Here is a 57671-nt window from a genome sequence, read left to right on the forward strand (position 1 = left end):
GGATGGCTTGCTCAATCGGCGTTTAGAAAATAAGCCGAAGGGATAGAAGAATACAGGAGCCGTATACGAGGCCCGTACGTACGGTTCTGTGAGAGGGATGAGGCAAAAGCCTCACCCTACTCGATGCGTTTAGTTTATCTGTATATTTGCAATTCAAAATTAGAAGGGAACTATTTGTATTTTTTATACCCTAAATTTTTGTTAATATGTGGGTGTGTAAATCAATGGAATTTCGTTGTATTTAATCAACTCAACGACGCAAGGAATAATAAAAATGATCAGAGCTCTATCGCGAAAAGTATTTCGCACAAATCATCTTCAGATAGGTGAGGGCAACATAAGTGGCTACATAGCCTGCTTTTTAGCAATACTGAGTTGCTTAGGCGTATTAGCGTTTCACTTTCCTGAATATTTAACCACACCAGAGCTGAGAAAAAGCTACAGCGTCGACTTTTTACGTCAGCTTATGTTTGCATCATTATTGGTCTCGGGCAGTTTAGGATTACTTAACTTTGTACGTAATACCAATAAGCGTTTAGGGGCTACAGCGTGGTTTTTTATTTTACTCGCTATTATGTTTGGCGGACCAAACGTTGAAGTAAACGAATTTGCTTCTGATACACCTTATATAGGGCTTGATTGGTTTATTTTAGATTTACTCGGCTCAACACTTAGATTTACTCGGCTCAACACTTATATTTATTGTGATTGAAAAGTTATTACCTCATCGTAAAGATCAAAAAATATTACGTAGAGAATGGCGAGGCGATTTAAACCACTTTTTTGTAAATCATTTAATTATTGGTTTTGTATTACTCGTTACTAACCACTTTGTGCATTATGGCTTTGGCTGGGCTGTATCATCTACAGTACAAGGTTATATAGAGCAAACACCCTTTATAGTGCAGTTGTTTTTAATAATACTCGTGGCTGATTTAATGCAGTATTGGGTGCATCGTGCCTATCACGAAGTCCCTTTATTATGGCGCTTTCATGGCGTACATCACAGTGCTAAAGAAATGGATTAGTTAGCGGGCTCTCGCCAGCATATTCTTGAAATACTCGTAACGCGCAGCTTAGTGCTCACGCCTATATTTGTACTTGGTTTTTCACAGCAAATAATTAGTTTGTACGTAATAATTGTGGGTTTGCAGGCTGTGTTTAACCATGCAAATGTGCGTGTGAAATTTGGTTGGCTAAAATATTTTATGGTTACACCGCAGTTTCACCATTGGCATCATGCGTCAGATAAAGCCGCGATTGACCGAAATTACGCTGCACATTTTTCGTTTTTAGATTATGTGTTTGGTACTGCTGTTAAAGGCCAAAAAGAGTGGCCACAAGCGTATGGTGTAGTCGGGGATTACATGCCCGTAGGTATGCTTAAACAACAGGTTTACCCGTTTAAGCGCACTAAATAAGTACGGAAAATCCGAATAAACATAAAATAAAAGCGAGTAAGATGTTACATTTTGCTCGCTTATATTATTAATATTAAATTTATTTTAGCTCTGCTAATAACTCAGTAAATGTAGGTCTTTGATTTAATGTAGGTTGCATGGCACATTTTGCCATATCGGACATTTTAACAAAGAGCTCACTTTGTTTATCATCGCCAGTTACCGTGCCTATTAAGTCTTCAATTAAACACCCTAATGCACGTACTTCAATTAACTCGATTTGCTTTTGTTGATAATCACTTAACATGGCTAAGTTTGTGGCTGCACCAAAATCACCAAATAATACATCAGCATCTTTGTTTATCATGGTGTTATGCGCATACACGTCGCCATGGCTTACTTTACAAATATGCAAGTGATGTAAGGTACTTACCATTTGCTGTGCAATTTTTAAAATAGCGTGAGTTGAGTAATGGCAATCATCATTAAAGGTATCACGCGTACAGGTTTCAAGGCTTGGAGGCAGGCCTAAATTAGCAAAGCTTTTATCTATTAGCTCCATTACTAAACCTAGCTGATCACTTTGCTCAATGTAGGCAAGTACTTTAATTAAATTAGCGTGATCGCCTGCTTGTAAGCAGCAATTTACTTCATCAAGCGGGTAGCCGTCGCTGGTAATTGCGCCTTTAAATAATTTAATCGCTACAGCACTTTCAATAGCTTGTGCTAAATGAATAACGCCCGATGCACCTTGGCCAATAACATGACTAAGTGTGTAATCGTTAAGAGACTTATTTTCTAAGCAGCTTTTTGTAAGGCACTGAGCTTTATTAAAATCGTTACCGGCAAACGCAAGCCAAGTAAGTTTAGGCAATTCAAACAGCCAGTCGTCTACGTGTGTTAAGTTATTAGCAGAGAGCCTAACAAGCTCAAGGTTTTTACACTGCGCCATGCTACTTGGCAGTTGCTTAAGTTGATTGCCTGCAAGCGCAAGCTTTTTAAGCTGGGTATAATTACCAAAATCTTCAGGCAATTCGCTTAACGTATTATCGGTGAGTATTAGCCACTCAATATTTTTTGGCAGGCTGTTTAATGCAAATTCAGAAATTTGGTTACCTTTAAACGCGACCATAATTAAAGCAGGGCATTTAGCGAGCACTTTAGGAATATGCTTAAACTGATTAAACGATAAAAACACACGCTTCAGGTTTGTTAAACAGGCAAATTCATCAGGTAGTGTTGATAAGTTATTATTTGATAAATCGAGAACTTCAAGCGTGTCAGCTAAGCTAAAGATTTCTTCAGGAAATGTCGTTAGCTCTTCTACCAATTGCAGGCGAGTAGCACCAACAAGTTTGCCACTTTTAAGCTCTTTAAGGGAGTTCATATTAATACCATGTTCTAAAAATGAAAAAGCCAACATAGCTGTTGGCTTAAAGTCGTTCTAACTTACTAAATCGCTCTTTAGAATTGCGCGTTATGGTAAACGTTTTGTACGTCGTCGCAATCTTCTAACATTGCTAAAAAGCGTTCCATAACTTCAACGTCTTCGCCTTCAATTGGCGTTTCAATTTGTGGCACAAAGCTAATTAGGTCTTCGTCAAATTCAGTAATGCCCATTTCTTCAAGCGCTGTACGTGTATTGTTGTACTCTGTATGAGGAGCAAAAACAGTAACTTTACCGTCATCTACTTCTACGTCAGTTACATCAACATCAGCCATCATAAGAGCTTCAAGTACTGCTTCGTCGTCATCACCGTCAAATACAAAAATAGCAAGGTGATCAAATAAATGTGAAACAGAGTTTTGAGCGCCAATTTTAGCATTTGCTTTGGTAAAACAAACACGGACATCAGCAAAGGTACGCTTGTTGTTGTCTGTTAAACAGTCAACAATAATCATACAGTTACCAGGGCCGTAACCTTCGTAACGTGTTGCTGCGTAGTCTTCACCGCCGCCGCCTTTTGCTTTGTCTATTGCGCGGTCAATAACGTGTGCTGGTACTTGGTCTTTTTTAGCGCGTTCAATTAAACGACGCAATGATAAGTTACCATCTGGATCTACACCGCCGTTTTTTGCACAAATATAAATTTCTTTGCCGTACTTAGAATAAACTTTAGTTTTAGCACCCGCAGTCTTAGCCATTGAATCTTTTTTGTTTTGGTAAGCTCTTCCCATCTGCGTCTCGCCTTAATATATGTAAATAATAGAATAAAATTATAATGCGTATTCTAAAGGTAAATGCATTCAAGGGCTAGTAAGTATTAAAACAGATTAAATCGGTAACGTTTAAAAGCCATGTAAACTGTATTTTATTAATCGGATCATCGAGGGTTCTAGACGTTGGAATTATATCTATTATGTGTAAATTTAATTCAATAAAAAAGCAACCTGTATAACAGGTTGCCTTACTAAGTAATAAAAAGTAAGTGTTACTTACCAAATACGTACACGCTCATCTTCAGGAAGGTATAACGCATCGCCTGGTTTTACATCAAACGCTTTGTACCATGCATCGTGGTTACGCGGCGCTTGTGCTCTAAAGCGACCTGGGGCATGTGTGCCACCACGAAGTTGGTTAAGCATGCTTTGCTCAGTACGTTTTTCTTTCCATACTTGTGCCCACGCAAGGAAGAAACGCTGATCGCCAGTAACGCCGTCAATAACAGGCGCTTCTTTACCATTTAAACTGAGCTTGTACGCGTGATAAGCCATTGATAGCCCACCTACATCACCAATGTTTTCGCCAAGGCTATTTCGACCATTAACAAAGTTACCTTCTATTGGCTCGTATTTACTGTACTGCGCAGCCAGTTGATCGGCTTTTTTGTCAAATGCAGCGCGGTCAGCATCAGTCCACCAGTTACGTTGCACACCGTTTTCGTCTGATTTTGAACCTTGATCGTCAAATCCATGACCCATTTCGTGACCAATTACAGCGCCAATACCGCCATAGTTTACAGCCGGATCGGCATTAGGATCGAAAAACGGCGGTTGTAATATCGCAGCCGGAAATACAATTTCATTAAACGAGCTATTGTAGTAAGCGTTTACGCGTTGTGGCGTCATGCCCCAGCGGTTACGGTCTGTTTTTTGTAGCTCTTTTTCAACACTTTCTGCATGAAAAAATTCACGCATGTTTTTCACATTACCAATCAAATCGTTTTTAGTAATGCTTAAACCTTCATAAGACTGCCATACATCGGGGTAACCAATTTTTGGTGCAAATGCAGCCAGTTTAGCGCGCGCATTTACTTTAGTTTCATCGCCCATCCACTCTAGGTTATCAATACGTTCACCAAGAGCTGTACGTAGGTTTTCAACCAGCTCAGACATTTGTTGTTTTGACGACTCAGGGAAGTAACGCGCTACGTATATCTTACCAATAGCAAAACCAAGCGAACTTGTGCCTGACATTTCACTTATTGCACGTTTCCAACGAGGGCGAGGCTCTTGCTGTCCGTTTAGTTCTTTACCAAAAAAAGCAAAGTTAGTATTAAATACGTCCTCTGATAGTAAACCTGCGTTACCGCTAATAGCGTGATACGTTAGGTAGTCTTTCCATACTGCAATATCTTCTTGATTGATTAGCTCAATCATCGCTTTTATTGGCTCAGGCTGAGATACATTTAACTGAGGTACTTTATAACCTGTTTGCGCAAAATATAAATCCCAGTTAAAGCCAGGATAAGCAGTGCTTAAATCGGCACGTTCAACTTGGTTTAGGGTTAAGTCGCGATTACGGCGCTTTTCACGAGGCCAATGACCTTGTGCAATTTTGGTTTCAAGATCAACTATTGCTTGAGCGCGCTCAGCGGTATTTTCTACTCCTGCAAACTTAAGCATGTCAGCAATGTGAGCAACATAAGCTGTACGGGTTTTTACAAAGCGCTCAGCGTCTTCAAGGTAGTAAGAACGATCTGGTAAACCTAAACCACCAGCACCTAGTGACATTTCATATTTATTAGGGTCTAGGCGATTAAACCACATACCGCCGCCAAAAGGGGCTTTATTACCGGTTAACCAAGACTTACCAAACATCTCAGCTAAATCGTCAGTTGACGCTATATCACTAATTTCACTTAACAATGGCTTAATAGGCGCTACACCGAGTTTATTAAGTGTTTCGGTATCCATATACGCATTGTAAAAATCAGCAACGAGTTTTTCTTCTGCGTTTAAATCTTTACGTGCGGCTATTTCTTCAATAATAGCTTTAACATCGCCTTCGCTGCGCTCAGCTAATCCTGAAAATGCACCATAGCGGGTTTTATCTGCAGGCATTTCGTAGTTGTCATACCACGTGCCGCTGGCATACATAAAAAAGTCATCGCCTGGTTTAACGGCTTCGTTACGAGCTGTTAGATCTACACCAAAACTACCTAACTCTGCTTTTTCTGTCACTGCTGCAGTGGCTACTTTAGGTTGTTGTTCGTCTGTTTTTGTTGTTTGCGGTTCTGAACAACCGGTAATAAATGTGGCAGCTAATGCTGCGGCAATTAAACTCTTTTTCATTACTTACTCCTGAGTATCACTGATTGAATTTAAGCTGCAGTGAATTATTTTTATTGTTACGAATATTTAACTTATCGATTGTTATTGATATTAATCAGACAAACAAATCTTTTGAGGTGAATCACCACAGTGCTCGATAAAACTAATATAGGAGAAAAGAGAAAGGCTAATAGGTTCTATAAACGCTTTATTTAGCTCGAATACTTGAAAGTATACGAGCTAAGAGGGGTTACGCACTATTTATTTTTTATGCTGAAGCTCCCACATACGGGCATATTCTCCGGCGAGAGTAAGTAACTCATCGTGCTTACCTTGCTCAATAATTTGTCCGGCTTTGAGCACAATAATGGTGTCTGCATCGGTAATAGTAGAAAGGCGATGAGCAATAACAATACTCGTATGGTTACTGGCAACTTCACGCATTGCAGCAAGTATTGCTTGCTCAGAATAAGAATCGAGTGCAGATGTTGCTTCATCAAAAATTAAAATAGGGGACTTTTTCAAAATAGCGCGGGCAATGGCAATACGCTGTTTTTCGCCGCCAGATACTTTTAAACCACGCTCGCCAACCAGCGTTTTATCGCCTTTATCAAGTGTCGCTATAAAGTCTTTTAAGTGCGCCATTGCAATGGCTTCGTCAATTTCAGCATCGCTTGCTGATGGCCTGCCGTAAGCAATATTTTCACGAATAGTAGTGTTAAACAGCACAGTATCTTGCGGGACTATTGCAATGGCTTTTCGTAAACTATTAAGTGTTACTGAGTTTATTGCTTGATTATCAATACTAATTTCACCACCGCTTACATCATAAAAACGATACAGCAGTCGGGCTAATGAGCTTTTACCAGCTCCACTGGCACCAACAATGGCTACTTTGCTGCCTGCTTTAACACTAAAGCTAAGGTTATTAAGAATAGGGCGATGCGCATCATAACTAAAACTTACATTATTAAATGTTATTTCACCTTGGCTAATATTGAGCTCTTTAGCATTAAGTGCATCGGTTATTTGTGGTTTCTTATTAAGTAGCCCAAGCATGTTTTCAAGGTCGGTTAGGGCGCGTCTTATTTCGCGGTACACAAAGCCTAAAAAGTTAAGCGGTAAAAACAATTGAATCATATACGCGTTAATCATCACAAGTTCACCAATAGAAAGAGTACCTGCAACTACCTTGGTTGAGCCCAACCACATTAACGCGGTAATAGCACAAGCAATAATAAGTGCTTGGCCTGAGTTGAGGGCGAGCAATGACATTCTATTTTTTAAACGGGCTTTTTCCCAGTTTGCTAAAAAGGTGTCGTACGTTTTTTCTTCAAACTGCTCATTATTAAAATACTTTACAGTTTCATAATTAAGTAGGCTGTCTATAGCGCGGGTATTACTTTGATTGTCGGCAGCGTTTGCTTCTCTAATAAAGCGGTTTCTCCACTGGGTAACAATCACCGTAAAGGTAATATAGATAGCGACTGCCAATAATGTAATAAGCGCAAACCAAACAGAAAACAACGTGCCAAAAATAATCGCAACGGTCAGTATTTCAAATAAAGTAGGCACAATGTTAAACATTAAAAAACGCATTAAAAAGCTTAACCCGCTTGTACCGCGTTCTATATCGCGGCTAATGCCACCGGTTTGCCTATCTAAATGAAAAGCCAGCTCAAGTGAGTGCAAATGCTTAAATACTTTTAAACCAATATCACGCATAGCGTGCTCGGTTACGCGAGAAAATACAGCATCTCTTATCTCACCTAAAAATACGCTAGCAAAACGCAGTGCACCGTACATCAATAACAATAAAGCGGGGATAACTAACAGTGGGTTAATTGACTTATCTACCGAGTCTATAATTTCTTTAAGTGCCCACGGCATCAACAAAGTGGCACCTTTTGCGCCTATAAGCGCCATAAGTGCAATAAAAACACGGCCTTTAAATTTTGTAAGGTAGGGCCACAGTGTTTTTACACTTTGGCGTAAATTCATGGCATCTGGTCGTTTTTCTGTGCTTTGTTTGGGGCGCATTAGTGATCTCTCTTAAAACTAAATACTTAATTAATAAGCATTGTATTTTAAATGCTTGCCCTTATATACTACGCATCCCTTATTTTAGTTTTAAAACGTGAATGTTTAAATTTAGAGTGTTTTTAACTGCCTTTTTGCTACTTGCTGCACTTTTTAGTGTGCAGAGCAATGCTATGGGCGCCTCACAAAATTTAAATATCAATATTAGTACGCAGGTTTCGCTTACTGATATTGCCGATTTAACTAAAATACAGCCTATTAGTAAGTCTGTAGATATTACGCAGCATAAAAAAACGCATCAAACCGATTTTGATGCGCACCAACCAAGGTTAACTGCCAATAATTCTTCATTGTTTTTGCACACTGTTCAAAGTGTGCCAGAATACGATGTGGTTTTTGAATTTTTTGCTCAAAATCTTGTTAGGCATATATTCTTACGACCAAGAGCGATTAATCCTATACAGCCTTGGTATACGCTTGTAACTAATAGTAAAAAGTCGCGCTTGAGTGGCTGGAAAGACGTAAACTTACTCTACAGAGCTGTAACTACCTACCACGCTTAATTTTCCTTATTTAATTTTATTAGGTTTTAACTTTTAAAGTTTTAGCCTGCAGATTAATTGTGCTTTTAAAAAGTACGTTGCTAGCTTTGCTGGCAATAAGGATTCAACATGTTAAGTTTTAAAAAAGATAAAAAGCCGTCTACGGCTAAGTTTAAATTAAGCTATATCGCCATGCTAATAGTACTGGTTTTATTAGCTATCAGCGCATTACCAAATTTATACCCAAATAAATCGTGGTTGCACATCAGTACTGCTCCGCACAGCGAAACGCAATCTTTACCGAGCACTAAAACGCTAGTTACTTTTTTAAATAACCAAGGGTTAGAGGTTGAGCAGGGTTTAGATAAGCAATCAACTATTAATGTACTTTTAAACGAGCCAACTAAAAGCGCTCAGGCACAAGCGGCTATAAAAGCGCAGTACCCAAACACGCAAGTTAAAATTGTTGAGCATGCAACCAGCCCTACATGGTTACAAAATTTTGGTTTATCACCAATAAAGCTGGGCCTTGATTTAAATGGCGGTGTGCTATTTGTACTAGACGTAGATTTAGATAAAGCCGTTGATGAGCAATTAGTCAGTGCGTATCAACAAGCTAAATCAATCATTATTAAACAAAAAGCACATGGCGTAAAAGCGCAGCAAACTCAGCACGGGTTTGAAATAAACGCATTGCCTAATGCAACCGACAAGTTAACCCCTGTTATTGAAGAGCTAAAAAGCCGATTTGCTAATTTAGCCGTTGTAACAAGCAATAACGGCAGCGTTAAAACTGCCAAATTTAGTTATTCAGAGCAAGGCCGCAGCAGCTTTGATAAAGAAGTAATGGGCCAAACACTTACAACCCTTCGTTCACGTATTGAAGAGTTAGGCATTACCGAAGCGGTAACACAGCAACAAGGCAAACATCGCATTCGTATAGAGCTTCCTGGCGTGCAAGATCCAACCGAAGCTAAGCGTATTATTGGTGCAACAGCATCGCTTGGTTTTTATCAATTAAAAGAAATAGGCGGACAAACATTTAATATGCAATCGGGCGGAACCATAAAGCTCGATCCTGTACCAATTTTTACAGGGGACCATATTAATAATGCAAACATAGGCCGCGACGATTGGGGTAAACCACTGGTACAACTTAGCCTAGACGGCCAAGGCGGGGATGCAATGTCGGCATTTTCAAAAGCCAATATTGGTAAGCCAATGGCGACGGTTTACTCTGAGTATTCTCAAAACGCTAAAGGCGAAGTAGTTAAAAAAAGCGAAGTTATTAATGTTGCCAATATTGCTCAGCATTTAAGTTCGCGTTTTAGTATTACCAATATGAAAAGCCAGCAAGCGGCAGCCGATCTGGCATTGTTACTACGTGCAGGCTCGCTTACAGCGCCCGTTACAATTGTGCACGAACAAACAATAGGGCCAAGCCTCGGCAGCGAAAATATTAGTAATGGCTTAGCCGCGCTTATGTTAGGCATGGGTATTACCCTCGCATTTATGGCGCTTTGGTATCGCCGTTTAGGCCTTATTGCAAACGCGGCACTTATATTAAATTTAACGTCGCTTGTGGGCTTAATGTCATTATTACCAGGGGTTGTGTTAACGCTGCCGGGTATTGCAGGCCTGGTGCTAACCATAGGTATGGCGGTAGATACTAACGTAATAATATTTGAACGTATTAAAGAAGAACGTCGCCAAGGCCGTGCACCATATCAAGCTATTCAAGAGGGTTATAAACAAGCCGCAAATACAATATTTGATGCCAATATAACCACCATGATCACCGCACTTATCTTATATGGCATAGGCTACGGGCCCGTTAAAGGTTTTGCCATTACACTCGCACTGGGGCTTTTAACGTCTGTATTTACAGGTGTATATGTATCAAAAATATTAAGCCAAACGTTGTATCTGAAAATGGGAAAAAAAGTAGGAGTAAAAGCACATGCTTAACACTTTTTTAAAAGGTGAAAAGGGTACACGTTTACGCTTTATGGGCATGCTTTTAAGTGCCATTTTAGTGCTGCTATCTGTATTCACGCTTACGCAAAAAGGTTTAAATTTTGGCCTAGATTTTACCGGCGGTTATTTAACTGAGTTTACAACCAGCCAAAGCGTTGAGCTAAAAGAGCTTCAATCGTTTATTGCTAAAAATCACAACGGTGAGTTTGAGCTAACCGCGCAAGGTAATAGCCATTTTCAATTAAGAGAAGCGCCAAGTGCATCAGCCACAGCTAATAGCCTTGATTGGCAAAGTGCTGTTACACAAAACGATGATATAAACGCACAGGTATTATCGTCAGCTTATATTGGCTCACAAGTGGGCGATGAGTTATTTGATCAAGGCTGTTTAGCCATGTTTGCTGCAATGATTGCAGTAATGATTTACCTTGCAGTGCGTTTTGAATGGCGTTTAGCTGTTGGCTCTGTGGTTGCGCTAGTGCATGATTTAATACTCGTACTTGGATTATTTTCACTATTACAAATTGAGTTTAACCTAACCGTGCTGGCAAGCTTACTGGCTATTATTGGTTACTCACTTAACGATTCAATAATAGTAGGGGATAGAGTACGCGAGCTTTTACGTGTTCAATCAAACAATGTACTTAGCCCTGCGACTATTATTAATAATGCGATTAAAAGCACACTAACACGCACTTTAATAACGTCGGGCACCACACTTGCAACGGTTGCCAGCGTTTGGCTACTTGCAGGCGCACCACTGCAAGGTTTTGCTATTGCATTATTTACCGGCATTGTAGTGGGTACGTTCTCGTCTATTTGTATAGCGGCAACCTTGCCGGAGCTATTGGGCTTAAGCGCTAAAAACTACGAAGTTAAAGTAGATGTCCACACGCAAACATTATTAGATATGCCATAAGGTTTTTAATAAAAACACAAGCAAAGAGCTGCACCAACCAACGGCTCTTTGTTAGTTTAATGCAAATTTAAGCCCCGCTAGTATTCCCACCAAACTTGCGGGGTTTAAAACAATGGTTTTAAGCCGCGTAAAAATGTTAAACTAGCTGCCTTATTTTTACAGCCTGTATTGTATTAATCCTCATGAATAAAACCCACGTTATCGAACATCTTCGCTTTGCGCTAGAAGCGCAGCTTACAACAGCAAAAGTAGCGGCAAAAACTGCGCACGACACCGCCACACATGAAGAAAACATAGCCGAAAACAAATACGATACCCTCGGGCTCGAAGCCGCTTACTTAGCACAAGGCCAAGCCCAGCGCGTAAACGATTGCTATAAAAGCATAGAATTGTTCGAACCTGCCTTTAATGAAAAACCAACCGACAAAATAGCTATCGGTTCGCTGGTGTGTTTAGAAGATGATAACGCAGCGCAAAAATGGTTTTATTTAGGCCCTGCAGCAGGTGGTTTAACCGCAAATGTTAAACAACATGCAATTGCTGTTGTAACACCCGGCGCACCAATGGGTAAGCAGTTATTAAATAAACAGATTGATGATGAAATTACGTTAACAATTGCAGGTAAAGCCCACGAATACGTGGTGGTAGAGATTTTATAAAGCTTTCGTTTTTTTGTGAAAAATTTGCTGGCAGAGCCATACCAACGTAATAAACGCTTATTTATATTCATAAATTAATTGTCGGATGGCATAGCTTTGCCATTTATCCAACCTACGTCAATGCTTTAATACCTGACGTGGTGAATATGTAATATTTAAATGTAGGTCGGATAAGCGAATTGCCATCCGACAAAGGTAATTTTGTCTCATAACATTATTAAAAGTCGTTTTGGTGCAAAACAACAGAGCCCATTTTATTACATGGGTAATCATCTGTTTACATTAAAGTTATTTAGTGGAATTATTGAATCATGTTATAAACCCCCAAGGTGGTGTTCAAGCCGTTAGGCGAATAGCACTTAATAATTCATAGGATCTCATTTGAAATTAACTAAAAAACAACAAAAAATAGCTCTAGATTTTTTGAAAAAAGTTTGGACGCAGGATAGAGGATGTAATGTCTGTAGCACAACAGATTGGACCGTACATAAAGAGCTATATGAAATGCGTCAGTTTAGCAGCGGAGAACTTACTGTTGGAGGCTCATTTGTTCCATTACTCATGCTTGAGTGTAAGAATTGCGGAAATACTTTGACAATAAATGCTACAAAAGTAGGGTTAGTGGGCCAAGGAGAAGACAATGAGTGATAACTTTGAATTTAAAGATACGCTATCCTATAAATCTCCTGATGCGCTTGATTGTTTAATGGTACCTGAAGATCAATGGGATGAAATTCATAACAATTTAAAAAACACACATCCATTTAGAGATAATCTATTATGGGTTTTATGTGGGATTTGTGGTGGTGGAGCTATTAGTGTTTGGGCTACTTACTTTGCATTTCCTAAAGAAATAGGTCACATCATAAAGCTAACTTTTCTGGTTCTTGGTATTTTATTACCTATAGTATCCCTAGTATTAGCTATTATTGCACTTAAAACAGGTAGTGAAACAACTTCAGAAAACGTTTCCTCCCAAATGGATGTTTTGAAAAAAGGTTTTAGAAAATTAACGACTGGATGATTTTTTAAACCTTCCCCTGTAAAAAAATTAGGATGACACCCATCCTAATTACCAACACGATAAACTATTACCTTTGTTCATAAATCTATTGTCGGATGGCATGGCTTCGCCATTTATCCGACCTACGTCAATGTTGTATATATCTTAAATTTACGCTTTATTTAGCTAATGCGTAACAAATAATACAGTGGACATACAATGCAATATCGTCGGAATTATGTAAAAGGAGGGTCATATTTTTTTACTGTTAATTTGCTCGACCGTAATAAATCGTTGTTAGTTGAGCATATTGATTTATTAAGAGAGTCTATCCGCGTTGTTAAATCCCAAAGGCCATTTTATATAGATGCATGGGTTTTGCTACCCGATCACCTTCATGCGGTTTTAACCTTGCCAGACAACGATACGGATTATTCTGGGCGCTGGCGAGAAATTAAAAAGCGATTTTCAAAATCACTCCCAAAAACAGAGTTTTTAACTCAAACAAGAAAACGTAAAAATGAGCGAGGAATTTGGCAACGCCGTTTTTGGGAACATACCATCAGGGATGATAATGATTATTGGCACCATGTTAACTATGTTCATTTTAATCCGCTAAAGCATGGTCTAGTTAGTCGAGTAGTTGATTGGCCTTATTCAAGTTTTCACAGAGCCGTAAAGCAAGGGATTTATACGAGTAACTGGTGTGGTGAAAAGATACACATAATTAAGATGTAGGTCGGATAAGCGAAGCGCCATCCGACAAAGCCATAGCAACATGATACACTTTAGCTTTGTACAAAAGTTTATTGTTGAATGAAATAACTTTGGCCTTTATTACGCGTCGGATAGCATGGCTTCGCCATTTATCCGACCTACTAGTTAGCCTTTTTTACAAACTTTGCTGTTACCATCATTTCGCCAATGCCATCTACTTTACAATCTAGCTCGTGATCTTTTTTATCAAGCACTCTTCTAACCACCGCTTTTGTGCCAATTTTAATGACTTGCGAGCTGCCTTTAATTTTTAAATCTTTGGCTACGGTCACTTTATCGCCATCATTAAGTAAAGTGCCGTTGGCATCTTTTACTAAAATTGCGTCTTCATCGTGTGCAGTATTTGGGTTCCATTCATAAGCGCATTCAGGGCATATAAGCAGTTGTTGGTCTTCGTAAACATATTCACATTGGCATTTTGGGCAAGCAGGCAGCGACATTTTTAACTCTCATAAGGTGTTGTTTTGCGTATTTTAATCTGCATTATTAGTTAATCAATATTTTTCATCTTCACGCTAAAAATATCTCGTTTGTGCGTTTTTAAAAAAGGGCATATAAAGCACATGTCGCTTAAGCAATTTAAGCGCTAACTCGTACAGTAGGTACCTGTTAAAGCACCCATCATATTAAGTGATTCGCGCAATGCCCACTTAGTACGATGGGTGTTTCTATTTATAATGCTTAGTATTTTACTAAGCATGCTTTTTATATTTTGACTTAACTAGGAAAAGTCGTGTTTAAAACCTTAATTGTGGTTGATAACAACGAGCAAACGCTTGCTCAATCGTTCGAAAATGTAATTACGTTTAATACCTACTTACGTGATTACCCAAAACATAACGAACCAAAAACACGCATTATTAATCTGTGCGACTCAAGCCAATACTTGAGCAAAGGTTACTATTGCTCATTACTTGCAGAGGCGCGCAAGCACCAAGTTTTACCCAGTGTAAAAACCATTAATGCTCTTCGTAGTGGCCAAGCTCCTATATTAAATGTGGGTCAAATAGACGGCACACTTTACTTTGGTAATGCCCAAAACGATTTACAATCAAAAGCAGCAAAGTCGGTATTTAAACAATACCCAGCGCCTATTTTATTTGTTGATGAACAAGGATTATTGCAACAAGGCTCGATGTCGTCTTTAAGCGAGCAGCAGTACAGCGAATTTGTAGCCAAGCTAGATAACTTTACTAAAACGCAGTGGCGTATTAGTTCTGTGCAACGTCGTTTTAGATGGGACATGGCAATACTTGTTGATCATAACGAAAAAGTACCACCGAGTGACAAAGACGCCATTGCACGTTTTATTAAAGCAGCGGCTAAACACGGTATTTATGCACAAGCATTAAGCTTTGACGAAATTGATAACATTGCCCAGTTTGATGCGTTATTTATTCGCCAAACTACAGCGATTGACCATCCAACGTATCGCCTTGCAAGCAAAGCGCAAAGCCTGGGTTTAGTGGTTATTGACGATGCTGAGTCTATTTTACGTTGTTGTAATAAAGTGTATTTACACGATGCATTTAATTATCAAAAAGTGCCAAGTTTAAAAACGGTTGTAGTGGCTGATCAAGCAAATGAAACGCTTGAGCAATTAGAAGAAGCGTTTACGTATCCGCTTGTTTTAAAAATGCCTGAAGGGTCGTTCTCAAAAGGTGTGTTTAAAGTTTCAAACCGTGATGAGCTTGCCGCTAAGCTTACAGAGCTGTTTGAATATAGCGCATTAGTGCTTGCACAAGAATACATGTATACCGAATACGATTGGCGAGTGGGTGTGTTAAATGGCCGTGCAATTTATGCATGCCGCTATTTAATGGCGCGTAACCATTGGCAAATTTATAACCACGACGCTAAACGTTTTTTCTCTGGTGGCTTTGAAACTCTACCAACCTTTGAGTTACCAAAAGCGGTATTAGATGCAGCATTAAAAGCCTGTAAAACAGTGGGTAGGGGTTTATATGGCGTAGATGTTAAAGAGCATCAAGGCAAAGCATATGTACTTGAAGTAAACGATAACCCAAGTATTGATCACAAAGTAGAAGACGGCTATTTAGGCGACGAGCTATACATGATCATTATGGATGAGTTTAAACAACGCTTAGAAGCACGAGGCCGTGGGTAATAACATGAGCAACCTTGTTATTCGAAAGGCGCTTAGCAGTGATTTAAATGCACTGATTGACGTTGAAAACGCCTGCTTTAATAACGATAAATTAAGTCCGCGTAGTCTAAAACGCTGGCTTAGTGCAAAACACGGTATTTTACTCGTTGCCCAAAATGGCGAGCAAGTATGTGGATATGGATTAGTGTGGTGCCATAAAGGGACGCGTTTAGCGCGTTTATATTCGCTCGCGGTAAAACCCACAATGCAAGGTAAGGGCGTTGCAAAGGCATTGCTTACTAGCCTTGAAAAAGAAACGTATGAGCGAGGGCGTATTTACCTTCGTTTAGAAGTGGCTGTAAATAACGAAGGTGCGATAGGGCTTTATAAAAGCTTAGGTTACAGAGTGTTTGGTCAATATAGCGATTATTACGATGACCACAGTGACGCACTACGAATGCAAAAAAACATTCGACAAACGAGTGAGTTAAAAGTGGCGCGTTTAACGCCGTGGTATCAGCAAACTACCGAGTTTACTTGTGGGCCTGCTGCGCTATTAATGGCAATGGGTGCACTTGAGCCAACAACTGAGCTTACTCAATCACATGAGCTGGCACTTTGGCGTGAAGGTACCACCATTTTTATGACCTCGGGTCATGGTGGTTGCCATCCGTTTGGTTTGGCACTTGGGGCTAATAAGCGTGGTTTTAAAAGCGAAGTAATGGTTAATACCACAGAGCCTTTGTTTTTAGATGGCGTACGCAACGAAAACAAAAAAGTGGTACTTGCCACCGTGCATCAGCAATTTGTAGATGGTATTGCACAGGCAAATATACCGCTTACGCATAAAGATGTAGAGCTTGAGCATATTGAGCAGTGGTTAAGTAAAGGCTTTAGTGTGCTGTTATTAATTAGTACATACAGTTTTGATGGTAAAAAATCGCCACACTGGGTGTGTGTTACGCACCTTGATGAGCACTGCGTGTATGTTCACGATCCGTTTTGTGAGCCCGGTAACGATAAACAGCTCGCAATAGATTGCCAATATGTACCTATTGCACGAAGTGATTTTAGTAAAATGTCAGCGTTTGGTAGCCAACGTTTAAGAACGGCGGTGGCTATAGCTAATAAAATATAAGGTTAACAGTGACTTTTTTAGATTTAATTGATGTAGCCCCGTATTCGTGGGCAGCTATTGGTACTGCGGCTTTTTGTGGCGCTATTATTGGTATTGAGCGCCAATTACGTGGCAAACCTGTGGGTATTCGTACTTCTGCGTTAATTACTTTAGGTACCTATTTATTTTTATCGACCGCGTTTAATTTACAAGGCGATGTAATTGACCACTCTCGCGTAGTGGGACAAATAATTACTGGTATTGGCTTTTTGGGCGCAGGCGTAATGCTAGCTAAAGACGGCGCTGTGGTAGGAGTAACATCGGCAGCAACCATTTGGGTGTTAGCGTCTATTGGTGTAATGATAGCCACCGAAAACTTGGGCGCAGCTATTAAGCTTTCTGTGCTGGTGGTCGGTATTTTATACGGTGTAGACGTACTTGAGGCTAAATTTAAAAGCTTAAGCAAAGGCGTACACACTAAAGTAAAAAACTATCAAAAGCGCTATTATCGAAAAGAATTTAACGAATCAGAACGCCACTAAAAGTGGCGTTTATTAATTATAGCGTAATTGTTTGATATTGGATGGCATCTTCAATAGGAGCTGGGCGCCCAATAAAATAGCCTTGTACGTTATCAACGCCCAGCTTTCTCAGCGTACTTAATTCTTCTTGATTTTCTATTCCCTCTGCAACTATTGAGCAATTAATTGCTTTGGCAAATCCGCATAGTGCCTTAGCTAATAAAAACTTTCTACTGTCTTTATTTATATTTTGAGTGAGGCTTATATCTAACTTAATGATATCTGCCTCTAATTCTAAAATATGTTGAAAAGACGAATAGCCAGCTCCAACATCATCTATAGCTAATCTTACGCCTTTGCTTCTTAATGGTTGAAGTGCAGTTCGCATCGCTTGGTAGTCTAAAATAGGTGAATGTTCAGTCACTTCTAAAATTATTCTATTACAATCGATGCTTTGTAATACTTTGTCTATTGAGCCTGATAAAATATGCTGAGGTGAAGTATTTATAGTGATATAAGCTTTTTCATCAAATTGATCTAAGCAATGTAATGTATTTTGTATAGCAAGTATCTCTAATGCTTCTCCTAGACCCAGTTTTTCAGCATCTTCAAACCAAATATCAGGTGTTTTATAGGGTTCAATAAAAAAGCGTGACAGAGATTCATAACCCGAAAGTTGGTTGGTTGATAAATTAAATATGGGCTGAAAATAAATCGTAATATCGTTTGTTTTTATAATATTTTCAATAAGCGACTTTGACTCATTATTTAAAATGTCAGACTGAACTTTTTTTTCGATTAACTCAGTAGCTATTTCAGAAATGAGCCTAAGAAATGACAAATCTTTGTCGTTCAGGGCATTGTCTAATACGGTTTTATAACAGCAAAAAGTTCCATAAACTTTTCCGGTGGATAAAATAATGGGTACACCAATATAAGAGCCAATATTTAGCTTTTCTGTGACTGGCATGTTGCGGGTTATTGGGTGCTCAAGAGTATTAGGGATTATTTGTTCTAGCTCGTTATCAGATATTTTTTTACAGTAAGTTTCGCAAATTGGATCTGAATTACCTACTGATACGCATGTATTTGTAGTTTGGTTATCTACCACTTTAAAAACGCGCTCAGTATTGGTGAATTTTGAAATAAACGCGACTTCCATACTTAAATGTTTTCGTACAAGTGAAAGTAACTTTAATAACTTTGATTCAATAGAAGCATCGCTTTGTGGATCAAAAAGGTGCTTACTAAGTTTATCTCTCATGCAGTTACCTTGGTATGGCGTAAATTATATTATTGATAAGAGTATAATTTATGTATAAAAAAATGCCAATTTAGAGTGTCGTCGCTGGTTAGCCAAACAACTTTCTCCTAACTACTTTTCTGTAGCCACTGGGTGTTTGGCTTAATACTTTTTTAAACACGCGGGTTAAATGCCCTTGGTCGTTATATCCAACTTCTAAAGCCACTTCTTGAATTGATAAATTTGATGATGCTAATAACTCTTTCGCACCTTCTACGCGTAATTGTTGCCAATACTCAATAGGGCTTTGGTTCGTTGCGGCTCTAAAGCGGCGGGTAAAAGTACGGTAGCTCAAGCTAAATTGGGCAGCGACTTCTTGCAGGTTTAACTCGGTGGCTAAATTGGTTTTTAGCCAAAACTGAATTTGCGCAATTAGCTCGTCGGGATGACGGTCAACTGCACCTTCTAAGTAGCGTTGATCTTCATAGGGTTTACGTATTTCGTGCGAAAAGTTTCGCTCTACATGTTGAGCGGCGGCTTTTCCATAGTACTGACTAATAATATGTACGATCACATCTGCAAGGGCATTAAGGCTTGCTACGGTGTACATGCGTTCTGATTGGGTTATAAAAAAGTCGGGTTTTAAACGCACTAACGGGTAGTCGTGGCTAAATTGATTGGCGTAGTGCCAATGGGTTGTAGCAGGGTGCCCATCAAGTAAGCCAGCCTCAGCTACTAAGCAGTTGCCAGTGCCTACACCAATTATATGGCTGCCTGCGCTAAAGCTCTCGCTTAGCCAATCAACTACGCCTTGATTTGTACGCACTACAGGGCGCGGGTTTCGCCAAATTCCGGGCACTATAATTAAATCACTGTAGGGGGCGTTAGTTGTTATGCAATCAGGAATTATCGCAAGGCCTGCGCGAGTGGGTATAAATTCAGCATTTTTAGCCACTAAATTTATAGCAAGCGGTCTAAAGCTTTGCTTATCAAGATGGCCTTTAGCAAAGGCCTCGCCGGCTCTTAACATCTCAATAGGCAGCGTTAAACTGGTAACTAATAAATGCGGATATACCGCTATAGCAATGTTTAGTGGTGGATTAGTGTTTTTTTCAGTCATATAAATGCTCCGACCAGTATATTTTGGCCTTTTGTGCTGAATATTTGGCTATTAAAGCACAATGCATAGTGCATAATCCATTTAAACTGCCTGTTCTTCTAATAACACGTTTTTAAAGGTAAATTATGACAGCATTACCCGTTATAGTAGGCATGGGTGGCATTAACGCCGCTGGCCGTACTTCTTTTCATCAAGGTTATCGCCGTATCGTGTTAGATAGTTTAAATGCTCAAGATCGCAGTGAAACATTCTTAGGCCTCGCCACACTGATGAATCTAGTAAGCGTTGTAAACGGCCAATTACAAGATACACAAGGTAATAATGTTGAGCAAAGCGACATAGAAGCACGCTTTGGTGAGCAAATTATTGCTGGTACGCTTATTCGTAAAATTGAAAAAGAACACTTTGATGCAGATGCCACACCGTGGCAGCAAAAAATGACACTAAACGCATCAAGCGATAACGCAATTGTGTTTGAAACGCGTGCTCGCGACTTACCTACACCTGTTCCAGCTAGCTGGCAAGTTGAAGAACTTGAAGGCAAAAAAGTAAAAGTAACTATTGCAGCCGACTTAGATGTTAAGCATGACTCAACACGTGATAATCCAATTAAATCTGCAGGGCAATTCCCGACTGGGTTTGATCCATCTGTTATGTATAACAGCCGCTATCAGCCTCGTGGTTTGCAAGCTACTATTTTTGCAGCTACCGATGCTATTAAATCAACAGGGCTTGATTGGCAGCATATTATGAATAGCGTAGAGCCAGATAAAATTGGTACCTATTCAGCATCAGTAATTGGCCAAATGGACGACAAAGGCTTAGGCGGTTTAGTAAAGGCGCGCCAACAAGGCGACCGTGTTAGCACTAAGCAGTTAGCACTGGGTTTAAATACAATGTCGACCGACTTTATTAACGCGTATGTTACGGGCAATGTAGGGACTACGTTTTCGACTTCGGGCGCCTGTGCTACGTTTTTATACAACTTACGTGCAGCGGTTAACGACATACAGGCAGGGCGTACACGTGTTGCGGTTGTCGCAAGTGTTGAATGTGCTATTACACCAGAAGTGATTGAAGGCTTTGGTAACATGAGCGCACTTGCAAATGTTGAAGGTTTGCGCCGTTTAGATAACTTATCAAGTGATGAAGAACCAGATTATCGCAAAAGTAGCCGCCCATTTGGCGACAACTGCGGCTTTACATTAGGTGAAGGCGCACAAGTTGCTATTTTAATGGACGATGCCTTAGCCCTTGAACTAGGCGCTGACATTATGGGCTGCGTACCGGATGTATTTGTAAATGCAGATGGCATAAAAAAATCAATCACGTCACCTGGTCCTGGTAACTATATTACCATGGCTAAATCGGCTGCTTTAGCAACGAGCCTTTTAGGCAAAGAAGCTTTGCAAGAACGTAGCTTTATTTTAGCGCATGGCTCAAGTACACCACTAAACCGCGTAACAGAGTCGCTGATATATCACAAAGTGGCACAAACGTTCGCTATTGATAATTGGAAAGTGACAGCGCCAAAAGCCTATGTTGGTCATACTATAGCTCCTGCAAGTGGCGACCAATTAGCGATAGCTTTAGGTGTATTTAGCCATAATATTATGCCGGGTATTACCACAATTGATAAAGTGGCTGATGATGTTTACACCGATCATCTTGATATTCGTAATAGCCATTACGAATGCGCTGATATGGATATTGCTTTTATAAATTCAAAAGGCTTTGGCGGTAATAATGCAACAGCTACCGTACTTTCACCAAAAGTAACAATGCAAATGCTCGCTAAGCGCCATGGCGATGAAGTTATGAGTAGTTACGCGCAGAAAAACATGGCAATTAAAGCCGCGCAACAAATGTATCAAGCTCAAGCTGATTTAGGCCAATATGAGCTTATTTACCGCTTTGGCGACGGACTTATTGACGACAACGACATTGTAATAGACGAGCAAAGTATTCAGTTACCGGGCTTTAAAAAAGCAATTACGTTTAGCACAACAAATTCCTATCAAGATATGTTTTAAGCACACATACTTGTTAGCAAGGCGCTTTTTAAGCGCCTTTTTTAATGCCTATTGAATAAGTCACTCCGTTTATAAATTACTTAAACTTTTTTACATACCTAAGCGTTATAAAGTTAATAATGACAAGTAAAATTGCTATTTCGTAGCGGCTGTACGCTACGGCTATACCAATTAAACCCATATTCCAAATACTTGCTGCGGTTGCTGTGCCGGAGGTTGATTTGTTATTTTTCAAAATTGCGCCACCGCCAATAAAACCAATACCAGTAATGATGCCTTGCAACATTTTTGATTGAGCTTCTGCGCCATCTAAAACCGACATAGCAATTAATGCATACCCACACGATGCAACAGCAACAAGAGGAAAGGTACGAAGGCCTGCGCCATCATTACTACGCTCTCTGTCGTAAGCCATGGGTAGTGCAAGTAGGTATGCAATACCTAAGTGTATTAAGTTATCGATGATTTCATTCCACTGTAAATCAATTTCCATTACTGAGCCTGTGCTGGTTAACTTTGTTAATAATAAGCAAACAGCAAGCCATGGAATAAATGACTATTAATCAATGAGTTATTTTTAATGCCTGTATTTAACAAGAACTATTGAGGAAACTTTTACATGTTTTTATTACTATTTTACGCGATAGTTAATTTGATCTGAGTTTTAAAGCCCCGTATTCTTTTATCCAGACTAAAAGACACCTATGTGAATCTCTTGCCTTTAAATAAAACATTAAGCACACCCACTAAGCTTGAAAAAACAGCCTTACTATTTTGCGTTGGGTTATCTGTTATTGCTTTTTTATTTCCTGAATTACTCACAGAGCACTTACAACCCGCTATTAATAAAATTTTAGGTTATTTAGGGTCGCCATTTTTTATATTGGTAAACTTGTTACTTTTTTCTGTGATAGCTATTGCTATAAGCCCATTAGGGCAACGAAAAATAGGAGGAGCGCTAGCACTTGTTGAGTTTAGTACCTTGGTTGGCTTTCTATGTTGTTTGCAGCAGGGATGGGCTCAGGACTTATATTTTGGGGAGTAGCAGAGCCTGCACTACACACGGTTAACTCGCCTTTAAAGCAAAGCTTGTATCCCAACCACCAAACAAGTGGTTTGGCGCTTACCTTAGTTAATTGGGGCGCGCATGCATGGGCGCTCTATGCAGTATTTGGCTTGGTATTAGGTGGGCTTACTCGCAATAGTGGTAAAGCGGGCGATATTAGTGCTCCTGTGATCAGTGCAACTAAAGGCGTTATTAATCGGGCTTGGCAGTTACAGCTGAGCTTTAGCATTAAATTAATTGCCATACTTGCAATATTTTTTGGTGTCGTGGGCACAATTGCTAATTCAACTTTATTACTGCGTAAAGGGCTCGAGCTTGAGCTAGGGGTTGAATCGGCTTTATTTTCGGGGGTTATTATAATTTTTTTAATTGCGCTGCTTTATACCATTTCTGCAAAGTTGGGGCTTAAAAAAGGAATTCAAACTCTTAGTAAATTTAATGTGTTTTTAGCATTTGCACTTATAGCATGGCTATTAATTTTTGTGCCTATAAAGCCAATTATAGACATAGCTGTAGGCGGTACATGGGATTACATTCAGCTCATAACCACAGGTACATGGCAGTTTGAAAGCGTACTTAATGACCCCGCATGGGCAACAGGTTGGACATACAATTACTATTTTTGGTGGTTAGCTTGGGGCCCGTTTGTTGGTGTGTTTTTGGCAAAAATTAGCCAAGGACGGCCGGTTTGGCAATACATTTTAGGTGTCGTATTTGTACCAACCTTTGTGACTATTATATGGTTTAGTGTGTTTTCGGGCTCTGCAATTGCGTGGGATCAAACTCACAATGCAGGCATTTTAGAGGCTATTAAAGCCGATTATACGCAAGGGCTGTTTGTATTTTTCGAGCAATTAGGCTGGCAAGGCGGTCTATTAATTTGGTCAAGTTTATTGCTTCTACTCATTTTTGTAGCCACATCAGCAGACTCAGCTATTTTGGTTATTCGCCAATTAAGTGGTGCAAGTGAAGCTCAAACATGGAGCTTGTATGTTTGGTCGTTTGCACTAGGTTTATGCGCTTTTGTTTTGTTAGTACAAAACAATGAACCATTAAACAGAAGCGTTGCTATTATTGGAGCGCTTCCTTTTTTAATTATATTTATATTGCAATTAATTGGTTTTATTAAAGAGTTCATACGTGAATTTAAGCACTAAGGCTTACATTTATTTACAATGCTATTTTTAAAGTTGTATATAATTTAGGTAATTATATTGGTGGGGTTAATAATGCGTACTTTTTTGATTATTCTATTTTCAAATGTATTAATTGGTTGCGCTGCTGCGGGTATAATTTTAGATGGGGCAGCGCGCTCTCAACCTGGCCCAGTAAATGCGGGGCCTGTTGTAAAAGATAAAGAGGGCTTTAGCTTTACTAAACTCGGTGTTGAAGCCGATATGGCTATAGTTGAATTTATTAAAGGTAAGGGCAATAACAATACGGTACAAGTATGCAGGCAAGTGAGTAAAGTATTGAAAGAGTGTGTAGAGTTAGAAAAGTCATCCCTACACATTAATGAGCCTATGCAGTTAAAAACTGATGATGAAATAATAAGTGTTGGTCAATAAAGCTGCTTATAAAAAAGTAGCTATGATCGTAGCCTGCTTGCATTTCAAGTGTAAGTGGGTAGCCTTTTTTATCAGCAATAGCGACTAAGTTTTCTGGCTTAAGTTGCTCTTGTAAAAAGCCATCAGCATCACCTTGACTCACTAACATAGGTAAGTAATGAGCTTGCTCTGCGTTTTTCATCAACTCGCAGCTATCATATTGTGCCCAAAGCGCCTTATCATTTCCTAAATAGCCAGAAAATGCTTTTACACCCCAAGGGCATTCAATCGGATTTACAATAGGGCTAAAAGCCGAGGCACTTACAAACGAAGTCGGGTTTTTAAGTGCAACCATTAATGCACCGTGCCCGCCCATAGAGTGACCACTAATTGCTTTTGTGCTTGTAATCGGAAAATGTTGTTCAATAAGTGCTGGTAATTCACTAACAACATAATCGTACATATTAAAATGAGTGTTGTAAGGAGCTTGCGTGGCATTTACGTAAAAGCCCGCGCCTTGTGCAAAGTCATAGCTGTCTTCATTGGGTACGTTTTCGCCGCGTGGGCTGGTGTCAGGCGCTACAATAGCAATACCCAGCTCTGCTGCTTTTTTAAATGCACCGGCTTTTTGCATAAAATTTTCGTCGGTACAGGTTAAACCTGATAGCCAATAAAGTACCGGTACTTTGTTTGTTTCACTTGCACCTGGTGGTAAAAACACCGCAAAGCGCATAGTGCAATGTGTACTTGTTGCAGGGTGAGTATATTGCTTATGCCAACCACCAGCTACTTTTGTACTTGAGATATTCTCTAACATAATAATCCTTAAAAGCCGCAAACCTTTAGGTTTTACGGCTTTTTATTAAGTCGTTTACTAAGTGCTTATTAGTAATGAATTACTGTACGAATACTTTTACCTTCGTGCATTAAATCAAACGCTTCGTTAATTTGTTCAAGGCTCATTGTATGAGTAATAAAGTCGTTTAACGCAAATTCACCCGCCATGTAGCGCTCAACTATTTCAGGTAGTTGCGAGCGACCTTTAACGCCACCAAATGCACTACCACGCCATACACGCCCAGTTACCAGTTGGAACGGACGGGTTGATATTTCTTGGCCTGCACCGGCTACACCAATAATTACCGACTCACCCCAACCTTTATGACAACACTCAAGCGCAGAGCGCATTACATCAACATTACCAATACATTCAAACGAGTAGTCAACGCCACCGTCAGTCATTTCAACAATCACTTCTTGAACAGGCTTGTCGAAATCTTTTGGATTAATTAAATCAGTTGCACCAAGTTTTGTCGCTAAATCGAATTTAGTGGTGTTAATATCAACACCAATAATACGTCCAGCGCCTGCCATTTTTGCACCAATAATGGCAGATAAACCAATACCACCAAGGCCAAAAATTGCTACTGTGTCGCCAGGTTTTACGTTTGCAGTGTTTGTTACTGCGCCCATACCTGTTGTTACACCACAGCCTAGTAAACAAATCTCTTCTAAAGAGGCTTCTTTATTTACTTTAGCGAGTGAAATTTCTGGAAGCACTGTGTACTCAGAAAACGTTGAGCAACCCATGTAGTGGTATATTGGTTGGCCGTCTTTAAAAAAGCGTGTTGTGCCGTCTGGCATAAGGCCTTTACCTTGAGTTTCGCGCACAGCAGAACATAGGTTAGTTTTACCAGAAGTACACATTTTACAAACGCCACATTCAGCAGTGTATAGAGGAATAACATGATCCCCAACTTCAACACTGGTTACGCCTTCGCCAATTGCGTATACAACGCCTGCGCCTTCATGGCCTAAAATAGCAGGGAAAATACCTTCAGGATCATCACCTGATAAAGTAAATGCATCGGTATGACATACACCAGTAGCGGTAATTTTTACCATTACTTCGCCTTTTTTAGGCATCATCACATCAACTTCTTCAACGCTAAGTGGTTGATTAGGACCCCAAGCAATAGCTGCTTTTGATTTAATAAATTCTGACATGTGTTTATCCTTTGTAGTGGTTAGATAATAATTGTAGACCCAATTTGCTTGGGTAATGTAGCTATTGTATTTGTTTCTCAAACAATGATAATCTCAATTTTATTAAAACACTTTTACAGCATGGTAATAATGACGCGTTGGAATGGAATAGATGAGTTTATAGCTGTAGGGGAGGAGGGCAGCTTTACTGCGGCTGCAAAAACGCTTGGACTTTCGGTTGCGCATATTAGCCGCCATGTTACAGCGCTTGAGCAACGTTTAAATACCCAGCTTTTAACCCGTACAACCCGTAAAGTGGTTTTAACCAAAGAAGGCGAAGTGTACTTACATCAAATAAAGCACTTACAACACGCTATGGACGAGGCAACTCAAGGTCTTGCTCAGCAACAAAGTACACCAAAGGGTAAAATTAAGCTCACAGCCCCTGTTATGTATGGGGAAACGTTCATTATGCCCATAGTGCATAATTTTATGAAGGATCATCCCGAGGTAGAAGTTGTTGCCACACTAAGTAACGAGCAAGAAAACTTATTAGAGGGCGGATTTGATTTAGCCATAAGGCTAGGGCACTTAAAAGATTCGAGCTTAAAAGCGCGTAGGTTAAGTGCGCGGCGTTTTATTATGTGCGCTGCACCGCAGTATTTAACGCGATTTGGTGAGCCGCATACTTTAGGCGAGCTAAACAGCCATGAATGTTTAATTGGGAATAGTAGCTACTGGCGCGTAAACGAAAATGGGCGCGATAAACACATTAAAATAGCAGGGCGGCTACAGTGTAATAGTGGTTGGGCGCTGGTGGATGGCGCAAAAAAGGGGCTCGGTATTGTACAACTCCCAGACTACTACATTGAAAACGAAATTAACTCAGGGCAATTGGTGCCTATTTTAACACCCTATCAACCACAGCAAGAAGGGGTATGGGGCGTATATCCACCAAGGCAGTTTGTGGCCACTAATGTACGGGTATTGCTCGATTATTTAGTTAAAGGGCTGAAAACTTAACCGCGAATTAATGGTTAAACATGTATTGCTGTAAATATAGCCAAGTATCAGATTTATAAATTATTTCTTACATTTTACGCCATACCCAAAGGCACTTTTTTCGTGCTACTATTGCTCAATACTTTTACGATAAGTGTTAAAAATAATATGTTTCAACCGGTTAGCTTATTTATAGGGCTTAGATATAGTCGCTCCTCTAAAGGAAATGCGTTTATATCGTTTATTTCGTTTTTTTCTATTGCCGGTATCGCTATTGGTTTAATGGCATTATTTACGGTAAGCAGTGTAATGAACGGGTTTGAAAATAGCCTCAAAACCAATATGCTTGGACTTATTCCGCATGTTGAAGTTAGCGCAGATAAACACACTGCCACCCAAATGAACACCCTAAAAACCGACCTCGAACAATCTCCTTATGTTGATCATGTAAGCTTATATCGCCACGGCGAAGCTATTTTGCAAACAAATAAAGACTTGCACGGCGTTTTACTACAAGGCCTTTATAACGATAGTGGTTCTTTGTATAAAATTACCGATAAAATAGTGCAATGCGATTGGAAAACTGTATTAAACAAAAATTACAACATTGCTATAAGCCGTTATTTGAGTCGTAAATTAGGCGTTAGCGTGGGTGATAAGCTTCGCGTTATTATGCCTAATGCTTCAACGTATACACCTCTTGGGCGAGTACCCAGCCAGCGTTTATTTAAAGTTGCCGCAATATATGAAACCGGATCTGAGATAGATATGGCACTTGCGTTTACGAGTGGCGCTTCACTACAGCGGGTGTTAAAGCTGGATAAAAACACCGCACCAAATTTAAGTGTTTCATTGCACGAACCTTTCGAACTAGATGAATTTATTGAAGCAAGCCAACGTATTTTGAAAGATCACAATTACAGTGATTGGCGCAGTACCCAAGGTACTCTATTTGCAGCCGTTGCTATGGAAAAACGCATTATGTCTATGTTGCTTGCCCTCATTGTATTGGTCGCTGTGTTTAATATTGTATCAGCACTGACCATGATGGTAAGCGAAAAACAAGGTGAGGTAGCCATACTACAAACGTTAGGTTTAACACCTTCGCAAGTGCAAAAAGTGTTTATGGTGCAAGGCTTATATAACGGCGTAATTGGTACCGCAATAGGCGCATTTTTAGGTGTAATATTTAGTTTATATATAAATGAGCTACTTGCATTAGTGGGCTTAAACTTATTGGCGGGTATAGAGCTTCCGGTAAAATTTGATATTTTGAGTTTAGTAATAATAGCGTTTGCCAGTATTGCTATGAGCTTTTTAGCTACCTTATATCCTGCGCGTAAAGCCGCAAAAGTAAAACCAGCAGAGGTATTACGTTATGAATGATTTAGTAATTAGTTGTGAAAATTTAAGTAAAGTTTATCAAGATGGCAGCAACCAAGTTGAAGTATTAAAAGGTGTTGATTTAGCGCTGCAGCAAGGTGAGATGCTCGCTATTGTAGGGAGCTCTGGCTCTGGTAAAAGTACGCTTTTACACATACTTGGCACATTAGATACTGCAAGCTCAGGTAGCGCTAAAATTAAAAACCAAGAAGTTGCAAAACTTTCGCGAACAGAGCAAGCCGCATTTAGAAACAAAAATTTGGGCTTTATCTATCAATTTCATCACTTATTAATGGAGTTTAGCGCAGTTGAAAACGTGGCTATGCCATTATTAATTAAAGGCTTGAGTGCAAAAGAAGCCAAAGCTCAAGCGCTCGATATGCTCGAAAAAGTAGGCCTTGCACATCGCAGCTCGCATAAACCGTCTGCGCTTTCTGGTGGAGAGCGCCAACGCGTGGCAATTGCCCGTGCATTGGTTACAAAACCTGCGCTTGTGCTTGCTGATGAACCAACCGGTAATTTAGATAAACAAAATGCGATTAAAATTTACGATTTAATTAATGAGCTTAACCAAAGCTTAAACACCAGTTTTGTGGTAGTTACACACGATTTAGAACTTGCCGATAAGCTAGGCAAAATAGCTTATTTAGACGATGGAAAACTAGCTATTAAAGAGTCGCAGCATGTTGCTTAGTGCATTTTTAAGTAAACGTTTTAGAGCCTATTCAGGCCACAAAGATGAAAAAAACGGCTTTGTTAGTTTTATCGCTAAAGCGTCGACTATTGGTATTTTATTAGGTGTCGCAGTTTTAATTGTGGCGCTGTCGGTAATTAATGGTTTTGAGCAGCAACTAGTACATAGATTGCTAAGTGTTGTGCCGCAGGTTGAATATGTAGCACCAAGTAGACCCATTGCAAATTGGCCGCAAAAGGTAGAGGATTTACAAACACAACCGCATGTAACAGGGGCTGCGCCATTTATTGCCGTTAACGGAATGGCGCAATATAAAAGCCAGCTAAAAGCGATAGAAATTCGAGGTGTTGAGCCATCGCTCGAGAGTAATGTATCGGCGGTAAATCAGTTTACTAGTGGTAAGTTAGTGAGCCAGTTAGGCCTTGACGATGTAATTTTAGGTAAGCAAATAGTAAAACAGTTAGATGCAAAAGTAGGCGACAACATTACGTTACTTATTCCGCAAATAGGCCAAAAAGGTCAGTCATTATTAGCGCCTAAACGCGTAACACTTAACCTTGCAGGTGTTATAGAAATGGGCGGCCCCATTGATAGTACCGCTGCGTTTATACATCTTAATAAAGCGCAGCAAACATTGGGTTACGATGAAACTCAAGTAACAGGGCTGCGGTTAAGTGTTGATGATGTGTTTTCGGCGCACCAAATAGCGCTAAAAGTGGGCCAAACTATTGACGACTACGTGTATGTTTCCAGTTGGTTTAGAACCCAAGGCAGCCTTTATCAAGATATTCAAATGGTACGTACCATTGTTTATATTGTGGTGTTTTTAATTATAGCGGTAGCCAGTTTTAATATTGTGTCCTCCTTGGTAATGGAAGTACGCGAAAAACAAGGCAATATCGCAATTTTAAAAACCATGGGCGCGAAAGACAGTACTATTTTAGCCACCTTTGTAATGCAAGGCTTAATGCAAGCATTTGTAGGCGTGGCACTAGGAACACTAATTGGTGTGGTATTAGCGCTTAATATAAGTGAGCTTTTTACGTGGATAAGCCAATTATTTGGAGCCAATCCACTTGAGGGCGTTTATTTTATAGAGTTTTTACCAAGTAAATTAGTACTTGAAGACATTGGTATTACAGTGATTGTTACGTTTGTGCTTGCGATACTTGCCACTATTTATCCTGCATGGCAAGCAACGCGCGTAGATCCTGCCAAGGTGCTTGGTAACTAGGTATAAGAAGCTCAGATAAAAATTAATAGGGTGGTATTAGTAAACCTGTTAAACTAGGTGCTTATTTAAAATTAAGCAATAACTGCTTGGTTGCTATACCTCACTTTGGGATTTACTTTGACTAATAACGATATTTTACGCCGCATTCGCTACACCTTTAACTTAACTGATACTGCTATGGTCAATGTTTTTGCATCAGCAGAGCATACGGTCACCAAAGAGCAAGTAATTGCATGGTTAACTAAAGAAGGTGAAGAGGCTTTTACCCCAATAAGTGATACTGAGTTTGCTAGCTTTTTAAATGGGTTTATTAATACCCAACGTGGCAAACGCGAAGGTGAGCAACCAGAGCCTGAGAAGAAGCTAAATAATAATATTATTTTCATGAAGCTACGTATTGCTTTAAACATGAAAGCAGAAGATGTTATAGCAACACTTGCACTTGTTTATTTTGATTTAAGTAAACATGAGTTAAGCGCATTTTCTCGAAAAATAGATAACAAACATTATCGTATTTGTAACGATCAAATATTACGCCTGTTTTTAACCGGCGTACAAAAGCAGCACCGTCCAGAAGAGTCTGCTGAGTAACTGGTTTTAGCTAATTAGCTTTTAGTTAATGGGTTTTTTGCGAGCGCAATGCAGTATAAAACCCATTAATTGTTATATTTTTAAACAAACCCACACCTAACCTAATACTTCTAAAATTCCCTTTTGAAAATATAGAAACTCACTTGGCACTGTTCCGTTTTTAAATCTGTGAATTTAAATTCATCTTTAATAAATAAAAATCAAACTTCCAATCAAAAATAATTCACGTAGCTCGCGTTAAATATCTCAATTTTTCATGCTAAGGTAATAGTTAATTATATTAAATTAAGACCTTAAAGCATGAATCATAAACTTGATCACGTTTACTTTAACATCTGATAAATACTTTTATTATTAACACGGAAGAATAATTATGAATTATATCCATAGCACAATCGCACAATTAAAAACTAGTAGTCCTGCACAATGCGAGTTTTATCAAGCTGTTGAAGAAGTACTTGAATCACTCGAACCTATCTTGGAAAACTCAGAAAAATACAAAAAAAATGCCATTATACAACGCTTAGTTGAGCCCGAACGCCAAATTATGTTTAGAGTTCCTTGGGTTGATGACGAAGGCAATATTCAGGTAAATAAAGGCTACAGAATTGAGTTTAACTCTGCACTTGGCCCCTATAAAGGTGGCTTACGTTTTCACCCAAGTGTGAATGCCAGCATAATTAAATTTTTAGGGTTTGAGCAAATATTTAAAAATGCTTTAACAGGTTTACCGATCGGTGGTGGTAAAGGCGGGGCAAACTTTGATCCAAAAGGGCGCTCAGATGCTGAAATAATGCGTTTTTGCCAATCATTTATGAGCGAGCTCTATCGCCATATTGGCCCTACAACCGACGTACCCGCTGGAGACATTGGAGTAGGGGCAAGAGAAATAGGTTACTTGTTTGGTCAATATAAGCGTTTGACTGGGCGCTATGAAGGTGTTTTAACAGGTAAAAGCTTATTGTGGGGGGGATCGCTTGTACGAAAAGAAGCCACGGGATACGGCGCTGTTTATTTTGCTGACTATATGCTGCAAGCGCGTGGCGATAGCCTACAAGGTAAGCGCTGCTTGGTCTCGGGCGCAGGTAATGTTGCTATTTATGCCATGGAAAAGCTTTATCAAATGAGGGCAACACCAGTAAGTTGCAGCGACTCTCGTGGCACTGTGTATCATGAGTCGGGTATAGATTTAAATCTTATTAAATGTTTGAAAGAGCAATCGCGTGATTGCTTGAGCGTATATAAACAAACTCACCCCGATGCTATTTATATTCCTGTAAATGACTACCCTAAAGATGGGCATGCTGTTTGGCGCTTTAATGCCGACGCTGCTTTTCCGTGCGCCACACAAAATGAATTAACACAGGCGGATGCAAGCGCTTTATTATCCGGCGGTTGTTTATTAGTAAGTGAAGGCGCAAACATGCCTTCAACAAAAGAGGCTATTGATTGCTTTATTGCTGCAAAAATTGCGTATGGGCCAGGTAAGGCCGCCAATGCTGGCGGCGTTGCAACAAGCCAATTAGAAATGGCGCAAAATGCGAGTATGCAAAGTTGGACCTTTGAAGAAGTTGATGAAAAGCTAAAACAAATTATGAAAAATATATTTGTTACCGCTAACGACACCGCTACAGAATTTGGTGAGCCTGGAAACCTTTTATTAGGCGCTAACATTGCAGGCTTTAGGCGCGTTGCAGATGCAATGATTGAGCAGGGTGTCGTTTAATATTAAAGCTGAACAATAAGGCTTTAATATAATGTGATTTTAAAACTAGCCATAAAATTGAGTATATTATGGTTAGTTTTAAATATTAACGCCATTAGTGAACTATAACCCTATAAAGCTGGGCTATAACAGCGTAGGATCAAGTTACTTTCGAATGAAAATTAGGTTTGCACTTTAGGTGCATTAAGACAAAAAATTATGCAACTAACTGCAAAACCATCACTTCCTAATGCGTTACTTATTTCTATTAGTACACCACAATTTAAAGGTGACGAAGCAACAGAATCGCTTGCAGAGCTTGCTCGTTTGGTAACTACGTTAGGCTTTAAAGTAGTAGGTACGCAATCGCAAAAGCAAAGTTCTACCCAAAAAGTTAATGTACTGGGCTCAGGAAAACTAGCTGAAATAGCACACCTTACCGGCAATAAAGGGGTGGTTGAAAACGAGCAAGAAGATGATTTACTTGATGAAGACCCTTTAACCGAAATATCCTCAGAAATTCCATCAGACGAACTTGATTTTGCATGTGCCGATGTAGTGGTATTTGACTGCGATTTAACGCCTTCTCAACTGCGTAATGTTGAGAACCAGCTGGGTGTAGAAGTATTTGATCGCACCGGTATTATCATTGAAATATTTAGCCGTCATGCGCGTACTAAAACAGCAAAATTACAAGTTGAAATTGCTCGCCTTAATTATGTCGCGCCACGGCTTCGTGAAACATCAACAGGTGATAAAGAACGCCAAATGGGTAAAGGTGCGGGTGAAACCACACTTGAGCTTAATCGCCGTAAGGTGCGCGATCAATTAGCAGAATTAAAGCGTGAGCTTGTTAGTGTTCAAGATGTAATGATGGACAGACGTACGCAGCGCTCTGAGCTATTTTCAGTGGCTTTAATTGGTTACACCAATGCGGGCAAGTCATCAATGATGCGCGCAATTACAGGTAGTGATGTAGAAGGCGAAAATAAACTCTTTGCAACGCTAGATACCACTGTTCGCGCACTGTACCCGATTACGCAGCCACGTATATTGGTTTCAGATACGGTTGGTTTTATTAAAAAATTACCTCATGATTTGGTGGCTTCATTTCATTCAACGCTCGCTGAGGCACATGATGCGTCGTTATTGCTGTATGTTGTAGATGCTTCAGATCCTTCTTTTCGCTCACAACTTGAAGTAGTACATAAAGTACTGGCAGAAGTTGGGGTGGAAGGCAGCAAAAAATTATTAGTACTGAATAAGTCAGACCAATTAAGTACTGAGCAGCAGCAGTCGCTAATGGATGAATTTCCTGATGCGATGATGACCTCTACGCGTAATCCAGATGATATTAGTAAATTGCACAAATACATTATTGGCATTGCTCAAGAGGACATGATTGAAGAAGAGATTGTTATCCCGTACACAGCTAAAGGTATTGTGGGCGAAATCCGATCGAGTATGAGTGTTGTTAAAGAAGAATATGAATACAGCCACATTAAATTAACAGTGCGCTCGAGTGCGATTGATTTAGAACGTTTAAAAAAGAGAATGTTAGATTTATAATAAATTTAGTATACAAAAAGCACAGCCAATTGGCTGTGCTTTTTAATCGTTACTTGAGGTAGATTTATTATTCAGAGTTCAGATTTTTTGTAGAGAAAAATTAGGAGAAGGCTTTGTCGCTTAGCTCTTCTTGCATTTGCTCACGCATTTTAAATTTTTGCAGTTTACCTGTTACTGTCATTGGATAGTTTTCTACAAAACGGATATGTCGTGGCATTTTAAAATAGGCTAGTTTGTCTTTTAAAAACTCACGAATTGCTTGCTCATCAAGCACAGCGTCTTCTTTTGGTTGGATCCAAGCGCACACTTCCTCGCCATACCTTTCATCTGTTATACCAAATATGGCAGCATCTTGAATGCCCGGGTAGGTGTAAAGCACTTCTTCTATTTCGCGCGGGTAAATGTTTTCGCCGCCACGAATAATCATATCTTTAATGCGGCCAACAATAGTGACAAACCCTTCTGTATCCATGACACCTAAATCGCCAGAGTGTAGCCAACCGTTGTCATCTATTGTGGCTTTTGTTTTAGCATCGTCATTCCAATAGCAGCGCATTATGCCTGCACTTTTACTACACACTTCGCCAGGTTGACCAATTTTTTGAATGTTACCCAGTTCGTCAATTATTTTAACCTCAGTATGGGCAAGTGCGCGGCCAACCGTCGTTACTTGCCGCTCTATTGAAGAGTCTGTTTCGGTAATGTTGTTTATGGTGCTGCACTCCGTTTGCCCGTAAGCAATCAGTACTTGATGCATGTTCATTTGTGTTTGTACTTTGCGCATTACTTGCTCTGGGCATGTAGAGCCTGCCATTACACCCGTGCGTAAAGTACTTAAGTCATAATCGTTAAAATTACTTAGCTCAAGCTCACTAATAAACATAGTAGGTACACCGTGCAGCGCTGTACATCCTTCTTGTTGAACTACATCTAGTGTGGTTTTTGCATCGAATGAATCGCCTGGGTAAATGGCTGCTGCATCTTTACTAACACACAATAAGCTACCCAATACCATTGCAAAGCAATGATATAATGGGATAGGGATACATAACTTGTCATCGCTCGTAAAGTGCATAGATTCGGCGACGAATAGCGCATTATTTAAAATGTTTTTATGCGTGAGCGTTGCGCCTTTTGGGTTGCCTGTTGTGCCTGATGTAAATTGTATATTGATGTCTTGCTCAGCATTTAAGTTTGCACCTATTGCTTTTAATTCAAGCTCATGTGCCGATGTTGGCAAGTTAATAACATCATTAAAAGAGTACATACCAGGAGATGCTTCATCGCCAATGCGGATTATATTTTTAAGAGTGGGCAGTGCTTTTAAATTGAGTGTGCCTTTATCGCAAGTTGCAAGTTCTGGAGCCAAACCATTGAGCATTTCTAAATAATCACTGCCTTTAAAGTTTGATGCTGTGATTAGAGTAGAGCATTCAACACTATTTAAGGCATATTGTAATTCGTTAGGGCGATATGCAGGGTTGATACAAACCATTATTGCGCCAATTTTTGCCGTTGCAAATTGGGTTAAGCACCACTCAATATTATTAGGAGACCAAATACCAACACGCTCGCCTGGTTTCACGCCAAGTGCCAGCAACCCCATAGCAAGTTGATTAACTTCTTTTTGAAATTCTTTATACGTTAAGCGAATACCCTGGTGATGAACTACAACAGCTAACGCCTCTGGATTTTTGTCGACAATAAAGTCAAAGCACTCCCCGATAGTCGAATTTGTTAAAGGTGTGCTTTGTATACCTTTAAAATAGCTTTGGGGTAACGGCAAGTGATTTATTTGTTCTACTTCTTTTACCGGGGTAGTGTGTGTGTGCATTGCTCTCTCCATGAAAATGTGTGTGAGTTATGTAAACTACAAAGTTAAAATAAACACATATTGTCGACAAAGAGAAGTGCAGTTAGACTAATGTATTATTAGATTAATAAAAGCTAATAATACTTTTTAGACACAAAAAAACGCGTCTTACAATGTAAGTACGCGTTTTTAAACGAGCAATAAATTTACATTTCGTCGCTGCGGTATGTTTTTTTCATTATGTAAACGTAAGCGTTTACAAATGCATTTTCTTGATACTTTTTAAGACCTGTTTCTTCAAAATCAATAGGAATAGGATTACGCTTTACCTGTTCTTTAATTTCAGTTGTGGTAAATAAACGTACGTCTAAATTGTCGATTAATTGAATCGCAGTTTCCATTTTGAATCCTTTTGCGCTGCCAGCAAATTTACCTTTAGGCTGACGCTCACGGATTGCAACAGAATCAATTTGGTAATCTTGCATTAGTTTTGCAAAATCGAATTGAAATTTACGCATTACTTCAGTGTCGTTACCGTTACCTAAGGTAAAGCGTGTTTGGCGCACATCGCGAATATCAAATACGTCATTATCTTTACTTAAAATACAAAGTAGTACATCACTACCGGTAATTTCTACACCACATGTTCTCATGTCTATTCTCTAAAATAACTTAATTACGCAGTATTATACGCAACACACATTAAAATGCGAGTGTGGGTATAGTTGTAGGTGCGTAATTAGTGCGTTGATGATTTTATATTTTAATGAAATGATTTTTTTTGCTCTAAAAGTTACATTTTGTGCTCAAAACGGGTGGATTTCACCCCTTAAAACTTGTAATTAAATGCGCAGCACGCGACAATATATCTTTGTAGTTGTACAGACTCTGCATCTACATTTATTAGTCAATGCTTATTCGTAAAAGCGTTGTCGAGTCATTCTCATTTAATTTATTAAAAATACACGTGATACATTGTAGGTGTCACCACTGTAGCAAGGATTTATAATGCCAGTTATTACTCTTCCAGACGGAAGTCAACGTAGTTTTGAAAACCCTGTAAGCACGCTTGATGTTGCAAACGATATTGGCCCAGGTTTAGCTAAAGCGACCATTGCGGGTCGTGTTAATGGCGACCGTGTTGATGCATGTGATAAAATTTGTGAAGACTCTCGTCTTGAGATCATTACCGCTAAAGACGATGACGGCCTTGAAATCATTCGTCACTCTTGTGCTCACTTAATTGGTCATGCAGTTAAGCAACTTTTCCCAGACGCGAAAATGGCAATTGGTCCTACCATTGATAACGGTTTTTACTACGATATCGATATGGAACATTCATTATCACAAGATGATCTTGAAGCAATTGAAAAGCGTATGTTGCAACTTGCAAAAACCAACTACGACGTAGTGAAAAAAACAGTAAGCTGGCAAGAAGCACGCGATACATTTGAAGCGCGTGGCGAAACATACAAAATAGAAATTCTGGACGAAAACATCGCTAAAGATGACCGCCCAGGATTATATCATCACGAAGAATATGTAGACATGTGTCGTGGACCTCACGTTCCTAGCATGAAATTTTGCCAAAACTTCAAAATAATGAAAGTGGCGGGTGCATATTGGCGTGGTGATTCAGAAAACAAAATGCTACAACGCATTTACGGCACCGCGTGGGGCGATAAAAAGCAACTTAAAGCGTATTTAAAGCGCCTTGAAGAAGCTGAAAAACGCGATCACCGTCGTATTGGTAAAGCGCTTGATTTATGGCATTGGCAAGAAGAAGCACCAGGCATGGTATTTTGGCACAACGATGGTTGGAGCATTTACCGCGAGCTTGAAGAATTTGTACGTGAAAAATTACGCGAATATGAGTACGAAGAAGTAAAAGGTCCAATGATGATGGACCGTTCACTTTGGGAAAAATCAGGTCACTGGGAAAAATATTCAGAAGCAATGTTTACCACTGAGTCTGAAAAACGTGAATATGCAATTAAACCGATGAACTGCCCTGGTCACGTGCAAATCTTTAACCAAGGTTTAAAATCGTACCGTGATTTACCACTTCGTATGGCTGAATTTGGTTGTTGTCACCGTAATGAACCATCAGGTGCACTACACGGTTTAATGCGTGTACGTGGCTTTACACAAGATGATGCTCACATTTTCTGTACTGAAGAGCAGATCATGGACGAAGTGTCAGCGTGTATTAAGATGGTTTATGATACATATGAAACATTCGGATTTGAGAAGATTGTAGTTAAGCTATCTACTCGCCCAGAACAACGCATTGGTGAAGACCATATGTGGGATAAAGCAGAGCTTGCTTTAGCTGATGCACTTAAGCTAAACGATATTGAATTTGATTATCTTCCGGGCGAAGGCGCGTTTTACGGTCCGAAGATTGAATTTACTTTGTACGATTGTTTAGACAGAGCGTGGCAGTGTGGTACAGTGCAATTAGACTTTGCATTACCGGGGCGTTTAGGCGCTACTTATGTAGCAGAAAATAACGAACGTCGTACACCTGTAATGATACATCGTGCTATTTTAGGTTCTATTGAACGCTTTATTGGCATTTTAACTGAAGAGTACGCTGGTTTATTCCCGACGTGGCTTGCGCCAAAGCAAGTGGTAATTATGAATATTACCGATAAACAGGCTCCTTATGTTAAAGAAGTTGTACAAAAATTAAATAAACTTGGAATTAGAGCCGCTGCTGACTTGAGAAATGAGAAGATTGGCTTTAAAATCCGTGAGCATACACTGAAGCGTATTCCATACTTGCTTGTTATTGGCGATAAAGAAGTTGAACAACAAGAAGTAGCAGTGCGTACTCGCACAGGTGAAGACCTTGGCAAATTTAATGTTGATGATTTTGTAGCTAAAATTAGTGAAGAAATTAAAAATCGACAGTAAAAATCGAGCGTGTAAGGCATTAACAAACAGCCATTTACACGCTTATATTATTGATATTCTTGGAGGAACGTACTATTAGAGGCGGCAAGAAAGGGCAACAAACAGCTCAAAAAAATCGTATTAACGAAGAAATTACAGCGCAAGAAGTTCGTTTAATTGACATTGAAGGCGAACAAGCTGGAATTCAGTCATTACAAGACGCGCAAACTATGGCCGATGCAGCGGGTGTTGATCTTGTTGAGATCAGTCCAAACGCTGAGCCGCCTGTTTGTAGAATCATGGACTACGGTAAGTTCATCTTTGAAAAAAGCAAAGAACTAAAAGAGCAGAAGAAGAAGCAAAAGCAAATCCAGATAAAAGAAATCAAATTCCGTCCTGGTACGGATGAAGGTGATTATCAGGTTAAGCTTCGCAACTTACGTAAGTTCTTAGAAGCTGGTGATAAAGCTAAGATTACTATCCGCTTCCGTGGTCGTGAAATGGCTCACCAAGAAATTGGTATAGAATTATTAAACCGTATCAAAGCCGATTTAGAAGAGCTTGCAGTAGTTGAGTCTTTCCCAAATCGTGTTGAAGGCCGCCAAATGGTTATGATGATGGCGCCTGTTGCTAAAAAATAATTTTTAAGCGATAATACGCACCGAAATTAGCTCAGGTCTGCAAGCAATATGCGAATATTCACCTGAGTTAACCGGTTTTAAAGTAAGATTGCGGCATTTATGCTGGGTCTTCACCGGAACATGGCAGTAAGTTAGGCCTAAAAGTGGAGCTATAGAAATATATCTCACGCCTGCTTACTAATTTAAAAGCAATACAATTTGGAGTTATTGCAATGGCTTATAAGCTAAAAAGTCACAGTGGCGCTGCTAAGCGTTTCAAAAAGACTGCTTCTGGCGGTTTCAAGCGTAAACAAGCGCATCTTCGTCATATTCTGACTAAGAAAACTTCTAAGCGTAAGTTACACCTACGTCCTAAGATGATGGTTCATAAAAATGACCATGGTCTAGTTTCACGTATGTTACCGTTCGCTTAATAGGGGTTTTTAGAAATGGCAAGAGTTAAACGCGGCGTTGTCGCACGTGCACGTCACAAAAAAGTTTTAAAACAAGCAAAAGGTTACTACGGAGCTCGTTCACGTGTTTACCGCGTAGCTTTCCAGGCTGTTACTAAAGCGGGTCAATACGCTTACCGTGACCGTCGTGCGAAGAAACGTACTTTCCGTCAATTATGGATTGCACGTATCAATGCTGCTTCACGTCAAAATGGTCTGTCTTACAGCCGTTTTATCAATGGTCTTAAAAAGACATCTGTAGAAATCGATCGTAAGATCCTTGCAGATATCGCTGTTTATGACCAAGTTGCATTCGCAGCGCTTGTAGAAAAAGCAAAAGAAGGCCTAGCCGCTTAAGCTTTTTCATATAAGTATTAAAAAGGAGCCTATGGCTCCTTTTTTTGTGCCTGTAATTTAATAACTTACACTTTTTATAGCTGAGCTAAATTAGTTTTCTCAAATTAATACCCATCTGCTTATATGAGCTCTATTTATCGATAAAAAGATACGTTAGAGCAGGGCGAAATTCACTATTTAGTTGTTCTTGGCAATTGCTCCATCATTGCTCACTCTCCTGGATCCATGCAGACGTATATCAGACATTTTTACGCTGTTAGCGTCAGATGTAATCCGTTAAATTGATTAAGTATTTTTACGAGTTGGTATAAATAGTTATGTAATGAATTACTGTACATTAATAATGTTATATAGCCTTAAAAGACAGGTGTGAATGAGTGACATGTAGTTGGCTGCATTTTTTTGTTGAATCACCGCAGTTTCCTCATTATAAAAAATTTAGTTGATATAATTTATATAATTAAGGCGTTTGTTAGAGAATTTTATGTTTGCAAGTTTACTAGTTTTATCTGCAAGTGTGGCGTATGACGCACACTTACCTCCATTAATTGAGTGGCAGGGGAAAAGCGTAGAGCTTTTACAAAAACAAGGGCCGCTAACTACCGATTTTGAGCTGTCAGCAGGTGAAGCGTCGCCAGATTATGCAAATACAATGGCATTTGTTGATAGGTTAGTTGCTGCAAACCCTACTCAGTTTCAATCTCAAACCATTGGCTATAGTAATAGCAAGCGTGCAATAAAAATGTTGATTGCCAGTGAGCAAGGTTTTTTTGAAGCAAGGCAAATGGCTAATAGCACTAAGCCAACTATTTTTATCCAGGCAGGAATACATTCTGGTGAAATAGACGGTAAAGATGCCATGTTTATGTTACTCAGAGATATAGCGACGGGTAAGCGCCGTGACATTTTAAAAAAGGTAAACATATTATTTATTCCTATTTTAAATGTAGATGGACACGAACGTAGCAGTGCATTCAATCGCATCAATCAACGGGGCCCTACAAAAATGGGCTTTAGGACAAATGCTAATAACCTTAATTTAAATCGCGATTTTACTAAATTAGATACCCCAGAAGTTAGAAGTGTTTTAAAGGTTATTAACGACTACAACCCAAATTTATACATTGATGTACACGTAACCGACGGCGCAGATTACCAATACGATGTGACTTATGGCTACAATCCGGTATTTTCAAGCGAGTCGCCTGCGGTCTCTGATGCACTAAACCAGTTTTTTAAACCTCTGATTGACGATACGCTAGCTAAGCAAGGGCACATGCCAGGGCCACTTGTTTTTGTTATGGACAAGCGCGACTTTAAAAAAGGATTAGCGGGATGGGTTGCTACGCCGCGCTTTTCAAATGGTTGGGGTGATTTAAAGTCATTACCGACTATTTTAGTTGAAAATCATTCATTGAAGCCTTACAAGCAACGTGTATTAGGAACTTACGTATTTTTAGATGGTGCTATTACTGCGCTATCAAAGCACAGTCATGAATTAGCTAATGCAGTAAAAAAAGAACAGGAATTTGTTCCTAAACAGTTAATAGTAAAGCGTGGCTATGCCAAGCAAGCTGATACGATTGCGAAGTTTAAAGGTATTGAGTATTCATCAAGCATGAATGCGCTCTCAGGCCAAAATGAAGTGAAGTATTTGGGTAAAGCACATACATATACAGACTTACCTATTTATTGGCAAAAAGATGTACAACATACAGTTGAAGTACCTAAAGCTTTTTTTATTCCGCCTGTATATCGCAATATTATTAAGAAACTAAAGTTACATGGTGTCTCTATTAATAAACTTGAAGGGGCAAACACACAACCTTTAAAAGTAGCAAAGGTGGCAGACTACACGTTTGATAAAGCACCATTTGAAGGCCGTTTTAGAGTGTCAGCAAGTTTTGATTATATCCCTGCAATAAATGTAGATTTAGATGGTTGGTATCAAGTCAATACTCAACAAAAAGCAGGTGAATTAGCAGTTCATTTATTGCACCCGGAAGCACCTGATTCATTTTTTGCGTGGGGTGAGTTTAATACTATTTTTCAGCGTACTGAATATATGGAAAACTATGCGCTAATTCCGTATGCACGCCAAATGCTAAAAGATAACCCAAAGCTTGCGCTTAAGTTTGATGAAAAACTTAAAGATAAATCATTCGCGAGTGACGCAGAAGCTCGATTAAACTGGTTATATGAGCAAAGTCCATTTTATGATCAAGCGTACTTAAAGTATCCAATACTTATGTCATTCGAAGAAGAAGTTGTTATTCCAGATCAAAAAAGTAAAGAAATTTAATATGGAAATCATAACTATACCTGTAACTGCCTTTGCACAAAACAGCCGTATTATTTGGTGTAGCGAAACTAAACACGCTGTGGTTATCGACCCAGGTGGCGACACTGATAAAATAATAACGGTCCTTAATGAGCATAAACTAGCGTTAAGTGCTATTTGGTTAACGCACGGGCATTTAGATCATGTGGGTGGGGCTGATATTTTACGTAATCAATTTAACGTACAAATTACTGGCCCACAAAAAGAGGAGTACTTCTGGTTTGAAAACTTACCTATGCAAGCACAAATGTTCGGGTTTAAACCCATTGAGCCTTTTTATCCGGATATTTGGCTAAACCATAACGATACCGTGAGCGTAGGTAAACTTAGCTTTTTAGTTAAACATTGCCCGGGGCATACACCCGGTCATATAGTGTTTTATCAACCAGACTATGAGTGCGTTATTGTAGGTGATGTTATTTTTAAAGGCTCAGTAGGGCGCACTGATTTCCCTAAGGGGAACAGTGAACAACTTATAGAGTCGATTAAGACGCATATTTTAACCTTACCTGATAATACTAAAATACTGGCAGGACATGGTAGCGACACTACGGTGGGATTTGAAAAGAAAACAAATCCTTTTGTAAGTGGTAAGTTTGGTTAAGTTGCTTATTTTAAGTTTACAAACTGCATAAACATTAAAAATAAGCAGACTGAGTTTTAAAATGGCTGTATAATTTAACCAGTTTATTTGATAAATAAGAAATAAAATGTCTCTAAATCACGTAGATCGCCAAATATTGGCACTTTTACAACAAGATGCTAGTTTATCAACCGCAGAAATTGCAGATAAAGTAGGCTTGTCTCAATCTCCATGCTGGCGTCGAATCGCTAAGCTAGAGCAAGATGGTTATATAAAAAGCAAAGTGGCTCTTTTAGATGAGAAAAAACTTGGCTTTGATATGCTTGTATATGCACATGTGCGTTTATCAAATCACGGTAAAAAGAATCTTGCTGAGTTTGAAAAGCTGATCATGAGCTACGACGAGGTAACAGAGTGTTACACTATGGCTGGTACCATGGACTTTATGCTACGCATAATTTCACAAGGCATAGAAGGGTATGAGCATTTTGTGCGCGATAATTTACTAAGCTTAGAATACGTCCAAGAAGTACATTCTAATGTAACAATGACATGTGTAAAACGCAGTACTTCCCTTCCTTTGTAAAAGCACTTCTTTTAAAAGCTAAACCATTTTTAGTTTAGCTTAACCACATAATGACAATTGTTAACTGAGCGCTAATTTGGTAGAATTTAGCGCTTTTTTTGATACCCATTACACCATTTGAGGACCTCAATGTTTAACTTACTCAGTAGGGCGCCTAGCTCTGCTAAAAACGATATTCTATCTGGATTAACTGTGGCGTTAGCCTTGGTGCCAGAAGCTGTTGCGTTTGCATTTGTTGCAAATGTAGAACCTTTGGTTGGTCTATATGCCGCGTTTATCGTTGGTTTAATTACGGCTATTTTTGGTGGTCGCCCTGGTATGATTTCAGGTGCAACCGGTGCACTAGCTGTTGTCATGGTAAGTTTAGTGCTTGATCACGGTGTTGAGTATCTATTTGCAACTGTGTTGCTGATGGGAATACTGCAAATTCTCGCGGGTGTATTTAAGCTCGGTAAGTTTATCCGTATGGTTCCTCATCCGGTAATGCTTGGTTTTGTAAACGGGTTAGCAATTGTTATATTTTTAGCTCAGCTAGGGCAGTTTAAAGTGCCAGACGGTATGGGCGGACAAGAATGGATGACAGGTAATCCATTAATTATCATGCTTGGCTTAGTTGCATTAACCATGGCAATAATCCACTTTTTGCCAAAATTGACTACAGCAGTGCCTTCATCTCTAGTTGCTATTGTAACTGTAACTGGATTAGTGATTGGGTTTGATTTAGAAGCGCATACAGTATTAGATTTCTTAAAAGGGATGACAGGCGACGAAACAGCAACAATCGCTGGCGGCTTACCTGAATTTCATATTCCTATGGTACCGTTTACTTTCGAAACGCTACAAATTATTTTTCCTTATGCACTTATTTTAGCGGCTATTGGTTTAATTGAATCATTATTAACGCTTAGCTTAATTGATGAGATTACAGAAACCCGTGGTCATAGTAATAAAGAATGTATTGGTCAAGGTGCTGCAAATATTACCTGCGGTATGTTTGGTGCAATGGGTGGTTGTGCAATGATTGGTCAATCAATGATCAATATAAATTCAGGTGGTCGCTCTCGTTTATCAGGTATAAGCGCTGCACTTATGCTACTTGGTTTTATTATTTTTGCCTCTAGCTTAATTGAAATGATCCCATTAGCTGCACTTGTTGGTGTTATGTTTATGGTAGTACTTGGTACATTTGAATGGGCAAGCTTTAAAATGATGAAGCGCGTACCATTATCTGATGCATTTGTAATTGTTCTTGTGTCGGGCGTGACGGTTATTACTGATTTAGCGATTGCTGTATGTGTGGGTGTTATTGTATCGGCTCTAGTATTTGCTTGGCAGCATGCGAAGCAGATATATACAACTAACTACATTGATCAGGAAGGCGCTAAGGTGTACGAACTACATGGTCCGTTATTCTTTGGCTCTGTTAAAAACTTTTCTGAGTTATTCGATGTGAAAAATGATCCTAAAAATGTGATTGTTGAATTTAAACACAGCCGCGTATCTGATCACAGTGCAATAGAAGCAATTGATACACTTGCTGACAAATACACAAAAGCAGGTAAACAACTTCATTTACGTCACTTAAGTAAAGACTGTACGCAGTTGCTTCATAAAGCACGAGATTTAGTTGAAGTGAATGTGATTGAAGATCCAACCTACAAAGTAGCATCAGATAAACTAGCTTAATTTACACAAGGCTATTGATATTTAAAAAGCGGAAGGCGGATAACCTTTCGCTTTTTTAGTGTCTCGACTATTTGTTTGCGGTAAGACTCTTAAAAAGCAAGGCAAGCTGTAGTGCTATGCAAACTCATAAATCTATATAATAAGACTACCTAATTTTGTGAAAATTAGCCCTACATAGGTAAAAATAATAAAAATAACAAACGCCTATTTTATGGAATTAGTTTTAACCATACGGAGTAAACATCTATTTTGAACTGGCAATCTTTAGTCGATAACAGGCAACGTTTTTTTTGGCTTTTGCAAATCGCGGGCTGGATTGGTTACGCGTTAGTAAATTATATCGGCTCTAAAGTATTTGAAATGCGTGATATATACGTATTTGTTATTTTATTGAATGCTTACGCTGGTTGTTTGATGACAGTGCCGCTTAGGTATGTTTACCGTAAAATTTGGAATGCCTCGCCCTGGGTGTTAATGATTGTAGTATTTGGTGCCTCTTATATAACGGGCACTCTATGGGCTGTCGTTCAAAAATTCAATCTATGGGAAATATACCGCCATGGCTATAGACCAGAGGAATGGTTTTATTACCTGCAGCAAGGTTTAGATTCGGTTTATATTATTTTATGTTGGAGTGGTTTGTACTTTGGCGTTAAATATTATCAGTTATTACAAAGTGAGCGACAAAAAGCGTTAAAGGCCACAACGATGGCACACGAAGCGCAACTAAAAATGCTCAGGTATCAGTTAAATCCCCATTTTTTATTCAATACACTTAACGCTATTTCTACTTTAATTTTGGTTAAAGAAAACAAAGATGCTAACTTAATGGTAGCAAGGTTAAGTGACTTTTTACGTTACACACTTAATACCGATCCAATTAAAAAAGTACCGCTTGAGCAAGAGCTACATGCGCTCATGCTTTACTTAGAAATAGAGCGCGTCCGTTTTGATGAGCGGTTGAAAGTAAATGTAGATATTAGCGAGCAAGCAAAAGAGGCTTTAGTACCGAGCTTAATTTTGCAACCAATTATAGAAAACGCGATTAAATATGCCATTGCCCATCTGACAGAAGGTGGTGTAATTGATATTAAAGCACAAGTATTTGCGAATGAATTATTACTAGAAGTGGGTGACAACGGCCCAGGCACTGAAATACTTGATGGCCAATTAGTTAACGCTCAAGGTGTAGGTGTTGCTAACACCAAAGATAGATTAAAAACGTTGTATGAAAATAATTATTCGTTTGTATTATCACATAATACGCCAAGTGGATTAAAAGTTAATCTGCGAGTACCTTTTGAGAAGGCTGTGAAAAATGACTAAAATAAAAACACTCATTGTTGATGATGAACCGTTAGCGCGAAAAGGTTTAGCGGTAAGACTTGATGAATATTCTGATATTGAAGTAATTAAATTATGTAGTTCAGGCGCTGATGCAATTGAAATGTGCCAAAGAGAGAAAATCGATTTGGTTTTTTTAGATATTCAGATGCCAGGTATGAATGGCTTTGAGGTGGCAAGAGCGCTTAGCGAGAGTACAAAAGTACTACCTGCTATTGTATTTGTAACTGCTTTTGATCAGTTTGCTGTAAAAGCATTTGAAATTCATGCTCTCGATTACATTTTAAAACCCGTTGATGATAACAGATTAAAACAGGCGGTAGAAAAAGTGCATACTTATTTAAAAACGCAGCAAGACAACGCCCATAAGAAAAAACTAGCGAGTTTTGTAGCCGGTATTACTGGTAATAATTGCGAAGAAATATTAAAAAAATTAGCCACTGGCGATACCTTAACAGATAGACGTTACCCAGAATCGCTTGCAGTAAAAGAGCAGGGTGAAATTATACGGGTACCTGTAGCGACTATCCAATGGGTTGATGCTGCAGGTGACTATATGTGTTTACACTGTGAAGATGGACAAACGCATATACTTCGTAAAACAATGAAAGAGCTTGAGCAAGAGCTAGACCCTCAGTTATTTGTGCGTGTACACCGCAGTGCAATAGTAAATACAAAACAAATTAGTAAGCTGGTTACACAAGTAAGTGGCGAGTATTTATTAGTACTTGAAAACGGACAAGAATTAAAAGTGAGCCGTAGCTACCGAGATAAGGTTAAAGCGGCATTAGCAAGTTAAAGCCAACGCTCTTATTACAGGCACAAAAAATGCGAGCTAAGCTCGCATTTTTTATATTTAGTAATTATGCAACAGTTACAATTTTCATAGTGTTAGTTGCGCCCACAGTTTCCATTGAGTCACCGTGAGTAATAATTACTGTATCGCCAGACTGTAAAGAACCTTGAGAAACTAAAGTATCAAGTGCCGCTTTTACCATACCGTCTTTTTCAGTTTTTGTAGAATCAAAAAATACTGGGTAAACACCACGATAAAGTGCTGTTTGACCTAATGTACTCGCATGGCGTGAAAGCGAGTAGATTGGTAAGCCAGAGCTGATACGTGACATTAATTTAGCCGTGCTACCAGATTCAGTAAGCGTGATGATAGCTTTAACAGAATCTAAGTGATTAGCTGCATACATAGCAGAAAGTGCGATAGATTCTGCATTGTTAGAAAAACGACTATCTAAACGATGCTTAGAAACATGCGTTTCTTTTTGAGATTCAGCTCCTAAACAAACACGTGCCATAGTTGCAACTGTTTCTTCAGGGTAATCACCTGCAGCTGTTTCAGCTGAAAGCATTACAGCATCTGTTCCATCAAGAACAGCATTTGCAACATCCATAACTTCTGCACGTGTTGGCATAGGGTTATCGATCATCGATTCCATCATTTGCGTTGCTGTAACTACAGTACGGTTTAATGAACGAGCACGACGAATAATTAGTTTTTGCTTGCCCATAAGAGCTGCATCACCAATTTCAACACCTAAGTCACCACGAGCAACCATTACAGCGTCAGACGCTAGAATGATGTCATCAACAGCTTCTTGCGTTTCAACGGCTTCAGCACGTTCAATTTTTGCAAGTAGTTGTGCTTTTGAACCAGCAGCTTCAGCAAGTGAGCGTACGTAGCGCATATCGTCGCCACTACGTGGGAATGATACGGCAATGTAATCTACGTCAATTTCAGCGGCAGTTATTAAATCTTCTTTATCTTTTTCAGTAAATGCTGGAGCAGTTAAGCCACCACCTAAACGGTTAATACCTTTATTGTTAGATAAAACACCGCCAACAGTTACAGTACAATGTACTAAGTGCCCAGCTACTTCATCAACAGTTAGTTGAATAAGGCCGTCATTTAGGAGTAGTAAGTCGTTAGGGCTAACATCGTTAGGTAATTCTTTATAATCAATACCTACAGAGTTAACATCGCCTTCGCCTTTTTCCATTTTTGCATCAAGAGTGAACTTTGCACCTACAGCAAGCGTTACCTTACCTTCTTTAAAAGTAGAAACGCGGATTTTAGGGCCTTGAAGGTCAGCAAGGATAGCAATATGCTTGCCTAATTTTTTTGCAATATCGCGTACAGCTTGCGCACGGTCTTTATGATCTTGGGCAACACCATGTGAGAAGTTTAAACGTACTACATTAGCCCCAGCGATAATAATTTTTTCTAAGTTGTTATCTCTATCGGTAGCAGGTCCAAGGGTAGCGACTATTTTCGTGCGTCTTAGCATCAATTTCTCCTGTTTGCTTGGTGAAAGCATGTTGACGTTATTTTGTTGAATTAAAATATCTATATTAGATTAAAATATTTTAACTATGTGCAAACTTCAAAGGTTTGCCACTATTTTATACAAAACTATTGTGTCATCATTATGACACCGGTGTCAGAATGCGTCAATGATCTTAATTTCAATTAGCGTTGCTTTTAGTCACCCCGAGAGCATTGATGTTTGATATAATTACGTAGCTTATTTATCTGTAATAAAAAAGCATGTTGTATGGGCTCATAGTTAGTATTTTATGACTGTATGAGTATAATGCACGCGGTATTATTTAATTTATACACTGAATTTTCTAACCAAATAGTTGTTACCGAGGAGGACACTAGATGCAAGTTGCATTAGTAGGGTTAGGCGTTATGGGAAAAAATCTTGCCCTAAACTTGATTGAAAAAGGGATAACGCTAGTCGCTTATGATAAAAACCCACATGCGGGTGAAGAGTTACTAAGTTGTGCCAAATCACAAGGCATGGCTGATAGGCTTCACATTGTCTCTGATTTAAGTGACATGGTAAGGCGTTTAGAGGCACCTCGTTCTATTTTATTACTTGTACCTGCTGGTGAGTTAGTTGATACAGTTTGTAATGAACTTGTAGAGGCCGGCGTTAATTGTGACGATATGATAGTCGATTGCGGTAATAGTAATTATAAAGACGGTATAACGCGTAAACTCAAATACCAAAATAAATTTGAATTTGCCACTATGGGAATTTCTGGCGGTGCAGAAGGCGCTCGCCATGGTCCTGCAATGATGGCAAGTGGTTCTGAAGGTGGTTGGGAACGTATTGAGCCATGGTTTGAAAAAGTAGCTGCTAGCTATAATGGCGACTCGTGTTTTGCACGTGTTGGCCAATCAGCAAGTGGTCATTTTGTAAAAATGGTTCACAACGGTATTGAATACGCACTGATGCAACTTATTGCAGAAGTGTACCAATTACTTCGTTTAGGTACTAATCGTTCTCCAAAAGAAGTAGCTGAGATATTTAATGACTGGTCAGAAGGTCAATTAAATAGTTATTTACTGTCTATTTCTAGCCATATATTGTCACTTGAAAATCATAATAATGTACCGCTTGCGGACTTAATTGATAATAAAGTTGGCGCTAAAGGTACTGGTCTTTGGACTGCGCAAAATGCACTCGAACTTGGTATTGCTGTCCCTTCACTTGTTGCTGCTGTTCAAGCTCGTCATTTAACTAATGCATGTAACACAACGGCTGCACAAGAGATGACATATGCATCTAAATCAACGAACAATGTTGAAATTGATTTAGAAGAGCTAAAAGACGCGTTCTTACTTGCAAGCTTACTTGCGTATCGTCAAGGTTTAGCGCTAATCAAAGGTGCATCACGTACTCATCAGTGGAAAGTAGATTTATCTAAAACGCTTCAAACGTGGCGCGCTGGTTGTATAATCCGTGCTGATTACTTAGATAGCGTTGCACAAGGTGTTGAATTTATTGACACTCTTGAAAAAGAGTCTAATTCTTTGCGCAAAATTACCGGTCAAGCAATAATGACTGGTTTAGCATTCCCTGTATTGGGTGCTACACAAACGTATTTAGCAACATTAACTACACCGAGTAATGGGCATTTAGTTCAAGCCCAGCGTGATTACTTTGGTGAGCACGGCATAAAAACCCACAGTGGTGAAATGTGTCATTTAACTGATTTAGTAGATATAGACGCTAAAGTTAGATAATAAGCAGTTGTTTAAAACGATAAGGGCACGCTATTTAGCGTGCCTTTTGTATTTTTAGCCATTAAAAATTAGCGGCTTAACTCACCACGTAAATTGTCTTGCATTAAATGACGAATCGTTTCGACTTCAAGCTTTTGGCTAAATAAATAATGTAACTTAGTTAAGCATGCTTCAAGGGTCATATCGTACCCACTAATTACACCAATATTTAATAGTGCATTACCTGTTGCATAGCCACCCATGTTTACATGACCTTTTAAACACTGAGTTAGGTTAACAATTACGACGCCACGTTTACTTGCTTCTTCGAGTATTGACAAAAAGCTCGGATCTTGGGGTGCATTACCAACACCAAAACTAAGTAGCACCAGTGATTTAATATTGCCATTGACCAAGCTTTTAACTACCTCTTGGCTAATACCAGGATACAGATAAAGCACTCCGATAGGTTGAGGTGTTATAGGTGTAACTTGCAGCTCATTTTCAACATATGGGCTAAGCTGACCTTTAATAAGTTGAATATTAATACCCGATAACGCGAGAGGATCAAGATTAGGCGATGCAAAGGCGTTAAACCCATCCGCGTGTGCTTTAGTTGCTCTATTACCTCTAAACAGTTGGTTATTAAAAAAGAGACTTACTTCAGCAATAGGATAATTTGCAGCTAAATACATGGCATTAAGCAAGTTTACTTGGCCATCAGAACGTAATTGTGAGAGCGGAATTTGTGAGCCGGTTACAATAACCGGTTTAGATAAATTTTCGAACATAAATGACAGCGCTGAGGCTGTATAAGCCATGGTATCAGTGCCATGGAGCACTACAAAACCATCATAATCTTGGTATTTATCTTTGATATCATCAGCAATGAGTTGCCAATGCTCGGGCGACATATCTGAAGAGTCTATAAGAGGGCAGTATTCGTGAATATCAAACAAAGGCATTTCATCACGATTAAATTCTGCGTTATTTACTACGGTTTCTGTTAAAAAACCTTCAGCCGGAATATAGCCTCGACTCGATTTTTTCATACCTATAGTACCGCCTGTATAAGCGATATAAATGCGTTTACGTTTCATAAAAAAAGCCCAGTAAAAAAACTGGGCCTAGTATAACGTTAAGCAGCTTTAAATACAGCTGATTAGGTGAAGCTATGCACTTTTATTGTGCAACATTACACACTAAACAGCGTGCGTATACACCTTGTGGATCGTTGTAATCTTTAAGGTTTTCAACTTCAGTGCTTAATTGATTAATAACACTTTGTAAATTAGCTTGTGTTGCTAACACAGATGTTTTTTGTGTTTGCAAACCAAGCATAGATTTAATAGACGCATTACCAAAAATGTCTTGAATCATTTTTTCTTGCGGGCTTAAATCTTGTTTGATTGTTTTAACTTCATAATGATTAAGCTTAGCAAGTGCAGCAGCGGCTTCAATCGCATCTTGTTTATCGCCTAGCTTATCAACTAAACCGAGTTCTTGCGCTTGAGATGCAATCCAAACACGACCTTGTGCTATTTTATCTACTTGCTCTGGCGTCATATTTCGCGCATGTGCCACTACAGCTAAAAAGCGACCGTATGCTTCTTCAACACTCATTTGAATTACTTCACCCATCTTTTCGTTAAGAGGGCGAGTGATTGAAAAACCAGCCATTTCGGTTGTAGCAACGCCATCTGAATAAACACCAATTTTCGATAAGGTTTTCTCAAATGTCATAAACGTACCAAATACACCAATTGAGCCTGTAATTGTACTTGGTGCTGCCCAAATTTCGTTTGCAGCAGAGGCAATCCAATAACCACCTGATGCAGCCACAGAACTCATTGAAGCAATAACAGGTTTGCCAGCAGCTTTAAGGGCTAATACTTCAGCACGAATAACTTCAGAGGCAAACATACTACCGCCACCAGAGTCTATACGTAGTACAACCGCTTTAACTTTATCATCAAGGCGTGCCTTACGAAGTAGGGCTGCTGTAGAGTCGCCACCAATTTCGCCAGCTTTACGCTCACCATCAACAATTGTACCTTTAGCAACAACAACGGCTACTTTTTCGGTAATAGGGTTATCAAATTCAATCGGTGGTTTAACTAAGCTTAAGTATTCACGAAATGAAACTTGCTTAAATGTTTTGCCATCTTCTCGTGCGCCCACTAAATCAATTAATTGCTTGCGAACTTGTTGATTTGTTTTTAAAGAATCAACCCACTGATGATCAAGTGCATATTTACCTGCATCGCCATCTGCAGCTTTCATTTTTTCAAGATATACGTCCATTGTCTCGTCAAAGTTTGACTCATCAAATGGGCGAACAGCGGCAACATCTTGTTTGTATTCGCTCCAAAGAGCGCCTAACCAAACGCGGTTAGCTTCTTTAGCTGCATCGGACATGTCGTTACGAATAAAAGGTTCTACTGCTGACTTAAATGTACCAACACGGAAAATATGCTGCGTGACTTCAAGCTTTTCAAGTGCATCTTTAAAGTAAAGCGGGTACATGCCATAACCTTCAATACCTACGCTGCCGTATGGGTGCATAGCTATTTCGTCAGCATGCGATGCAATATAGTATTGCGCTTGAGTATAGTAATAACCCGATGCAATTACTTTTTTGCCAGCTTGCTTGAAGGCATCAATAGCCTTTGTAATTTGCTTAAGTTTATTTAAATGTGCTTTAGGCATCTCTTGTAAATCAAGCAATATCACCGTGATACGATCGTCTTTAGTCGCCTCGTTTATTACTTCAACAATATCGTCGAGTAATATTTCGCTTGGTGCTTCAGAACCAGAAGTTGCATCACTAATTGCGGCTTCAACTGGGTCTATATATGTTTTCTCTTCAACAATAGGGCCATTTAAGTTAAGCCTAAGTACAGAGCCATTTTCAACTATTATTTGATCATCGTCACTTGAGAGTGACACAAAGAAAACAATTACCAGTAATAAAAACAAAATGTTTAGTATTAAGCGACGAGAAAAATTAATTCCAGCCCAAATACCTTTAAATACCTTTGCTATCAAAATAGCTCCTTAATTTGGTACAGTTAATACATTAGTCCCATCTTAGCTTAGAATAAAAATAAATTTAACTGCTAAATCGTAACGAAGTGTTTATGAACCTATATAAACGTAAGTTTTTACTGCTATTTTTAATTAAATGCATGCACATATTGCTTATTACTTGCCATTAAAGCAGAATTAGCTAATGTATACAGGTTAGACCAGTTAACGGGGCACAAGATGTTAGAACAACAATTACAACTAAAACACACACAATTACGTAACCGCTTGGTTATGGGCTCAATGCATACAGGTCTTGAAGAGGGCTGGCATAACCGCAAACGCTTACGTGCATTTTATGAAGCACGTGCAAAAGGTGGCACCGCGATGTTAATTACAGGCGGATACAGCCCTAATTTACGTGGCAAGCTAACACCTATTTCTTCCTCATTTAATAGTTATTACGATGTGTTTAAGCATCGCGCTTACACAGATGCTGTGCATAAACACGGTGGAAAAATTTGTTTGCAATTATTACATGCTGGACGTTATGCATACCATCCTTTCAATCAAGCACCAAGTGCAATAAAAGCACCTATTAATCCTTATAAACCTAAAGCGATGTCGCTTGGTTCGATTAAAAAAACAATTAAAGACTTTGCGCATTCTGCCTATATGGCTGAAAAAGCCGGCTACGATGGCGTAGAAGTCATGGGTTCTGAAGGGTATTTGATTAATGAGTTTATGGCGCCGCACACCAATAAACGCGATGATGAGTTTGGTGGCAGCTTAGAAAATAGAATGCGACTTGCACTTGAAATAGTTAAAGCTGTAAGAGCAAAAGTATCTGAAAAATTCTTAATTATTTTTAGATTGTCGGTCATTGATTTGATTCCAAATGGTTCAACACCAGAGGAAGTTGTTATTCAGGCTACTGAACTTGAAAAAGCGGGTGTTGATATATTTAACACTGGCATTGGTTGGCACGAAGCGCGTGTACCGACTATTGCGAGTATGGTGCCACCGGGTGCATTTAAAGAAGCATCAAAACGTTTAAAAGACGTGGTGAGCGTGCCAGTTATTGCTGTTAACCGAATTAATACTCCAGAAATTGCTAACGATATTTTAAATGCAGGCGAGGCTGATTTAATTTCGATGGCACGTCCGTTATTGGCTGATCCTGAGTTTTTTAATAAGTATGTAAACAATCAATCTAAACAAATTAATATTTGTATTGGCTGTAACCAGGGTTGTCTAGATCACGTATTTAAAAATAAACGTGCTACGTGTTTAGTTAATCCACAAGCTGCATTTGAGCTAGATTACCCGCTAGAGCAAGCAGCCAAAGCTAAAAATGTATTAGTTGTCGGTGCAGGTCCTGCTGGTTTATCAGCAAGTTGTTACTTGGCCCAAAAAGGGCATAACGTCACGTTAATTGATCAAAAATCGCAAATGGGCGGTCAATTTAATTTAGCCATGCAGATACCGGGTAAAGAAGACTTTAACCATACACTTACTTACTTCACAAATGAGCTCGAGCGATTAAAAGTAACAGTGGAGCTTGGTAAAGCTTACGACGATTCAATGCTTAAAGATTATGATGATATTGTTTTTGCAACAGGCGTTAGGCCGCGTGAAGCCTCTATTAAATGTAGTGATGATAAGCGTGTGTTTGCTTATGACGAAGTCATACGCGGCGAAGTAGAATTGGGCAAATCAATCGCTATTTTAGGTGCTGGCGGTATTGGTTTTGATATGGTTGCTTTTTTAAGTGAACATAAATCACAATCCATTAGCGAGTTTAAAACGCAATGGGGGATTGAGTGTGATGCACAACCTCATAAAGACGAGCGCCAATTGTATATGTTAAAACGAAGTTCGGGTCGTTTTGGTAGTGAGCTTGGTAAAACCACTGGTTGGATACATCGCCAAGTTGCTAAACAGCATGGTGTTAAACAAATTGCTGACTGCCAATATCAAAGTTTTGATAAAAATGGGTTAACAATTAATGTTGCTGGAGAAGTTCAAGTACTGCCGGTAGATACTGTTATTGCGTGTATTGGTCAGGTTTCTAATAGTGAAGTACTAGAAGGTTACACAGATAACGCAAAAGTGCATGTGATAGGCGGAGCTAAATTGGCTGCTGCAATTGATGCTAAACGCGCTATTTTTGAAGCTCTACAAGTGGCGAGAAGTATTTAACCTTTGTAAATAAATTGAAATAGTTTATCAATTTATACGGTCTTTGTTGTTTATAGTCTATAACTTAATAAACATTGAACACACAGGATACGCATGAATAAACTAATCAGTTTTTATAACACAATACTGGGTAAGCTATCGTTTTTAGATGGTTTACCTGTATTGCTATTTCGCTTGATTTTAGCCCCTGTTATGATCATTGCAGGTTATAACAAACTTGCTATAAGCGGTGAGACAGAAGGTTTCTTTGATAACTTTTTAGCATCTCCAGATGTAGTTCAATGGTTTGGTAATAATGAATGGGGTTTAGGATTACCGTTTCCTGACTTACTCGCTTTTTTAGCTGGATGGAGTGAATTTTTAGGTGGTTGGTTGTTATTATTTGGCCTTTTAACTCGCTTGGTCAGTATCCCACTTATGTTCACAATGGTTGTCGCTGCAACCTCAGTGCATTGGCATAATGGTTGGTTTGCAATAGCACCAACTAATCCAGAAACAAGTGCTGCGCAAGTGCTCGATTGGTTATCAATTCCGGGCGCTAAAGAAAGCCTTGAAAACTCACTAGAAGTACAAGACCGAATAGGTAAAATTCGTGGCTTAGTTGAAGAACACGGGTTTCCTGATTATCTATACGAAAAGGGCAAGCCGTCTATTTTAAACAACGGTATAGAATTTTCGGCAATTTACTTTGCAATGCTCCTTAGCTTATTTTTTATGGGAGGAGGACGCTTTGTTAGTATAGATTACTGGTTAAGGCGAAATATTGTAAAAGAATAACGTATTCAATCTGCTTTACTAACGGCCCCATAGCTTAACCCTTTGCGGCCGTTTTGCATTTTAATTTCTCGGTATTTATTTTTTAAGGGTTTAAATGTTACTCTAGCGTTTTGAATTTTGAGGAATCGTTATGAACGCTATCGAGCTTTTACTTACCCGCCAATCAGACTCTAAACTAACAGAGCCGGGCCCTACGCCTGAGCAGCTCGACATAATTAAGCAAGCA

The 57671-nt window shown here is 39.2% G+C and carries 48 protein-coding genes and 2 pseudogenes (1 of these 50 running past the window's edge); 35 read left to right on the forward strand and 15 right to left on the reverse strand.

Going from position 1 to position 57671, the window contains the following annotated elements; translation table 11 throughout:
• The first annotated feature begins 274 nt into the window (after positions 1-274).
• A pseudogene (locus H4J63_RS06730) lies at positions 275-1421 on the forward strand (sterol desaturase family protein).
• A gap of 79 nt (positions 1422-1500) precedes the next feature.
• Here the strand turns inward: H4J63_RS06730 and H4J63_RS06735 are convergent.
• The 4 genes from H4J63_RS06735 to H4J63_RS06750 form a co-directional block, all read right to left on the reverse strand.
• Positions 1501-2823, reverse strand: a complete 1323-nt coding sequence (locus H4J63_RS06735) for a leucine-rich repeat-containing protein kinase family protein (RefSeq protein ID WP_259365584.1) — start codon at positions 2821-2823, stop codon at positions 1501-1503.
• Between the two features lie 41 nt (positions 2824-2864).
• Positions 2865-3578, reverse strand: a complete 714-nt coding sequence (locus H4J63_RS06740) for a YebC/PmpR family DNA-binding transcriptional regulator (protein ID WP_165742957.1) — start codon at positions 3576-3578, stop codon at positions 2865-2867.
• 258 nt (positions 3579-3836) lie between these two features.
• The gene (locus H4J63_RS06745; protein WP_182195504.1) at positions 3837-5915 is read right to left on the reverse strand and encodes a M13 family metallopeptidase; all 2079 of its coding nucleotides are present in this window, start codon (positions 5913-5915) and stop codon (positions 3837-3839) included.
• 240 nt (positions 5916-6155) lie between these two features.
• The gene (locus H4J63_RS06750) at positions 6156-7934 is read right to left on the reverse strand and encodes an ABC transporter ATP-binding protein/permease (protein WP_182195506.1); all 1779 of its coding nucleotides are present in this window, start codon (positions 7932-7934) and stop codon (positions 6156-6158) included.
• Positions 7935-8035: 101 nt separating this feature from the next.
• Here H4J63_RS06750 and H4J63_RS06755 point away from each other — a divergent pair, with 101 nt between their 5' ends.
• The 7 genes from H4J63_RS06755 to H4J63_RS06785 all read left to right on the forward strand — a co-directional run bounded on the left by H4J63_RS06755 (position 8036) and on the right by H4J63_RS06785 (position 13772).
• Positions 8036-8497 carry a hypothetical protein gene (locus tag H4J63_RS06755; RefSeq protein WP_182195509.1) on the forward strand — a complete coding sequence of 154 codons (462 nt, stop codon included), beginning with the start codon at positions 8036-8038 and terminating at the stop codon, positions 8495-8497.
• A gap of 108 nt (positions 8498-8605) precedes the next feature.
• Positions 8606-10444, forward strand: coding sequence for a protein translocase subunit SecD (gene secD, locus H4J63_RS06760; protein WP_182195512.1), 1839 nt, complete (start codon positions 8606-8608; stop codon positions 10442-10444).
• Positions 10437-11372 carry a protein translocase subunit SecF gene (gene secF, locus H4J63_RS06765; protein ID WP_182195514.1) on the forward strand — a complete coding sequence of 312 codons (936 nt, stop codon included), beginning with the start codon at positions 10437-10439 and terminating at the stop codon, positions 11370-11372. Before secD ends, secF begins: the two co-directional genes overlap by 8 nt.
• A gap of 182 nt (positions 11373-11554) precedes the next feature.
• A complete protein-coding gene (locus H4J63_RS06770) occupies positions 11555-12031 on the forward strand; it encodes a GreA/GreB family elongation factor (RefSeq protein ID WP_182195517.1) in 477 nt (158 codons plus the stop codon).
• Positions 12032-12412: 381 nt separating this feature from the next.
• Positions 12413-12679 carry a hypothetical protein gene (locus H4J63_RS06775; protein WP_024595113.1) on the forward strand — a complete coding sequence of 89 codons (267 nt, stop codon included), beginning with the start codon at positions 12413-12415 and terminating at the stop codon, positions 12677-12679.
• Positions 12672-13055, forward strand: coding sequence for a hypothetical protein (locus H4J63_RS06780; RefSeq protein ID WP_024595114.1), 384 nt, complete (start codon positions 12672-12674; stop codon positions 13053-13055). Before H4J63_RS06775 ends, H4J63_RS06780 begins: the two co-directional genes overlap by 8 nt.
• A gap of 198 nt (positions 13056-13253) precedes the next feature.
• On the forward strand, positions 13254-13772 hold the full coding sequence (locus tag H4J63_RS06785; protein ID WP_182195520.1) for an REP-associated tyrosine transposase: 519 nt from the start codon (positions 13254-13256) through the stop codon (positions 13770-13772).
• A 140-nt stretch (positions 13773-13912) separates the two neighbouring features.
• On the opposite strand, the gene H4J63_RS06790 is transcribed toward H4J63_RS06785, so the two are convergent.
• On the reverse strand, positions 13913-14251 hold the full coding sequence (locus H4J63_RS06790; protein ID WP_165724120.1) for a zinc ribbon domain-containing protein YjdM: 339 nt from the start codon (positions 14249-14251) through the stop codon (positions 13913-13915).
• A gap of 293 nt (positions 14252-14544) precedes the next feature.
• Here H4J63_RS06790 and H4J63_RS06795 point away from each other — a divergent pair, with 293 nt between their 5' ends.
• From H4J63_RS06795 to H4J63_RS06805, 3 genes are read left to right on the forward strand one after another with little or no spacing between them, the layout of a single operon-like run.
• Entirely contained in the window at positions 14545-15939 is a 1395-nt protein-coding gene (locus H4J63_RS06795) for a RimK family protein (RefSeq protein ID WP_182195523.1), read from the forward strand.
• Positions 15940-15943: 4 nt separating this feature from the next.
• A complete protein-coding gene (locus H4J63_RS06800) occupies positions 15944-17056 on the forward strand; it encodes a GNAT family N-acetyltransferase/peptidase C39 family protein (protein ID WP_182195526.1) in 1113 nt (370 codons plus the stop codon).
• Positions 17057-17064: 8 nt separating this feature from the next.
• Entirely contained in the window at positions 17065-17577 is a 513-nt protein-coding gene (locus tag H4J63_RS06805) for an MgtC/SapB family protein (RefSeq protein WP_002960746.1), read from the forward strand.
• 16 nt (positions 17578-17593) lie between these two features.
• On the opposite strand, the gene H4J63_RS06810 is transcribed toward H4J63_RS06805, so the two are convergent.
• Both H4J63_RS06810 and H4J63_RS06815 read right to left on the reverse strand, forming a co-directional pair.
• Positions 17594-18820 (reverse strand): EAL domain-containing protein, encoded by a 1227-nt coding sequence (locus tag H4J63_RS06810; RefSeq protein ID WP_182195528.1) that lies wholly within the window; start codon positions 18818-18820, stop codon positions 17594-17596.
• Positions 18821-18908: 88 nt separating this feature from the next.
• Entirely contained in the window at positions 18909-19919 is a 1011-nt protein-coding gene (locus H4J63_RS06815) for a GlxA family transcriptional regulator (RefSeq protein WP_101217300.1), read from the reverse strand.
• 125 nt (positions 19920-20044) lie between these two features.
• Between H4J63_RS06815 and H4J63_RS06820 the strand changes: the two genes are divergently transcribed.
• Positions 20045-21952, forward strand: coding sequence for a beta-ketoacyl synthase (locus H4J63_RS06820; protein ID WP_182195531.1), 1908 nt, complete (start codon positions 20045-20047; stop codon positions 21950-21952).
• 76 nt (positions 21953-22028) lie between these two features.
• On the opposite strand, the gene H4J63_RS06825 is transcribed toward H4J63_RS06820, so the two are convergent.
• Complete coding sequence (locus tag H4J63_RS06825; RefSeq protein WP_182195533.1) at positions 22029-22445, reverse strand: MgtC/SapB family protein; 417 nt, start codon at positions 22443-22445, stop codon at positions 22029-22031.
• Between the two features lie 213 nt (positions 22446-22658).
• Between H4J63_RS06825 and H4J63_RS06835 the strand changes: the two are divergent.
• Both H4J63_RS06835 and H4J63_RS06840 read left to right on the forward strand, forming a co-directional pair.
• A pseudogene (locus tag H4J63_RS06835) lies at positions 22659-24175 on the forward strand (BCCT family transporter).
• Between the two features lie 72 nt (positions 24176-24247).
• A complete protein-coding gene (locus H4J63_RS06840; protein ID WP_154903207.1) occupies positions 24248-24586 on the forward strand; it encodes a hypothetical protein in 339 nt (112 codons plus the stop codon).
• On the opposite strand, the gene fghA is transcribed toward H4J63_RS06840, so the two are convergent.
• Together fghA and H4J63_RS06850 are read right to left on the reverse strand one after the other, a co-directional pair.
• Positions 24540-25382, reverse strand: coding sequence for an S-formylglutathione hydrolase (gene fghA / locus H4J63_RS06845; RefSeq protein ID WP_182195539.1), 843 nt, complete (start codon positions 25380-25382; stop codon positions 24540-24542). The genes H4J63_RS06840 and fghA overlap by 47 nt on opposite strands.
• Before the next feature lie 68 nt (positions 25383-25450).
• The gene (locus tag H4J63_RS06850; protein WP_165723406.1) at positions 25451-26572 is read right to left on the reverse strand and encodes an S-(hydroxymethyl)glutathione dehydrogenase/class III alcohol dehydrogenase; all 1122 of its coding nucleotides are present in this window, start codon (positions 26570-26572) and stop codon (positions 25451-25453) included.
• 129 nt (positions 26573-26701) lie between these two features.
• Here H4J63_RS06850 and H4J63_RS06855 point away from each other — a divergent pair, with 129 nt between their 5' ends.
• From H4J63_RS06855 to hflX, 7 genes are all read left to right on the forward strand, one after another.
• The gene (locus H4J63_RS06855; RefSeq protein WP_182195541.1) at positions 26702-27574 is read left to right on the forward strand and encodes a LysR family transcriptional regulator; all 873 of its coding nucleotides are present in this window, start codon (positions 26702-26704) and stop codon (positions 27572-27574) included.
• Positions 27575-27721: 147 nt separating this feature from the next.
• Complete coding sequence (locus H4J63_RS06860; protein WP_182195544.1) at positions 27722-28939, forward strand: lipoprotein-releasing ABC transporter permease subunit; 1218 nt, start codon at positions 27722-27724, stop codon at positions 28937-28939.
• Positions 28932-29630 (forward strand): lipoprotein-releasing ABC transporter ATP-binding protein LolD, encoded by a 699-nt coding sequence (lolD, locus tag H4J63_RS06865; RefSeq protein WP_182195546.1) that lies wholly within the window; start codon positions 28932-28934, stop codon positions 29628-29630. The genes H4J63_RS06860 and lolD overlap by 8 nt, the downstream gene beginning before the upstream one ends.
• Complete coding sequence (locus H4J63_RS06870) at positions 29620-30864, forward strand: lipoprotein-releasing ABC transporter permease subunit (RefSeq protein WP_182195549.1); 1245 nt, start codon at positions 29620-29622, stop codon at positions 30862-30864. Before lolD ends, H4J63_RS06870 begins: the two co-directional genes overlap by 11 nt.
• A 117-nt stretch (positions 30865-30981) precedes the next feature.
• Complete coding sequence (locus H4J63_RS06875; RefSeq protein ID WP_182195551.1) at positions 30982-31455, forward strand: DUF1456 family protein; 474 nt, start codon at positions 30982-30984, stop codon at positions 31453-31455.
• Positions 31456-31828: 373 nt separating this feature from the next.
• On the forward strand, positions 31829-33181 hold the full coding sequence (gene gdhA / locus H4J63_RS06880; protein WP_182195554.1) for an NADP-specific glutamate dehydrogenase: 1353 nt from the start codon (positions 31829-31831) through the stop codon (positions 33179-33181).
• A gap of 198 nt (positions 33182-33379) precedes the next feature.
• A complete protein-coding gene (gene hflX, locus H4J63_RS06885) occupies positions 33380-34729 on the forward strand; it encodes a GTPase HflX (protein ID WP_182195557.1) in 1350 nt (449 codons plus the stop codon).
• A 100-nt stretch (positions 34730-34829) separates the two neighbouring features.
• Here the strand turns inward: hflX and H4J63_RS06890 are convergent, their stop codons facing one another.
• Positions 34830-36563 (reverse strand): AMP-binding protein, encoded by a 1734-nt coding sequence (locus H4J63_RS06890; RefSeq protein WP_182195560.1) that lies wholly within the window; start codon positions 36561-36563, stop codon positions 34830-34832.
• Between the two features lie 185 nt (positions 36564-36748).
• Positions 36749-37195 (reverse strand): DUF3010 family protein, encoded by a 447-nt coding sequence (locus H4J63_RS06895; protein WP_007582681.1) that lies wholly within the window; start codon positions 37193-37195, stop codon positions 36749-36751.
• Positions 37196-37550: 355 nt separating this feature from the next.
• On the opposite strand from H4J63_RS06895, the gene thrS reads away from it, so the two are divergent.
• The 10 genes from thrS (at position 37551) to H4J63_RS06945 (ending at position 48208) form a co-directional block, all read left to right on the forward strand.
• Positions 37551-39461: a threonine--tRNA ligase gene (thrS, locus tag H4J63_RS06900; RefSeq protein WP_182195563.1), complete on the forward strand. Its 1911-nt coding sequence runs from the start codon at positions 37551-37553 to the stop codon at positions 39459-39461.
• 59 nt (positions 39462-39520) lie between these two features.
• Positions 39521-40081, forward strand: coding sequence for a translation initiation factor IF-3 (gene infC, locus H4J63_RS06905; protein ID WP_002960714.1), 561 nt, complete (start codon positions 39521-39523; stop codon positions 40079-40081).
• Between the two features lie 212 nt (positions 40082-40293).
• A complete protein-coding gene (gene rpmI, locus H4J63_RS06910) occupies positions 40294-40494 on the forward strand; it encodes a 50S ribosomal protein L35 (RefSeq protein WP_002960713.1) in 201 nt (66 codons plus the stop codon).
• A gap of 15 nt (positions 40495-40509) precedes the next feature.
• Positions 40510-40869 carry a 50S ribosomal protein L20 gene (rplT, locus tag H4J63_RS06915; RefSeq protein ID WP_002960711.1) on the forward strand — a complete coding sequence of 120 codons (360 nt, stop codon included), beginning with the start codon at positions 40510-40512 and terminating at the stop codon, positions 40867-40869.
• 484 nt (positions 40870-41353) lie between these two features.
• Positions 41354-43171, forward strand: coding sequence for a M14 family metallopeptidase (locus H4J63_RS06920; RefSeq protein WP_182195566.1), 1818 nt, complete (start codon positions 41354-41356; stop codon positions 43169-43171).
• 1 nt (position 43172) lies between these two features.
• Positions 43173-43814 carry an MBL fold metallo-hydrolase gene (locus H4J63_RS06925; RefSeq protein ID WP_182195569.1) on the forward strand — a complete coding sequence of 214 codons (642 nt, stop codon included), beginning with the start codon at positions 43173-43175 and terminating at the stop codon, positions 43812-43814.
• Between the two features lie 106 nt (positions 43815-43920).
• The gene (locus H4J63_RS06930; protein WP_002960703.1) at positions 43921-44379 is read left to right on the forward strand and encodes an Lrp/AsnC family transcriptional regulator; all 459 of its coding nucleotides are present in this window, start codon (positions 43921-43923) and stop codon (positions 44377-44379) included.
• Positions 44380-44508: 129 nt separating this feature from the next.
• The gene (locus tag H4J63_RS06935) at positions 44509-46065 is read left to right on the forward strand and encodes a SulP family inorganic anion transporter (protein WP_182195572.1); all 1557 of its coding nucleotides are present in this window, start codon (positions 44509-44511) and stop codon (positions 46063-46065) included.
• 249 nt (positions 46066-46314) lie between these two features.
• On the forward strand, positions 46315-47391 hold the full coding sequence (locus H4J63_RS06940) for a sensor histidine kinase (RefSeq protein WP_165743570.1): 1077 nt from the start codon (positions 46315-46317) through the stop codon (positions 47389-47391).
• Positions 47384-48208, forward strand: a complete 825-nt coding sequence (locus tag H4J63_RS06945) for a LytTR family DNA-binding domain-containing protein (RefSeq protein WP_182195575.1) — start codon at positions 47384-47386, stop codon at positions 48206-48208. The genes H4J63_RS06940 and H4J63_RS06945 overlap by 8 nt, the downstream gene beginning before the upstream one ends.
• A 64-nt stretch (positions 48209-48272) precedes the next feature.
• Here the strand turns inward: H4J63_RS06945 and pyk are convergent, their stop codons facing one another.
• Entirely contained in the window at positions 48273-49709 is a 1437-nt protein-coding gene (pyk, locus tag H4J63_RS06950) for a pyruvate kinase (RefSeq protein ID WP_002962904.1), read from the reverse strand.
• 377 nt (positions 49710-50086) lie between these two features.
• On the opposite strand from pyk, the gene gndA reads away from it, so the two are divergent.
• Complete coding sequence (gndA, locus tag H4J63_RS06955; protein ID WP_165743572.1) at positions 50087-51460, forward strand: NADP-dependent phosphogluconate dehydrogenase; 1374 nt, start codon at positions 50087-50089, stop codon at positions 51458-51460.
• Between the two features lie 68 nt (positions 51461-51528).
• Here gndA and ansA read toward each other — a convergent pair whose 3' ends face one another.
• Positions 51529-52539, reverse strand: coding sequence for an asparaginase (gene ansA, locus H4J63_RS06960; RefSeq protein WP_024606560.1), 1011 nt, complete (start codon positions 52537-52539; stop codon positions 51529-51531).
• 82 nt (positions 52540-52621) lie between these two features.
• A complete protein-coding gene (gene sppA / locus H4J63_RS06965) occupies positions 52622-54487 on the reverse strand; it encodes a signal peptide peptidase SppA (RefSeq protein ID WP_024606559.1) in 1866 nt (621 codons plus the stop codon).
• 219 nt (positions 54488-54706) lie between these two features.
• Between sppA and H4J63_RS06970 the strand changes: the two genes are divergently transcribed.
• The 3 genes from H4J63_RS06970 to H4J63_RS06980 form a co-directional block, all read left to right on the forward strand.
• Positions 54707-56668 (forward strand): FAD-dependent oxidoreductase, encoded by a 1962-nt coding sequence (locus tag H4J63_RS06970; protein WP_182195578.1) that lies wholly within the window; start codon positions 54707-54709, stop codon positions 56666-56668.
• Between the two features lie 93 nt (positions 56669-56761).
• Positions 56762-57445: a DoxX family protein gene (locus H4J63_RS06975; protein ID WP_182195581.1), complete on the forward strand. Its 684-nt coding sequence runs from the start codon at positions 56762-56764 to the stop codon at positions 57443-57445.
• A 130-nt stretch (positions 57446-57575) separates the two neighbouring features.
• Positions 57576-57671, forward strand: the 5' portion of a protein-coding gene (locus H4J63_RS06980; protein WP_024590138.1) for an NAD(P)H nitroreductase. It continues 453 nt past the right edge of the window; the window shows 96 of its 549 coding nt (coding positions 1-96); the start codon lies at positions 57576-57578; its stop codon lies off the right edge, out of view.

The sequence above is a fragment of the Pseudoalteromonas sp. 5Ae-yellow genome, from assembly GCF_014077565.1.
Lineage (GTDB): Bacteria > Pseudomonadota > Gammaproteobacteria > Enterobacterales > Alteromonadaceae > Pseudoalteromonas.

Coding starts and splice junctions, on each gene's coding strand:
- H4J63_RS06855 (WP_182195541.1), top strand. CDS start 26,702: ATGACGCGTTGGAATGGAATAGATGAGTTTATAGCTGTAGGGGAGGAG.
- ansA (WP_024606560.1), bottom strand. CDS start 52,539: ATGAAACGTAAACGCATTTATATCGCTTATACAGGCGGTACTATAGGT.
- thrS (WP_182195563.1), top strand. CDS start 37,551: ATGCCAGTTATTACTCTTCCAGACGGAAGTCAACGTAGTTTTGAAAAC.
- H4J63_RS06750 (WP_182195506.1), bottom strand. CDS start 7,934: ATGCGCCCCAAACAAAGCACAGAAAAACGACCAGATGCCATGAATTTA.
- pyk (WP_002962904.1), bottom strand. CDS start 49,709: ATGCTAAGACGCACGAAAATAGTCGCTACCCTTGGACCTGCTACCGAT.
- fghA (WP_182195539.1), bottom strand. CDS start 25,382: ATGTTAGAGAATATCTCAAGTACAAAAGTAGCTGGTGGTTGGCATAAG.
- H4J63_RS06895 (WP_007582681.1), bottom strand. CDS start 37,195: ATGAGAACATGTGGTGTAGAAATTACCGGTAGTGATGTACTACTTTGT.
- H4J63_RS06745 (WP_182195504.1), bottom strand. CDS start 5,915: ATGAAAAAGAGTTTAATTGCCGCAGCATTAGCTGCCACATTTATTACC.
- H4J63_RS06925 (WP_182195569.1), top strand. CDS start 43,173: ATGGAAATCATAACTATACCTGTAACTGCCTTTGCACAAAACAGCCGT.
- H4J63_RS06755 (WP_182195509.1), top strand. CDS start 8,036: ATGTTTAAATTTAGAGTGTTTTTAACTGCCTTTTTGCTACTTGCTGCA.
- lolD (WP_182195546.1), top strand. CDS start 28,932: ATGAATGATTTAGTAATTAGTTGTGAAAATTTAAGTAAAGTTTATCAA.
- H4J63_RS06870 (WP_182195549.1), top strand. CDS start 29,620: ATGTTGCTTAGTGCATTTTTAAGTAAACGTTTTAGAGCCTATTCAGGC.
- H4J63_RS06770 (WP_182195517.1), top strand. CDS start 11,555: ATGAATAAAACCCACGTTATCGAACATCTTCGCTTTGCGCTAGAAGCG.
- H4J63_RS06945 (WP_182195575.1), top strand. CDS start 47,384: ATGACTAAAATAAAAACACTCATTGTTGATGATGAACCGTTAGCGCGA.
- H4J63_RS06735 (WP_259365584.1), bottom strand. CDS start 2,823: ATGTTGGCTTTTTCATTTTTAGAACATGGTATTAATATGAACTCCCTT.
- H4J63_RS06890 (WP_182195560.1), bottom strand. CDS start 36,563: ATGCACACACACACTACCCCGGTAAAAGAAGTAGAACAAATAAATCAC.
- H4J63_RS06860 (WP_182195544.1), top strand. CDS start 27,722: ATGTTTCAACCGGTTAGCTTATTTATAGGGCTTAGATATAGTCGCTCC.
- H4J63_RS06815 (WP_101217300.1), bottom strand. CDS start 19,919: ATGACTGAAAAAAACACTAATCCACCACTAAACATTGCTATAGCGGTA.
- H4J63_RS06785 (WP_182195520.1), top strand. CDS start 13,254: ATGCAATATCGTCGGAATTATGTAAAAGGAGGGTCATATTTTTTTACT.
- H4J63_RS06920 (WP_182195566.1), top strand. CDS start 41,354: ATGTTTGCAAGTTTACTAGTTTTATCTGCAAGTGTGGCGTATGACGCA.
- H4J63_RS06850 (WP_165723406.1), bottom strand. CDS start 26,572: ATGTCAGAATTTATTAAATCAAAAGCAGCTATTGCTTGGGGTCCTAAT.
- H4J63_RS06935 (WP_182195572.1), top strand. CDS start 44,509: ATGTTTAACTTACTCAGTAGGGCGCCTAGCTCTGCTAAAAACGATATT.
- H4J63_RS06790 (WP_165724120.1), bottom strand. CDS start 14,251: ATGTCGCTGCCTGCTTGCCCAAAATGCCAATGTGAATATGTTTACGAA.
- H4J63_RS06970 (WP_182195578.1), top strand. CDS start 54,707: ATGTTAGAACAACAATTACAACTAAAACACACACAATTACGTAACCGC.
- H4J63_RS06810 (WP_182195528.1), bottom strand. CDS start 18,820: ATGAGAGATAAACTTAGTAAGCACCTTTTTGATCCACAAAGCGATGCT.
- H4J63_RS06780 (WP_024595114.1), top strand. CDS start 12,672: ATGAGTGATAACTTTGAATTTAAAGATACGCTATCCTATAAATCTCCT.
- gdhA (WP_182195554.1), top strand. CDS start 31,829: ATGAATTATATCCATAGCACAATCGCACAATTAAAAACTAGTAGTCCT.
- gndA (WP_165743572.1), top strand. CDS start 50,087: ATGCAAGTTGCATTAGTAGGGTTAGGCGTTATGGGAAAAAATCTTGCC.
- H4J63_RS06800 (WP_182195526.1), top strand. CDS start 15,944: ATGAGCAACCTTGTTATTCGAAAGGCGCTTAGCAGTGATTTAAATGCA.
- H4J63_RS06975 (WP_182195581.1), top strand. CDS start 56,762: ATGAATAAACTAATCAGTTTTTATAACACAATACTGGGTAAGCTATCG.
- H4J63_RS06740 (WP_165742957.1), bottom strand. CDS start 3,578: ATGGGAAGAGCTTACCAAAACAAAAAAGATTCAATGGCTAAGACTGCG.
- secD (WP_182195512.1), top strand. CDS start 8,606: ATGTTAAGTTTTAAAAAAGATAAAAAGCCGTCTACGGCTAAGTTTAAA.
- H4J63_RS06820 (WP_182195531.1), top strand. CDS start 20,045: ATGACAGCATTACCCGTTATAGTAGGCATGGGTGGCATTAACGCCGCT.
- rplT (WP_002960711.1), top strand. CDS start 40,510: ATGGCAAGAGTTAAACGCGGCGTTGTCGCACGTGCACGTCACAAAAAA.
- hflX (WP_182195557.1), top strand. CDS start 33,380: ATGCAACTAACTGCAAAACCATCACTTCCTAATGCGTTACTTATTTCT.
- rpmI (WP_002960713.1), top strand. CDS start 40,294: ATGGCTTATAAGCTAAAAAGTCACAGTGGCGCTGCTAAGCGTTTCAAA.
- H4J63_RS06840 (WP_154903207.1), top strand. CDS start 24,248: ATGCGTACTTTTTTGATTATTCTATTTTCAAATGTATTAATTGGTTGC.
- H4J63_RS06825 (WP_182195533.1), bottom strand. CDS start 22,445: ATGGAAATTGATTTACAGTGGAATGAAATCATCGATAACTTAATACAC.
- secF (WP_182195514.1), top strand. CDS start 10,437: ATGCTTAACACTTTTTTAAAAGGTGAAAAGGGTACACGTTTACGCTTT.
- H4J63_RS06930 (WP_002960703.1), top strand. CDS start 43,921: ATGTCTCTAAATCACGTAGATCGCCAAATATTGGCACTTTTACAACAA.